Here is a 57,009-nt window from a genome sequence, read left to right as displayed (position 1 = left end):
CGGTTTTCGGGGTGGCCGGCCCGGCGGCTGGGCCCGCAAGCGCCGCGAGTGGCAGCAGCGCATGGCCGGCCGCCTCGAACACCTCAGCCCCGAAGCGCGCGAAAAGTTTCGGCAGCAGATGCGCAGCCGCTGCGGGGCTGGCTGGGGCCGCCAGCCCGAACCGTCGGCCACGCCGGCCACACAGCAACCGGCCTAGCATGTGCCGAAGCACGGAAAAGGCGCGGTCTCAATAGGGGCGGCGCTTTTTTTATGCTCCATAGGCCCTATGCGCTTCGCTACTCCAGGCACCTACCAAATGAGTGAAAAAAACAAGTAGCAGCAGACTGCACAACTGCCAGAACGCTACCACAGAACTTCTCAATCAGCACTACTGAAGTAGCCATGTGAGTAACCATTAGACAATTTCATTTTGCACTAAGTTTATTTTTTTTATTCTCATTACGATATAATTTTATCCCATTGGCAAGCCCCTGCAGTTCAACTGCGGGGGCTTTTTCGTTTGGTCGTCTCAATTTTGTGCCATTTTATTGTTTTAATCCCAGATTAAACGTGAATTTTTTTCGAAAAAAATTTGCAAGGAATGTAAAGCACGCGTATGTTTGCATCGTTCAAAAAATAATTCAATTAGTGCAAATCAATATGCTACCCTCCCGCCCCTCCGCTGTTGCTGCCGCCATTGTGCTGCTTTTTGCCGGGCTGCCTGGCCGGGCTCAGTACGCATTCAACAGTGTGGCCCGGCCCGTACCGGCCGCTGCCGGCCACGACCCCGAGGAAAACCCCAAAACCACCCCCTATAAAACCGTGCACGGCGTGGTGCAGAGCCGGCAAGGCGTACTGCCCGGGGCCACGGTTTGGCTGCACGGCTCTCGCACGGTGGTAGTTACCAATGCCGAAGGTGAATTTGAGCTGCGCGTGCCCGCCAATGCCCAGGTAATTGAACTGACCTGCGGCTACGCCGGCCTGCAAGACGAGGTATTGCGCGTAGCCCCCGCACAGGCCCTAGGCTCGGTGTACCTGCTGCGCCCCCACACTATCAAATAACCACTTGCTGACCAATTGCTCCCACGCTCATTCTCGCCTTTTTTCTGCACTTCCTACACCCACCTTTTTCTGCAAAACCCACGCTCACATCCACCTTTCTTTTCTGCAAACCACACTCTCTTGAAAAAACCCCTGGCTGACTAAGACCAGGGGTTTTTCGCCCATTGCGCCAGCCAGCTTTCGGGTCCGCAACTGGTTTACTAACTGCCCGCATTGAACGCGAAAACCACCGGGTTGGGCTAAATCACCTGCCTCACTGCATGCTGCGAAATGACCTTTGCAGCGCTTCATATGCCACCTTTTTAGCTGTTATTCCTATGCGTACTGCCCTGCTTTTCCTGGCTACGGCCTGCCTGGCCGCTGTTTCGCCGGCCGCCAATGCCCAAGCCCTGCTGGCGAGCAACGCTGCACATTCGGCCGCAACCTACACCGCACCCACCGAGCCAACGGTGGTGATTGTGGGCCACATCGCCAACCCCGACGGGCCGCTGCCCGGCGCTGTTGTGACGCTGGTGAGCACCAAGCAGATGGCGGTAACTAATTCCGAAGGCGAGTTTCAGTTTGTGGTGCCGGCCAGCACCCGCACGCTGCAAGCCGTGGTGTCGTTTGCCGGCTACGCCGATGAGCGCCTCACCCTGAACACCGACGACGCCGAAGCAACCGCCACGCTGGCCGATGAGCAGAATGTGCCGCTGGCACGCCGCCAGCAGCTTAAGTTTTACCTGAAAACGGCCCGCAAAGAAGCCCGGCACGACTTGCGCGAAGTGCGCCGCAACATGCGCTAGCCACTACGCCACCGAAAGCACCGCTGCCGTAGCGGCCCGAACGCAAAAATCCCCAGCCATCCGGGCTGGGGATTTTTTGATTTAAACCGGAGGCTACCTTATAGCTTCACGTCCTGGCTGTTATCCTTCTGCACCCGGTCGATGAACTCGTGGTAGGGGTCGACGGCGACTTTGGCGGGCTCGCGGGCGGTGATGAACTCGAACTTGTTGTCGCCGGCGTGCAGGCGGCGCTTGGTGAGCAGCAGCGGCGGCACGGGCTTTTTATCCTTGCCGGGGGTGGCAAACACGGCTAGCGGCAGGTAGTCGTTCAGGGCCACGGGGCGCTCGGTGCCGAGGCTGTCGGCCAGCAGCTTCTTGCTGTTCACGGTGAAGTTGACCTGGAACCGGCCGTTGGGCAGCTTTTTCACGGCTGCATCGGTAATGCGGTTTTCGTAGAGCGTGATGCGGTCGAAGAGGTCCGTGACCATGTTCTGGAGCGAGTCGGGGGCGACTTTGCGGAATTCGGCCACCAGCGCGGGGGCCGTGGTGTAGGGCGCGGTTTCGAAGCGGTGCTGAGCCAGGAAGCTGTGCAGCGCCTCGTTCACTTTGGCTTCGCCGAGGTAGTCCTGCAAGGCGTACATCACCACCGAGCCCTTGCGGTAGTGGATGTAGCCCTGGTTTTCGACCTTGGCCAGCGGCACTTCCTTCTTGCGCTCGAAGGCGCGGCCGCGCAGGTAGCTGTTCAGCTCGTAGTCGAGGAACTTGCCCATCGTGTAGGCACCGTAGTGGTGCTTCATCACCATCAGGGCCGAGTATTGGGCCATGGTTTCGACGAGCATGGTTTCGCCCTGCACGTTGCCGCCGGCTACCTGGTGGCCCCACCACTGGTGCGCCACCTCGTGGGCCGTCACGTAGAACGGGTAGTCGATGTCCTCGGGGTCGGTGGGGTCGACTTTGGCGATGAAGCCGATGCTTTCGGAGAACGGAATGGTACCCGCGAAACTCTGGGCGAAGCTGGCGTATTTCGGAAATTCTAGAATACGCACCTGCGTGTGCTGGTAGGGACCGAAGTTCTTGGTGTAGTAGGCGAACGACTCCTTCACGGCCTGGACCATGGTTTTCAGGTTATACTCGTGGCCGGGCTGGTAGTAGATTTCGATGGGCACCGTGCGGTGGCCGGCCGAGTCCTGCCACGCATCCTTGTACACCTTATAGCGCGCTGAGAGGAAGGTATAGAAGTTGAGCATGGGCTGCTCCATCTTATACTGGAAGTAGTGGCGGTTGCCCTTGGTCCAGTCCTTAATGAGACGGCCGGGAGCCACGGCCAGCTGGTCGGCGCTGGTGCTGAGGGTGGTTTCGAAGCGAATCCAGTCGGCATCCTGGCTCAGGCCCATGTTCTGGCGGGCGGCCAGGTCGGTGGCCGGGGCCATGCGGTCCTTGGGCTTCAGGCCGTTGCGCTTGCGCACGTCGTCGTCGCTCAGCTCGCCCTGCTCGCTGTAACCAATGGTGGGCAGGTAGGCCGCGCTGTTCATAAAGATGCCGTTCTGCACGATGTTGGTGTTGGAGCCGGAGTTGGGGAAGCCGGTTTCGCCGTAGTCGAGCACGGCGCGCATTTCGAGCGAGTCGCCGGAAGCCAGCGGCCGGGCCAGGCGATACAGGCGGAACTGGCCTTCGCCGAGCGTGGTGTCGTTGAGCACCAGCGTGGCGGCGGGGCTACCCAGCACCAGCTGGCGCACGCGGGCCGCGCCCGGCACCAGCAGAATCACGGTATCGAGGGGCCGGGCGTGGCGGTTTTTCAGCCAGAAGCGGCCGTCGATGTGCACCTGCCGGGTGGCGGGGTACAGGTCGGTTTGCAGGTTCACGGCCACCAGACGGGGCTGCGGCACGTCTTTGAAGCGGCGGTACTGCTGCTCGTAGCGCAACTGGGCTTTCTCCTGGGCTTTGGGCGTGGTGTAGTGGTTTTCGATGTTGGTGTTGTAGAAGATGAAGCTGCCGGTGCTTAGCATCACGAGCGCGCCCAGGCCGAGGGCAACCCAGGCGGGGCGGCCCCAGCGGCGGCCGGCTTCGGCCCGGCGGCGGGCGAAGGCCCCGTCGGTGCCACGCACCCAAAACAGGTTGGCCACCAGCGCCAGCAGAATGGCCGCGCCGGCCCAGTACAGCTTAAACCAGGTGAAGCCGGTGAGGAAATGCCCGTAGCCGTTCATGTCGGAGTAGGGCGTGCCGGGGTCGCCGGTGTAGTTGAGCAGCTGGTGGTTGAGCCCGAGCTGGCTCTGGAACAGCGTGACGAGGTAGTACACCAGCATCACGAAGTGGCCGAGGTACTTGTTGTTTACCATCACCTGAATGAGCATGGCCAGCACGCACAGCAGCAGGTAGTCAATCAGCTTGATGCCGAACAAAGTTTCGACGTACAGCCCCAGCTCGTAGTGGAAATAGCCTTTCAGCGTCTGGAGCAGCACGCCACACACGAGCACCACCGCCAGCAGCACCACCTGCACCAGCCCGAGGGCCGAAAGCTTACTCAGGAAAGGTACCCAGTTGGGCACGGGCAGGGCATCGGTAATCTGGCCGATACCGGCGTCGCGCTCGCGCCACACCAGCTCGCCGGCGTAGTAGGTGATGATGATGAGCACGAACAGTGCGAAGTTGCCGCTGAGCACGCCCACCATTTCGTTGGTGACGGGGTAGGTGCTGGTGTCGTACATCTTGCCCACCTGCCAGCCCACGGTGAGCGTGAAAATGACGCCCGCGCCCACAATGGCCGCGAAATATACGCTGCGCACAATACCCCGAAACTCCAGCTTCGTCAGGCTCCAGTACTGGCGCAGGCTCATGCCGGAGCTGAACAGCTGCGTGACGCGCGGCAGCACCAAACGCCCGCCCATCGGCGCGGCCACGGCATCGGCCAGGGCAGCAGCGGCGCGGCTTTTCTTCGACGGGGCTTTATCCGAAGCGAAGGCCGAGAAGTGGAAGCGGACGTAGCACAGCGCCAGCAGCAGCGCGCCCACACCCAGCCAGAAGGCCCGGTTCAGCACTACGTACTGGCTGAGGGGCGTGAGCAGGGTGTTTTTCTCGGCGGCGGTCCAGTAGCGGGTGGTGTAGTAGATGGCGCCCGAGCCGAAGGTATCGAGCATGGCGGCCAGGGTGGTGTTGTCGAGGTCGCTCAAAAACGACTGCGAAATCAAATACGCCACCAGCACCACCACCGAGCCGATGTAGGTGCTCAGGATGTTGCGCGTGAGCGTGGCCATGGTGAAGAAAATGGCTCCCGTGAAAAACAGGTTCGGCAGCACAAACAGCAGGTAGGGCCACAGGTAGTAGCTCGCGTGGAAAGGGCCGAACTTGGTGGCATCGACGCCCGGCAGGAACTGGCCTAGCAACAGCCCCAGGGCAATGCCGCTGAATACCAGCGCGCAAATCACGAGCGAGCCCAGGAAACGCCCGCCCAGGTAGCCAAATTTGCTGATGGGCTTGGTGTAGAACAGCGAGAACGTGCGGTGCTCGAAATCCCGATACACCGGGTTGCCCATGATGGCCGAGGTGATGATGACGCCGAACAGGCTCAGCACTACAATGGCCCCGCTGATGGAATGCGGCGAGTTGATGTGTACGTGCGCGCCGTCGGCGCTGAGGCTGACTTTGGTGCCGGAGCCGAAGATGCCGCCGGCGGCGGCCGTCACCAGTGCGCCCATGAGGGTGAGAATGATGAAATAAATCCACGTGGCCGGGCGGCGCAGGCGGTATTTCAGCTCGAAAAGAAAAATGGGGAGGAACATGAGTGCAGAAGGTGGAAGGTTGGTCGAGGTAGAGACGCGACACTTCGCGTCTCAGCATTGGACGATGATGGCAGAACGGTTTGCTGGCGGCGCGAACGCCGAGACGCGAAGTGTCGCGTCTCTACCTCGTTCTAAGCCGGCACTGCTTTACCTGACGGCTCCGTAATCTGCGCGAAGTAGACATCCTCCAAATCCGGGTTCACTTCCTCAAAACTGCCATCGGGCCGCGTGTCGCTCAGCACGTGCACGATGGTTTTGCCCGCGAACAGGCGCGAGCTGATAACGTGGTGCTCGGCCTGGGTGGCGTCTACTTCGTCCTTGCTCACCAGCTTGCGCCACACCTGGCCGCGCAGCTGCTCCACCACCGTGAGCGGGTCGCCGGTGAGGCGCACCTGGCCCTGGCTGATGATGGCCATGTTGCGGCACAAATCGGTCACGTCGCTCACGATGTGCGTGCTGAGGATGATGATGATGTGCTCGCCAATCTCACTCAGCAGGTTGTGAAAGCGGTTGCGCTCGGCAGGGTCGAGGCCGGCGGTGGGCTCGTCGACTATTATAAGTTTCGGGTTGCCAAGCAGGGCCTGGGCAATGCCGAAGCGCTGCTTCATGCCGCCGGAGTAGCCGCCCAGGTTCTTCTTGCGGGCGTTCCAGAGGTTGGTTTGCTGGAGCAGGGCCTCCACGATTTCCTTGCGCTCCTTGCTGTTGCCAATGCCCTTAAGCACGGCCAGGTGGTCGAGCAATTCCTCGGCCGATACACGGGGGTACACGCCAAACTCCTGGGGCAGGTAGCCCAGCACGCGGCGCACGGCGTCTTTATCGCGCAGCACGTCGAGGTCATCGAGCATGATGGTACCGGTGTCGGCATCCTGCAGGGTGGCAATGGTGCGCATCAGGCTCGATTTGCCGGCGCCGTTGGGCCCAAGCAGGCCGAACATGCCGGTCGGGATGTCGAGGCTGACGTTTTTGAGGGCTTGCACCCCGTTGGCGTATGTTTTTGATAGGTTGGCAATGGTGAGGGCCATTTTGACAGAAAAAAGGTGAGTGAAATCGAAGGAAATTATCGGCAGGACGGCAGCAACATATCCAGCCGCCCGGGCTTCGGATGCAAGAAACAACGGGAGCGTTGCTTAGGCCCGGGCGGCAGCCGCCGGAAATGGAAAAGGGTGAGCGGGTTAACTGATTCAAAGGTCAGCTAATTGCCTGCACCACGCCGCCCGAAAATGACAGCTTCGCCGTGCTTCGTGACGAACTGCGCCCGGACGCGGACCAACTGCGTTCGTCATTATTAGTTGAGGAAGGGCCGGGGCCGCCGGTAGTTTTGCCCCATGAATTTCTCCCAGTTTTTTCGGCACCGCGCCGCCCGGCACGGCCTCGTGTGGCTGCTGATTATCGGTTTCATTGCCCTCATGGCCTCGCTCGACCCGGCCAATTCCTGGGAGAAGGTGCGCTACAACGCCGTGCTGCTGGCGGTGCTGGCGGCGGCCATTTATGCCCACTACGCGCTGCTGACGCGCTTTTTTGAGCGTGGCCACTACGGGGCGTACGCCGTGAGCGCGCTGGGGCTGGTGCTGGCGGGCGGGGCGCTGCTCGATGCGCTGAACCACGTGGCGCACATCGCCATCATCAACCAAACCGGCCAGCGCATTACCACGCCCTACCTGTATGGGCAGGCGGTGGGCAACGTCACGCTGGCGCTGGTGCTGGCCACAGTGGCGCGCTACGTGCGACGCGGCATCACCAGCCACTTCCAGATGCAGCAGCTGCGCGCCCTGCAGCTCGAAACCGAGCTCAGCCTGCTGAAAGCCCAGGTGAACCAGCACTTCCTGTTCAACACCCTCAACAACCTCTACGGCCTGAGCCTGGCCGCGCCCGACCAAATGCCCGAGGCCCTGCTGCAGTTGGCCGGGCTGATGCGCTACCAGCTCGACAGCTCGCGCCAGGCCACCGTGACGGTGGGCACCGAAGCCGAGTACCTGGCCAACTACATCGGCCTCGAAAAGCTGCGCCTGCGCGAAAACACCACCGTCGAATTCACCGCTGACCTGCCCCACCCCGACCGCCCGCTGGCCCCGCTGCTGCTGCTGCCGCTGGTAGAAAACTGCTTCAAGCACGCCATAGACCCCAGCGGCGACAACGTCATCCGCATCCACCTCACCCAAACCAACACGGGCCTGACACTGCGCACCGGCAACAGCATTCCGGCGCAGTTCCGGCCGGCGCCTTCGGGGCTGGGGCTGCCTACCTTGCGGGCCCGGCTGGCGCAGTTCTACCCCGGCAACCGCCACCGCCTGGCCGTGGAAGCCAGCGATACGTTTTACGCCGCCAATTTGCAGCTGGTGCTGTAGCGCGGACTTTGTAGTCCGCGTTTTCGCGTTATTCAAACTATTTAGGGACGCGGACTACAAAGTCCGCGCTACACCCTCTCCTATGACCACTCCTGCCCCACTGCGCTGCCTCTTGGTTGATGACGAGCCACTGGCCCACACGGTGATGCGTGCCTACCTCGACCGGATTCCGGGTCTGGCTACCTGGGCCGGCAGCTGCTACGGGGCCGTGGAGGCGCTCACGTTTCTGCGCGCTACGCCCGTCGATGTGCTGTTTCTGGACGTGGACATGCCCGTGCTTACTGGCCTGGAGTTGCTGCGGGCGCTGCCCCAGCCGCCGGCCGTGGTGCTGTGCACGGCCCACGCCGCCCACGCCCTCGATGCCTTCGACCTCGGCGTGGTCGACTACTTACTGAAACCCATTCGCTTCGAGCGGTTCATCAAAACCATCAATCGCCTGCAGGCCCTGGCCGAGCCGGCCGTTGCGCTTCCGCAGTCGCCCGCACCTGAGCCGGCTGCCGCAGTGCCCGCTTCCGATTCCATCTTTCTGAAAACCGATGCCGGCACCGAGCGGGTGCGCTTTGCCGAGCTGCTGTTTGTGGAGGGCTACGGCAATTTCGTGAAGTGCCATCTGGCTTCGGGCCGCGTGCTGCTCACGGCCGAAACCATGAAGCAGATGGAAAGCCAGCTGCCGGCCGGTCAGTTCGTCCGTATCCACAAAAGCTATTTGGTGAACCTGGCCAGCGTGGAGCGCCTGAGCGGCAACGTGCTGCTGGTGGGCGCGCGCGAGTTGCCCGTAGGCAGCACCTACCGGCAGGAGGTGCTGCGGCATTTGCGGTGAGCGGTAGACCTGGGCTATTGCGCGCCGGTATTTTCCAGCATTTTTATGGCGGCTTCCTCAGCGGCCGTGGCGGCTACTACGTTGCCCTCGCGCCAGTAGGGCCGGGTATAGTGCGTGCCCCGTTTGAATAAGGGGCCGCTGTGCTGCTCAGCTTTGGCGAATGGGGCGGGGCTGGCCCCCAGGGCGCGCACCAGCATCTCGCTCGTGAATTCGTATTTGAAAGCAGGACTACTGCCCTGGAAGGCATCCAGGCTGAGCTGGAGGCGCACAAAGCCGGGATAGAGCAAGCCGCCCTGCTCCCGGAACTCGACGCGCTGGCGGGCGTTGGTGCCTTTTACTTTCACCACCAGCAGGTTGATTCCCCGCAGGTACTGTTGTAGCTCGGTGGGCACTTCGCTTTCAATCAGCCGGATGGTGAGCGTCTGGCGGTCGATGCGCACAGTGCCCTGATGCACGTAGTCGGGGTCGGTTGAAATGGGCGTGCAGCGCACTTCATAATAGGGCGCCTCGGCTACGCCAGCGGGCGTTTCGAGCAGCGTGTAGCGGAAGTATTTGAACCGAGTGCTGTCCAGGTACGGACTGTTTTGGGTTACGTCGTAGCATTCGCCGGTGTAGCCCAATCTTAGCGGACTGGATATGGCTTTTCGGGCATCGTCCTTGCGCATCGGGGCCTCGCCAGCGCGGGATTCGCGCACCCGCACCAATACTTCGGGGCTGCGCGAGCGTTTGGGGTTGCCTTTGATGTAGTAGTCCACCAGTCCATCGGCAAACTTGGCCACCTCGCCGTTGTAGGTTGTGAACTCGCGGTAATACGTTTGCAATTCGACGGGGCTGGCCATGCGGGCCGTGGTTTGGCGCACGGCTCGCTTCAGCAGCGTGGTGGGCGAAAGTGCCGTCACGGTAACTTCCTGCAAAGCATAGGGCTGGGGCTGCAGCTTCAGGAGGAGTGCGGCAGTAGCCCCTTTGGCGGAAATGGTCATCGACGTATAGCCCAGGGCTTGGACGCGGATACTGTCGGTACCAGCGGCCGGCAAGGTCAGCCGAAACACGCCCTCCTGGTTGGTAACGGTGCCGCCCGGTTGCCCGGGCACGGCCAGCGAGGCAAAGGGAACTGCGGCCTGCGTGCGCGCATCGAGCACGCTGCCGGTTACCACGGTTGCAACCTGGGCCTGGCCGACAAATGCCAGCAGCAGGGCTGGCGTAGCCAATAAAAGGGACGAAAAGCGCATAAAACAAGCAGGAGCAGAAACGAACGGGCAAGGTAACCCATTGCTGTCTGCTCCTGATGCGAAAGGGACGAGTACCGTTGTCCCGCGGCTTCACATTTTATCCGCCCGGCGGCACCGCCGGGCCCCTACTGCCCGCCCTGCTTGCCGCCGCCGCCTTTCACGTCGTCGTTCGAGATGGATTTGCGCTGCTTGGTTTGCTGGGCTTGCCCAAAACGGTAGCTGAGTGCGAAGCGGAACGAGCGTTGGTAGGCGTAGTTCAGGTTGGTTTCGGCGAAGGCGGGCGTGTCGGTGGTGTTGCGGTAGAGCCAGTAGTTGTTGAAGGGCGCAGCGAAGTTCAGCACCGCATCGGCCTTGCCTTTGAGGAAGGTTTTCTTGGCCCCCAGCTGGTAGTAGAGGTTGGCCGAGCCGCGGCCCTGCAAATCGGGCGAGGGCAGCGAGCCGAACATAAAGCCCTGCAAAGTGAAGTCCTTGGGCAATTTGTAGGAGGTGTTAAAGTTCATGCTCGCCGTGAAGCCGCGCCGCTCGATGCCCAGCGCCGGGCTGCGCCGCACGATGTACTGAATATCGGGCCCGCCACTGATGTCCCAGCCCTTGGCCGGCTTGGCCGAGCCGTAGAAATTGAGCTGGTAATAGGCATTGGCCGCCACGTTCTGGTAAGTCTGCCGCGTGATGCCGTTCGCATCCGGCCCCAGCCGAATGGCTTCGATGGCGTTGCCCGTGCGGCGCATCGAGGCCGCGATGTTCAGCGAGCCGGCCTTGCCGTTGGTGTTGAAGCTCAGCTCGTACGAGTCGGTCAGTTCGGGGTCGAGGTCGGGGTTGCCGTACACGAGGTTCTTCGGGTCGGAGCGGTCCACGAAGGGGTTCAGGTAGTCGATATAAGGTCGCGTGATGCGGCGCGAATAGGCCGCGCGCACGCTGTTGTTGTCGCTGAAAGCATACTGCGCATTGCCGTTGGGCAGCAGCGTGAGGTAGCTGCGCGGCGCAAGCTCGGAGCCCGTGGTGCGGAAGCTAGCCGACAGGGCGGTGCGCTCGAGACGGCCGCCGAGGCTCACGGTCAGCTGCTTGCTGAGCTTGTTGGTGTAGGTGGCGTAGCCGGCCTGCACGTCCTGGTTGTAGCTGAAATCGGTGGCGCGGCCGGCCAGCGGCCGGAAGCCCGTGCGCTGCCCGCGAATCAGGCTGTCGCCCTCCACGCTGGCCACCGAGCCGGTGCGCCGCCAGATGCTTTTCAGGCCGGTTTCCAGCGTCTGTTTGTCGCCGAAAGGCTGCACCAAATCGGTCTGGAAGGTCACTTCCGAGCCGGGCGTGCGGCCGCGGCTGTGCTCGCGGTAGTTGGCCTGGCTGGTTTCGAGGTTGGTGTAGGAGCCCTGGTACTGGTCGAAGTCGTAGCCGAACGTGCCGCCGTTGGTGGCGTACTGGCCCAGCACGCTCCATTCCTTGCGCGGCAGGGCGTAGGTTTTGGTGTAGGTGCCGGTCAATTCGCCGTTCATGCCGCTGAAAATGCTGTTGGTGGCGCGGGTGAACAGCGCATTGGTCTGCGGCTGCAGCGGCGCCACGTACTCGTTCAGCATGTTGTTATAGTTGTGGCCGGCGTAGTGGTTCACCGAGGCGGCCAGCGACAGGCTCTGCTTGTCGCTCAGGTCGTAGTCGAAGCCCACGGCGCCGTTCAGCCACCGGCCGCCGTAGTTGCCGGTGCCGCGCTGGCTTAGTAGCGAGCCATCGAGCTTGCCCACGCGGGTCAGCTCCGATTGATTGGGGCCGTACCAGCCGCCCGTACTGGCCGACGAGGTAAAGCCGAGCTTCTTGGTTTTGAAGTTCAGCGAGCCGTTCACGCCCGAATTGCGGCTGCCCAGCGTGGTGCCCACGCGGCCGTTCAAGCCTTGTTCCACCCCTTTTTTCAGCACGATGTTGATGATGCCGGCGGTGCCTTCGCCGTCGTATTTGGCCGGCGGCGTGGTGATGATTTCGACCGACTTAATCTGCTCGGCCGGAATGGCTTTCAGGGCTTCGGCCAGGTTGCTGGCCAGCGTGGGCGAAGGCTTGTTGTTCACCAATACCTTGAAGTTGCCCGAGCCGCGCATTTTCACGTTGCCGTCGCCGTCTACGGCCAGCAGCGGAGCCTTGCGCAGCACGTCGGCCGCGGTGCCGCCGGCGTTGGTCACGTCCTGGTCGGCGTTGTACACCATGCGGTCGGGGCGGACTTCGACCACCGGCTTCGTGCCAATTACCACGGCTTCGGCCAGTGCCGTGCCCGCCACCGGCAGCTGGAATGCGGGTATGGCTGTGGTACCGGCAGTCACGGTCACGGCGCGGGTCTGGGTGTCGTAGCCCACGTAGCTCACCCGCAGCCGGAACGCGCCGGGCTTGAGCTTGGTGAACGAGAACTTGCCTGCGTCGTCGGCAGCTACCCCCGTAATGGGCGAGTCGCCGCTGGCGGGCAGCAGCACCACCGTGGCGTAGGGCACGGGCTCGCGCTTCAGCGAGTCGAGCACGGTGCCGGTGAGCGAGCCGGTGGCGGCCGGCGCAACAGTAGCGGCGGCCGGCGTTTGGGCGGCGGCGGGGCGGGCCAGCAGCAGCAGGGCAGCAGCCAGCAATGCGCCCAGCGGGCGGAGAGTAGCAGATTTCATCAGCAGAAAAAAGGAAGGTGGAGCCGGGTAACAGATGGAAGGCCGGGTGTGCCGGTTGCCTGCGACGGCCGGAATAAATACCAGTTGCGCTCCGGTTATCATCGCCGGGGGGCAAACGTTACACGAACCCTCGTTTTTTTTCTGAGCTGACAGCAGCGTTTCCATGGCCGGGTTGGGATGGGGGTGAAAGACTGCGTCAAAGGTCCTCCCCTGCCCCACGGCCGGCGCTCCAAACCATTATCTGGCCCGTCCCAACTTATGCTTTGGGACGCATCACTTCGCTGGGGGCCTGGCCCAGCAGCTTCTTGAACACGCGGTTAAACGTTGATTTTGAATTGAATCCACTCTCCAGCGCCACGCCCACCAGCGAGTAGTGCGCGAAGCGGCCATCGGCCAGCTTGCGGCGCGCTTCCTGCACCCGGTAGGTGTTCACGAAGTCGTTGAAGTTCTGCCCGCAGCCTGCGTTGATGACTTTGGACAGCAGCGCCGGGTGGGTGCGCAGGCGGTGCGCCAGCTCGGTGAGCGTCAGCTCGGGTTCCAGCCAGGGCTGCTCGTCGGCCATCAGGCGCAGCAGTTTCTCGCGCCATGGATGCAGCTCCGGGGCTAGCTCGGCTGCAGTTGGCGGCGACGCAACGGGTGGCTCAGGTGATGCTTCTGCCGCTACGGCAACTCCAGCGGCAGAAGCTTCGCTGGCAACGGCGGTTTCGGGCACGGCCGCAACGAGTGGAACAGTTTCCGCCGCCGCAACTGCGCCGGGCGCAGCTGCCGGAGTTGGTGTAGTTGCTGCGCTGGCCGCGGCCGTCGCGCCGGCCGTTTCATCAGCCGTTCTATCGCTGCTCCCGAAGCGCAGCGAGCTGGTAGCAGCAGCGTAGTTGGCCTGAATTCCTACCACAATCAGCCCGTAAATCAGCACGCCGCGCAGGGCGAAGAAGTACCACGCCGCGTCGTAGCTGAAATCATACACCTGATTGAGCGCGGTGAACATTAGGCTGAGCACCAGCACCAACGCCTGCAACGCCAGCAGCTGCCGCAGCCCGGCAAAGCGCAACCGCTCGGGGTCGGAGAAGTTGTCGTTCAGGTAGCGGGCGTAGCGGCGGTAGTCGGCCACCAGGCGCAGGCCGTAGCCCAGCAGCAGCGCCGAGCCGAGCAGGGCAGCGGGCAAGGCCGTTTCGTCAAAGGCGGTGGCCCCGGCCCCTTTGGTAGCGAAGAAATCGGGCAGCGGCCGCCCTAGAATTCTCCGATACCATACTAAGTCGTACAGCGCCACGGCCCCGAACGCGCCCCATTCGAGCAGGCCCGGCAGCAGGTGCTTCAGGGCGGGCCGCCAGCGAAAATCCTGGTTGGTGAGGCTGCGGAAGTACAGGTAGTACGCGCCGCCCAGCACCATATTGGCCCGCCAGGGCACGTAGAACATGACGGTGGAATGGCCGTCGTGGCTGTCGAACCAGCCGGCGTAGCCCAGCATCCATTGGCTCACGCTGAGGGTGGGCACCAGAATAAGCAGCGCCAGCAGGGCATCGGCGGGGCTGCTGCGCCGCCAGGCCCGGGCCAGCAGCCACAGCGTAGCCACGGCCCCCGGCACAACGAAGGGCAACAGCAACGAGCTACGCGGGCCAAAAGCAAACAACATGGCGACGAAAATACGGGCCGATACCGCGCGGGACGGCGCAGGCGCCTGGCCGGGCTCCGGATAATCCGGACTCTGGTTCCAATTGTTCGGCGCGCGGCCATTTTATCGGGCCATTGCGCCGCTGTATATTCGGCTGTTCCAATTGCCTTTCCGCTTCTATCATGCAGCATTTGCACCGCACGCCGCTCGACCAGCTTTTCGTTATCGACATCGAAACCGTGCCCTGCGTGGACTGCCACGACAGCCTCGACGACATGCTGCGCCAGCTCTGGGAGCACAAGAGCGAGAGCCTGCGCCGCCAGCAAGGCTACACCGGCCGCCCCCAGGCCGCCGAGCCATTCCCCGAGCACCTGAGCGCCGCCAGCCTGTTCGAGCAGGCCGGCGTGTATGCCGAGTTTGGCAAGGTGGTGTGCGTATCGGTGGGCTACTTTGTGTTCGACAAGGCCGAGGAAATCGTGCGGTTCCGGGTGAAAAGCTTTGCCGACCACGACGAGCGGCAGCTGCTGCGCGACTTTGCCGGGCTGCTGGCCAACAAGCCCAAATTCCTGCTCTGCGCGCACAATGGCAAGGAATTCGACTTTCCCTACCTGGGCCGCCGCCTGCTCATCAACGGCCTGCCGCTGCCCCCGCAGCTCGACCTGGCCGGCAAAAAGCCCTGGGAAGTGCCGCACCACGACACCATGGAGCTGTGGAAGTTCGGCGACCGCAAGTCCTACACTTCCCTCAACCTGCTGGCCGCCCTGTTCGGCATCCCTACGCCGAAAGACGACATTACCGGCGCCGACGTGGCCCGGGTGTACTGGGAAGACAACGACCTGGCCCGCATTGCGCACTACTGCCAGAAGGACATCATCACCACGGCCCGCATCCTGCAGAAGTTTCGGAGCGAAGAGCCGGTGCGTGATGAGCACATCGTGTACGCCGACGCAACCCCGGCCCCCATGCGACGGGTCATCTGAGGAGCAACCGCTTTTCACCTTCCTCATTTTCCTATTTCGCATGTTCCTTTCCGTGCCCCTACGCCGCCTCACAGCGGGGCTGGCCGCCGCCGTCGCGCTGCCCTCCTGCCAGCAGACCTGCCCGCTCAACATGAGCCCACCGCCTGCCTTCATGCTGGCTTTCAGCACTGATACGACCGAAACCAGCGGCCTTGGGTTTCGTCGGGCCGAACTGCTGTCGGCCTACCTCGTTCGCTACGCCGCCGCCGATTTTCAGCAGCCGCTCGATACGCTGCGCCAGCCTTCGGCCTCCACGCCGCTGAACAACCCGAAGCCCGTTCTGGCTATCTACTATTCGGCCGGGCACCCGCCGCAATTTGCTGTGCCCGACTACAGCACTCAATCCAGTGGCCCGGGCTACCGCCTGGTAGTGCCGGCGGCCAACCGCACCTTCGACATCAGCAACATCGTGTTGCAGCAGGCGCCCGGCGAAAACCGCTGCGACGGCTACCGCATCACCCGCCGCGAAGCCACCGTGAACGGCCAGCTCCGCGATGGCCTGAACACGCCGCCGCTGCTCACCAAATAGTCTCTTTCGTGCGGCTGGAGGGCGCCCGCGTCGCGCCGGGCATGCTTAGCTTTGAGCCGGTTGGAATGCCTTTGGGTATTGCAGCCGGCTTTTTTTGCTTTTCCTGACTACTGATGCGTCTTCCCGTTTTTCTGACCGCGCTGGCTGCGGCCGCCACTTTCGCTGCTCCTACCCACGCCCAAACGGCTTCGACCGCCGCCGGCAACGCCTTCGTGCGCGACAGCCTCGCCAGCTACGTGCAACGGGGCCTGCGCCTTTGGAATATTCCCGGCCTGGCCGTGACGGTGGTGAAGGACGGGCAGGTGGTGGTGTCGCAGGGCTTTGGCGTGAAGGCCGTGGGCAAGCCCGAGCCGGTAGATGGCAACACGCTGTTCCTCATTGCTTCTAATTCCAAACTCTTCACCGGCACGGCCATTTCACAGCTGGTGGAGGAGAAAAAGCTGAAGCTCGACGACCCGGTGCGCAAGTATTTGCCCGATTTCCGGCTCTACGACTCCGTGAGTACGCGGCTGGTTACCGTGCGCGACGTGCTGGGGCACCGCATGGGCACCAAAACCTTCCAGGGCGATTTCACCTTCTGGGATTCCAACCTGAGCCGGGCCGAAATCCTGCAAAAAGTGCGCTACCTGAAGCCCACGGGCCTGTTTCGGCAGCAATACGGCTACAGCAACTACGGTTTCCTGGCAGCCGGCGAAATCATTCCGGTGGCCACCGGCGGCACCACCTGGCAGGATTTTGTGCAGCAGCGCCTGCTCACGCCGCTGGGCATGACGAACACCTACCCCAGCACGGCCGGGGCCAGCCAGCGGGCCAACATCGCGCTGCCTTATACCACGGCATTTGGCCCGCTCGCGCGGGTGCCGTTTGATGAGGTCGACAACTTCGGGCCGGCGGCCAGCCTGGTTTCCAACGTGAACGACCTGGGCCACTGGCTGCGCTTCCAGCTCGACAGCGGCAAGTACAACGGGCAGCGCATTATGCCCTGGGCCACGCTGCGCCGCACCCGTGAGGGCAACACGCTGATGAGCGCGGGCAAGTCGCCCATCTACCCCAGCCACTTCCGCACCTACGGCCTGGGCGTGTCCTCGGCCGACTACAACGCCCGCCAGATTTTCTGGCACACGGGCGGGGCCAACGGCTTCGTCACCAATGTGTGCTTCGTGCCCGAAGAAAACCTGGGCCTGGCCGTGCTCACCAACCAAGACAATCAGAGTTTTTTTGAGGCCCTGCGCTACCAGCTGCTCGATGCCTACCTCGGGGTACCCTACATCGACCGCAGCCGCCAGCTCTACAACTTCGCCAAAAACGGCAACGCCGAAACTGCTAAAAATGTGGCCGAACTGGCCGCCCGCGTAGCCAAGAAGAACAAGCCCGCCCGCAGCCTTAAGGACTATGCCGGTACCTACCAGCACCCCGTCTACGGCACCATCACCGTGGAGCCCAAAGGCAGGCAATTGCTCGTGCGCTTTTCGCACCACCCCACCCTCACCACCACGCTGGATTATATGGACGGCGACACCTTCCGCAGTACCTTTTCCAACGCGGCGTACGGCATTTTCGCGGCTCCTTTCACGGTAGAGAACGGGCAGGTGAAAACCCTGGAAATCCGGGTGAATGATGGGCTGGAGCAGGACCCGTATGTATTCAGCAAGCAGTAGAGTGTTACCATATGACCCGGGCAAGAAACATCCCTAACAAATACGGTAATTACCCTTGTCCGTGCTGTGAATATTACACCATGTCGGAGGGATTCAGCAACACCTATGAAATATGTTCCGTGTGCTTCTGGGAGGATGATGGCATTCAAGCTAATAACCCCGATTACGAGGGTGGAGCAAATGGTCCCAGCTTACAACAGGCACGCTTGACTTACAATGAAATGGGGGCGATGGAAAAAGGATTTATCAAACATGTTCGCCCGCCATTGCCAGAGGAGTTACCGGATTAACAAATGCCATAAAAAAAGGCCACCACAATAATAGGGTGGCCTTTTCTATGCATGATGATGCCTTAATTGTTCAGCGTCGCCAGGTCAATCACGAAGCGGTACTTCACGTCGCCTTTCAGCATGCGCTCGTACGACTCGTTAATGTCCTTGATATCAATCAACTCGATGTCGGACATGATGTTGTGCTCGGCGCAGAAGTCGAGCATTTCCTGCGTTTCGGCGATGCCGCCGATGAGCGAGCCGGCAATGCGGCGGCGCTTGGCAATGAGGTTGAAGGCGTGCACCTGCGGGGCTTCGGGCGGCACGCCCAGCAGAATCATGGTGCCGTCGCGGCGCAGCAGGTTCAGGTAGGCGGCCAGGTCGAGCGGGGCCGATACCGTGTTGATGATGAAGTCGAAGGTATTGCGCACTGCTTTCAGCTGCGCTTCGTCTTTGGTTACCACAAACTTGTGGGCGCCCAGCTCCCGGGCATCGGCTTCCTTGTTGGGCGAGGTGCTGAGCACGGTTACTTCGGCACCCATGGCGGCGGCCAGCTTCACGGCCATGTGGCCGAGGCCGCCGAGGCCCATTACGGCTACTTTGTGGCCGGGGCCCACGTTCCACTGCCGCAGGGGCGAGTAGGTGGTGATGCCGGCGCAGAGCAGCGGGGCCACGCGGGCCAAATCCAGCTTCTCCGATACTTTGAGGGTGTACTTCTCATCCACCACAATCTGGCTGGAGTAACCGCCGTAGGTGGGGCGGCCGGTTTCCTTTTCGGTACCGCCGTAGGTGCCCACCATGCCGGTGGTTTCGCAGTACTGCTCCAGGCCGTCGAGGCAGCTGGGGCAGGTGCGGCACGAGTCGACCATGCAGCCCACGCCGGCCAGGTCGCCCACTTTAAAGTTCTTCACGTGGTCGCCCACTTTGGTGATGCGGCCCACAATTTCGTGGCCCGGCACCATCGGAAAAATGCCGGCGCCCCACTCGTCGCGCACTTGGTGCAGGTCGGAATGGCACACGCCGCAAAAGGCAATATCAATCAGCACGTCGTGCGGGCCAACCTCGCGGCGCTCAAAATCAAAGGGAGCAAGCGGGACACTCGGGGCCGGGGCGGCGTAGGCTTTCGTTGGAAGCATTTGGGGAGGGTTGAGTTTTGAATGTTGGGGGTTGAATGAAAAGCCAGAACGTCATGCTGAGCTTGTCGAAGCATCTCTCCCGCAGCAGCAATTCCACAAATCGGGTTGCATTGCGCGGGAGAGATGCTTCGACAAGCTCAGCATGACGTTCTGCTTCTATATGGGTTCCTAACCGGCCGGCGCGGGCAAAGTTTGCGGCAGCGGCTGGCCGGCCAGCTGCGCGGCCACCAGCTCCCGCATCCGGCGCTGCGACTCGCGGGCAAACTTGCGCTGCAAAATCCGCCCAAACAGCTTGAAGCCCAACCAATAAAACGGGTTACGAATCTGGCCGGGCTGCGACACGGCGTGGATGCGAAACTGCACCGCGCCGGTCGTCAGGTTTTTGTGAATGGTAAAGTCAATCTGGCCTTTTTCGAAATGGCCTTCTAGGGTGCGGTAGCCGTAGCCCCACACCCGTTCAGGCCCGTCGGGGGTATCACGGGCGGCCTCATCGGTCACCTCGCTCACGCGCACGCCGAAGTAGAAATTGAAGACTAAAAAATGCGCCCGCAGCACCATGATGCGCTTTTCGAGCGGCACGTTGGGGTCGAAATAGCCGGTGATGAGGTCGGGCGGCGGGAAGGCGTAGCGACGCAGCACATCCTGAGCAGCGGCGAAGGAGCCGGCCGTTTCGGGCGGGCCGGGAGCTTCGGCGGGTAGGTCGGTGGCGTAGTCGTCGATGCGCCAGCCGGTGGCGCTGGTGTACTCGCTCTGGCGCGCGAAGTCATAATTGACCTCGGCGTGAGCATAAGCATCGATTTGGGCGCGGTACCGCTCCCAGGCGGGCGGTTGGGTTGAGGCCGGTACGGCGGCAACTTGGTTACTCATGGCGGGTGTGCTGCACGTGGCCGGCCTCGTCGTGCCGGAAAGTTTCGACGGTTACATCGCCCAACGCCTGGCCGCCGCTGGCTGCTGCCACGCGCCGGCAGAACTCGACCCAGGTGGCTTCCTGCATCAGCTTACCGCCGCCGAGGGTATCGTAGGCAAAGGCCACCAGCCCGTCGCGCGAGCGAGCCGACGAGCGGATTTCAAACCGCAGCACATCGGGTCGGTCGTTCAAATAGTGCGTTTCGAAGCGGATGCGGCCAGCCTCGGGGTGGCCTTCGAGGGTGATGAACTCGAAGGAAGTAATGCCTACGTCGGTGACGCGCACGCTGCCATTCCAGGGGCCGAGGATGGTGATATGGAATTCGTCGCCCACTTTAACGGGGCCGTCGTTGCCATCTTTCTTTTTGAAATCGGCCAGCGCATCGGGCGAGAAAGCGGGCACGTCGGCCTGCACCGCAGCCATGAGCTGGGCCGGCGACAGGCGGGGGCGCGCCACGTCGATGAAGTAGCGGCGCTCCAGCAAGGGGCCGGAGCCGCTGGAAGCAGGTTGTTCGGGGTGCGCGGAGGCAGAATCAGACATGGCCGACGAAGAAACGTATGGCCCTCATACGCCCCCCGTGGGCGTTAGATGCTACGGTCGAGCTTTTCTGTCCACTTGCTGCCAGCTCACAACTCATAACTTTTAACTCATAACTCAACTAAATGGCCTACTACCGCCCGCCCGGCCCGCCGCCTGACCCCGCCCTCGTACGCAGCCTCACCCAGCAGCAACACGACATGCGCCAGCGCGTGCGCCACGAGCCGCTGCCCCACGAGCCGCGCCTGATTGCGGGCTGCGATTCGTCGTTTCCCACCCCCGACACGATTCTGTCGGTGTTTGTGGTGCTGAAATTTCCGTCGCTGGAGCTGGTGGAAAAAGTGTACAACTATGGCCCCGTCGACATGCCCTACGTGCCCGGCTTCCTCTCCTTCCGCGAAGCCCCGAACGTGATTCACGCCTTCGCCAAGCTCGAGCACAAGCCCGATGTCATCATGGTCGACGGCCACGGCATTGCGCACCCGCGCCGCATGGGCATTGCCGCGCACCTGGGTGTGCTGCTCGACATGCCCACCTTCGGTGTAGCCAAGCAGAAGCTAACGGGCATTTTTCAGGAGCCCGGAATTGAACGCGGCAATATTTCGGAACTGCTCGACGCCAAAACCGGCGAGTTGATTGGCGAAGTCATTCGCAGCAAGGACAAGGTGCTGCCGCTGTTCGTGAGCCCCGGCCACCGCTGCGACCAGGCCACCGCCACGCGCCTCACCCTGGCTTGCCTGCGCGGCTACAAGCTACCAGAACCCACCCGGCTGGCCGACCATTGGGCCGAACAATTCAAAAAAATATTGCCTTAATTAATAATTCTCATCGCGGGGCGCTACATTTGAAATAGCGGTTCATTGTACCCTCATTTTCCACAATCCTCATTTTTTCGTCAAATTCCATGAAACAACTCTTACTCTCTCTCGGCGTTGTGTTGCTCAGCCTGCCAGGCCATGCTCAGTTTACCCGCACCTATAACGGTGCCCTCACCCTCACCAACCCCACAATTCCGGGCGACCGCCTGTTCCGAGATGGGACGACCGTCGTTTGTGGCGCAGCTAAAGCGTATCCGGGCACTTCGGCTGCTGCGGGCGTGCACTACAACACCTACACGGTTGCTAATACCAGTGCCACGGCCACGAACTGCGTGACGATTACGCTGGCCCCGAACTGCACCGACGCCTCTGGATCCCCCCTGTTCGTGTCGGTTTACACCAACGCGTTCAACCCGGCCAACCTGACCACGAATTACAAATCGGATATGGGCTCCAGCACCGCAATTGGCACGCCGCTAGCCATGGGCGTAACCCTGGCGGCCAACGAGCGGGTTGTCATTGTGGTGAGCGGCGTAACGGCGACGAGCATTTGCAACGCCTACTCCCTGACGGTTGCCGCCCCGATTGCGCTGCCCGTTACCGCAGGCCGCGACCTCACTGCCAAGCTCAGCATCTACCCCAACCCGGTGGCCGACCTGCTGCACATCACCGCGTCGAAAGCCGGCAGTTATACGCTATACAATGCTTTGGGGGCCGTTGTGCGGCGAATCAACAGTCCTGAAGTATCGCTGGCCGACTTGCCGACCGGCATTTATCAGCTCCAGCACAACGATACCAAGGAAACGGTTCGGGTAGTAAAGGATTAAGCTTGAATACCAGGCTGACACCCAGCCCACGAACCTGACGCGGGGGAGTCGCTGCTAGCCTGTTGCAGGGCCGTCAGCGACTCCCCCGCTTCGGTTGGCAGCACTAGCAGCCGGGCCACTGCGGCAAATACCGTCCTGCGGCCGGCCGCTGCTGCCAACACGCCCGCATCGGCCGGTAGCTGCTGCGACTTGGAGAGTTTCTGGCCGGCCTCGTTGGTAAGCAGCGGATGGTGATGGAACTGAATGCGCGCCGCATTGAACGCGGCCGTTTCCGATTGCTGCCCGGCCAGCCAGAGCTGCGCCGCGGTGCTGGGCAGCAGGTCCAGCCCGCGCACAACCAGATTGGTCCCGAGCCGCAAATCATCCACTATCGAAGCTGCCTGATACGCCGCTACGCCGTCCTTTTTGCGAATCACGAAGTCCGGCATCAGTGCGCCAAGCGGCACATCGACGTTGCCCTGCCACCCATCGGCAAAACCGATTTCGGTGCCCGCTGGCACTTGCGCCCGCCACGCCGCGCCCGGCATTTCGAGCGGCACCGGCGCATCCTGGCTGCTGGTGCGGGTGCGCTGGCTGGCCTGCACCAGGCCCGGCACCAGCGCCAGACGGCGCAGCGCGCGGTTGTAGGCGGGCAGGTGCAGCAGCTGTGAGTAGTGCCGCAGGAAGTCGTCGGGGCCGCTGGGGCCGTGGTCGTAGTCAATCCCCAGCCAGTCGATGACGCGAAAGATGTTATCCAGATAGGCCGGGCGCAGGCGGGCGCGGTCCAGGTCGTCGATGCGCAGGTGCAGGGTGCCGCCGGCCTGCCGCGTGAGCAGCCAGGTGAGCACAAAATTCACGGCATTGCCGATATGCAGAAAACCGCTGGGCGTGGGTGCCAGGCGCGAAACGACGGGTGATTGAACGAGCATTTAGTTCAGCTTCAGCTCCATTTGCACATCGGCCCGGGCGTAGGGCGACGGGTTGGGCGCGGCCAAATCCTGAAAGCCCAGCTTGCGGTACAGCGCCAGCGCCGGGGCCAGCTTCGAGTTGCTTTCCAGATACACGCGGTTGCCGCCCAGCTCACGTACGCGCTGCACCGCCGCCTGGCCCAGCAGGTAGCCAATCTGCCGGCCCTGCGCGGCTGGAGACACGGCCATTTTAGCCAGTTCGTAGCTGTGGCCGTCGGCCATGTTGATAAGCGCGCAGGTGCCGACTATTACCCCGTCTAATTCGGCGAATAAAATGCAGCCACCCGGTTCAAGAATGTATTCTTCGGGATGGTCGAGCGCCTTCAAATCGGTGGGTTCCAGCGTGAAGTAGTGCGAAATCCACTCCTCATTCAACTGCCGGAAAACAGGCTGGTCGCCGGGCCGGAAGTCCCGCAATGCCACCGGCGATACTTCGTTTGGCTTCCACGCCGCTCGCTGCAACACCACGCGGTAGCCGTCGGGGTCTTCAAACGTGCGGCCGTGCGCGTCCCAATACGGGTTGTAGGAAGGCACCGGTGCAAAACCAGCCGCCTCCATGCGCTGCACCGCGGCCTGCCACTCGGCCGCATCGGGGAGGTAGAAGACGAGCAGGTTGTCGGGGGTAGGCGCGCGGCCCACCACGTGGCCGGGCTGGTGCGTGAATTCCAGATGGTACGGCGCGTGCGGATGGCCCAGCATGAGGCCGTCGAAGCCATTGTGGGCCGTGAAAGAGCTGAGTTGCTGCAGGCCCAGGCCGTCGCAGTAGAAACGCCGCAGCGCCGGCAGGTTGTCGGTGGGCCGGGCCACGCGCAGGATGGGAGTCGTCATGGTCGTGCAGTAGCGTGAAGAGTAGCGCGAACTTTGTAGTTCGCGTCCCCGCGCCGGTTAAACGATTGCCGTTCGGGGACGCGAACTACAAAGTTCGCGCTACAATCGCACTGAGGTCTTAAACCCAGACTGCCCCGGCCAGTCAAGCTACATATTCAACTGTTGAAATTCTTTGTGCCGATGAAAAACGCTTTACTCCTGGCGGGCCTGCTGATTCTCTTGCTGCTTCTGCCAGCTAACCCAGCCGCTGCCCAAACATCCAACCTCTACTTCCCGCCCCTCACCGGCAACACCTGGGCCAGCACCACGCCCGCCAGCCTGGGCTGGTGCCAGACGCCGCTCGATTCGCTGCTGGCCTTTGCCGGGCGCAAGGGCAGCAAGTCGCTGCTTATTCTGAAGGATGGGCGCATGGTGGTGGAACAGTACTACGGCACCTACACCGCCGACTCGGCCTGGTACTGGGCCTCGGCCGGCAAGTCGCTCACGGCCACGCTCGTGGGCCTGGCCCGGCAGGATGGCCAGCTGAACCTAACCGACAGCACCTCCCAATACCTCGGCCGCTGGACCAGCGCCCCGCGCCCGCAGCAGCGCCAGATTCAGCTGCTCCACCAGCTCACGATGACGACCGGGCTCGACGATTCGCCGCCCGCCCCCTGCGACAACGAGAGCACTACACCCGCCTGCCTGCTCTACCTCGCCCCGCCCGCCACCCGCTGGGCCTACCACACCGGCGCCTACCGCACCCTGCAAAACGTTCTCACCCAAGCCAGCGGTGTGGCCAACATGACCACCTACACCAGCCAGCGCCTGGGCAACCGCATTGGCATGACGGGCCTGTGGTATAACGACGTGTTTGTGAGCAAAGCCCGCAGCATGGCCCGCTTCGGCCTGTTCATCTTGGCCCGCGGCAACTGGAATGGCACCCAGATTCTGACCGATGCCGCCTATTTCCAGGCCATGACCACGCCCAGCCAGACGCTGAACCGCAGCTACGGCTACCTCTGGTGGCTGAATGGCCAAGCCAGCTACAAGCTGCCCGGCTCCCAAATCACGCTGCCCGGCCCGCTCATCCCCTCCGCCCCCGCCGACCTCATCGCCGCCCTCGGCAAAAACGACCAGAAGATTTACGTCGTGCCCAGCCTGGGCCTCGTGGTGGTGCGGCAAGGCAACTCGGCCGGCGCCAGCCGCCTGGCCGCGTCGTCGTTCGACACCGAACTCTGGACGCGCATCATGGCCGTGTTCTGCCGCCCCACTGCCACGGCCGCCGCGGCCGAAGCCGCCGGTTTCCTCGCTTTTCCTAACCCGGCCAACGAAACCCTCACCCTGCGCCAGCCGGCTCAAACCACCGCCAGCGTGCGCCTGCTCGATGCCCTGGGTCGCGAAGTGCGGCGGCAGTCGTCGGCCGGAATGGAGACTTCTGTTTCGGTGGCCGCGCTAGCCCCTGGGCTCTACACCGCGCAGTGGCTCGATGCCAACGGGCGCGTGCTCATGAGCCGGAAAGTAGCCCGCGAGTAGAAGTTGCGCAAAAACCGTGGTGCCTTCCTAGTCCGTGCGTAAGTTTGCGGTCAATTTGCGCACGGGTTCCCCCGTGCCGCAACGCGCCCAATCCGCCTGCTGATGCTGACTGCTGTACTGCTTTTTCTCCCTCTAGCCGCCGCCCTGCTGCTGCTATTCGTTAAGGGAGCCGCCGCCCGCGCCCTCGCTTTCGGGGCCTCGCTCGTTGAATTCGCCCTCGCGGCCTACGCCGCCTTCGATTTCAAAACCCACGGCTCCGAAGCCTACAACCTCAACTACAGCTGGATTCCGTCGGCCGGCATCAACTTTCACATCGGGCTCGATGGCCTGAGTTTGCTGCTGGTGCTGCTCACCACTTTCCTGGTGCCGCTCATTCTGCTGTCGGCCTTCAAGCGCGACTACGACAGCCCGTCCACGTTCTATGCCCTCGTGCTGTTCATGCAAACGGGCCTGCTTGGCGTGTTCACCTCGCTCGATGCCTTCCTGTTCTACTTCTTCTGGGAAGTGGCCCTGATTCCGATTTACTTCCTGGCCGGCGCCTGGGGCGGCGAGCGTCGCGTGGCCATCACCCTCAAGTTTTTCCTCTACACCGTGGTGGGCTCGCTGCTGATGCTGGCCGGCTTCGTGTACCTCTACCTGCAAACCGGCCCGGCCGCCGGCTCGCTGGCCCAACACTCATCCGAGCTGTCGGCCTTCTACAACCTGCACCTAAGCGCTTCGGAGCAGTCGTGGCTGTTCTGGCTGATTTTCGCGGCCTTCGCCGTGAAGATGCCCATCTTCCCCTTCCATACCTGGCAGCCCGATACATACACCGATGCCCCCGCCCCCGCCACCATGCTGCTCTCGGGCATCATGCTGAAAATGGGCATCTACGGCACCATGCGCTGGCTGCTGCCGGTGGTGCCGCTCGGCGTGAGCCAGTGGCAGAAGCCGGTTATCATCCTCTCCGTCATCGGCATCATCTACGGCGCCATCATCGCCATTCGCCAGCGCGACGTGAAGCGCCTCATCGCCTATTCCTCGCTCTCGCACGTGGGCCTGATGGCCGCCGGCGTATTCTCGCTCACTCAAATCGGCCTGCAAGGCGCGGTGGTCCAGATGCTGGCCCACGGCGTGAACGTGGTCGGCATGTTCCTGGTGGCCGATGCCATCGAGCGCCGCACCGGCACCCGCTTCATCCCCGACCTTGGCGGCCTCACCCGCCGCACGCCGCTGCTGTCGGTCTGCTTCCTGATAATGCTGCTGAGTACAGTAGCGCTACCTCTCACCGGCGGCTTCGTGGGCGAATTCTTGCTGCTCGAAGGCGTGTTCCAGTACAACGCCTGGGTGGGTGCGGTGGCTGGCCTCACCATCATTTTCTCGGCCGTGTACCTGCTGCGCATGTTCCAGCGCGTCATGCTTGGCCCCGACTCTTCGTTTTCCGAAACCATCACCGACCTCACCGGCGGCGAGCTGCTGATTTTCGTGCCGCTCATCGCTCTGGTGTTCTGGATTGGCTTGTTCCCCAACACCTTCCTGCACCTCTCGGAGCCGGCCGTAACGAACATTCTGGCGCTGGTGGGCAGGTAGTTTTTAGCTATTAGCTGATGGCTGTTAGCCGTTAGCTTTCCCAGCGTGTCGCCTTCAGCCGGTGCATCGGTTTTTACAATGTTGTCAGCAAAAGAGCTAATAGCTAACAGCTAGTGGCTAACAGCTAAAAATATGACCTCCATCATTCTCCTCTCCGTCTTTGGCATCCTCAACCTGTTCCTGGGCTTCCTGCGCTCGAACAAGGTGCTGCTGCCCGGCGCCATGCTGCTGCTGCTGGCCGTGTTCGGGGCCAACTACGCCGACTGGAACGTCGTGCACGAGCCCTACTTCAACCACATGCTGGTGGTCGATAATTACACGGTCGCCTTCACCGGCATTGTACTGCTCACCACCATTTTGCTGCTGCCCTTCTCGCGCAGCTACGTAACCTCGGGCGAGCCCAACCTGGCCGAATACTACGCGCTGCTGCTCTTCTCGCTGGTCGGAGCCATCATGATGATTGGCTATGACCACCTGCTAATGCTCTTCGTGGGCATTGAAATCCTGAGCATCAGCATGTACGTGCTGGCCGGCAGCAGCAAGCGCGATTCCCGCTCCAACGAGGCCGCCCTTAAGTACTTCCTGATGGGCGCGTTTGCCACCGGCATTCTGCTTTTCGGCATCGCGCTGCTCTACGGCGCTACCGGCACCTTCGCCCTCTCGCAGCTGGCCACCGCCGTAGCCGCGCCCGCCAACGCTAGCCTGCAACCGATGCTCTACATCGGCATTCTGATGATGATTATCGGCATCGGCTTCAAAGTATCGGCCGCGCCATTCCACTTCTGGACGCCCGACGTGTACGAGGGCACGCCTACGTTCTTCACTGCCTTCATGAGCACGGTGGTGAAAACCGCCGGTTTCGCCGCCTTCCTCAAGCTGCTGGCCGTGGCCCTGCCCGCCGCCCAGGGCTTCTGGATGCCCACCATTCAGGCCATGTGCGCCCTCACGCTGCTACTCGGCAACGTGGGCGCGGCGGCCCAGACCAACACCAAGCGCATGCTGGCCTACTCCAGCGTGAGCCACGCCGGCTACCTGCTCATCGGCCTCGTGGCCAGCAAAGGCGTGTTGCAGGGTGAGGCCGCCAGCGCCATCTTCTTCTACTCGCTGGCCTACTCCATTGCTACCGTAGCCGCCTTCGGCGTGCTGAAACTGGTGACCGACCACCGCAAGGATGACTCCTACGCCGGCCTCAACGGCCTGGGCAAAACCAACCCGCTGCTGGCCTTTGTGATGACGGTGGCCATGCTCTCGCTGGCCGGCATTCCGCTCACGGGAGGCTTCTTCGGCAAGTTTTTCCTGCTGGCCGCGGCCGTCGGCCAGGGCTATATCGGCCTCGTGGTGTTTGCCGTGATTATGAGCATGGTGGGCCTGTACTACTACCTGCGCCCCCTCATCGCCATGTACCTGAAGCCGGCTCCCGAGGGCGCTACGCCCGTACCGGTCGATGGTATCCAAACCGTGACGCTCGTGGTACTGGCGCTGCTCACGATTCTGCTGGGCATTGTGCCGGGCTTTATGAGCGGGATTTTGTAGCAGCAGCTTGCATGATAATTGAAAAGGCGGCCTGTTTGGGTCGCCTTTTTTATTGAGCCAATGCCGCTCAAAACTTCGAAAAGCATTTACCTTCAAGCGCCTATTTCCAACGATAAACCAGCGCCTGCCAATGCCTTTTCCACCTTTCTGCTCATTATTCGGGGCGTTGCTTGTTTGCGCACTATTAACTGGCTGCGAAAGCAAAAAAGCCCCGGCAACTGCTGAAACTTCAGCTTCGACAGTTGAGCCGCCGCAGTTGCCGGATACTGCGACTATGCACGCACCTGTTGCTGATACCGCCGTTGCTGCGGCTGAGCCATTGCCTTCGGGCGATGTGGCTTCATTTCATGAGGCATTTGAGACCAGAAAGGAGGTTGCGCCCGGCCTGGTCATCGTAGAAAAATCTGTCCAGCAGCCCGCTACAGCCATCATTCACGACCCGTGGGATATAAAGGAGACTTTTTCGATTGTGCTGAATGGCCGGATAATTTACCGGGACACCGCGACTGGAATGACCTATGATTTTTCGGCACAGCCGGAGATTCGTAAGCTATATCCCATGTGGATTCCAACCGGTCAAATGGGTGGCGAGTTGTTAGTTGCCTTCAACAAACCGCCTTCTAAAGAACTAGCTCGCAGGTATTTTATTCAGAACCACCAGATTGTGCGAATAGACACCATACTGACGTTCGACGGCCCGGCCAAAGACTGGGACCACGACGGAAAGCAGGAATTTAAAGGCGCGTTGGCTTATAGTGAACTGTGGGATGATGAACAAGGCAAGAGGTGGACGACTTACGACCCCACCTTATACTTTGAAATTCGACCAACCGGATTGGTGATGGATTCCGCCTTGACCAAACAGAAAATCAAAGAAGAATATGGCGTGTTCATGGGCTTCAATCCGTCGGAAAAGTCCGGCGTGTTGCTTAGCAAAATACCCAGGGGTAGCCGCAGGCATGAATAGCTTGTGGTCAATCGAATATCCATGAAACACTTGCCCTCACTACGTGCGCCATTTTATCTGATGAAAACCCGCCACAATATTTTGCGCCAGCCGTGGCTAGGGATGCTGCTTAGCATATTCAGCAGCTGCGCGGCGCGGCCACCGCACGAGGCCGGCCCCTTCCGCCCCGGCGAGCTGGTGGAGCTGACGCGCGTGGTGCCCGGCCTGCGGCTCGATATCCGCTATGCTACCACGCACAATTTTATGGGCCGGGTGCTGTACCCGCAGGCGCGGGCGTTTCTGCAGCGCCCCGCTGCCGAGGCGCTGGCCCAGGTGCAGGCCGAGCTGCAACCGCTGGGCTACGGCCTGATGGTGTTCGACGGCTACCGGCCCTGGCGCATCACCAAGCAGATGTGGGAGCACACGCCAACCGACAAAAAGGAATTTGTGGCCGACCCGCGCAAGGGCTCGCGCCACAACCGCGGCTGTGCTGTCGACCTCACGCTCTGCGACCTCACCACCGGCCACGAAATCGAAATGCCCGGCGCTTATGATGAGATGAGCCCCCGCTCCTACGCCGCCTACGCTGGCGGTACCGCGGCCCAGCGCACCGCCCGCGACCTGCTCCGCGCCCGCATGGAAGCCCACGGCTTCACGGTGCTGCCGGCCGAGTGGTGGCACTTCGATTTCCAGGACTGGAAGTTGTACCCAATTCAGGACGTGCCGTTTGAGCAGCTATAACTTACCTGGATTGTAACCAAGTAAGTTATTTTTTGGAAGCCAATTGATATTTAGGAAAATGCCATTTACCACGCGTTAAAAACTGACAGGTTTTTACAAATTTTCGAGCGAGCTCATTCTGGAATAGCTCCGGGCTAGCGTAGTAAACATATTTGTAAAATCTACCTCTGCGCACCTCAATTACATAGCTTATTCCGTCCCCGACGCGCTGGGTTTCAACTTCAGGCTGTGACTGCATTTCCGCAAATCCCATTTTGAAAAGTGAATCAATAGTCGCTTCTGCGTCCTTCTGCCATGTCAGATATGGGCCGCCCGAAGTGGCATTCGAGAATGGTATTTCCTCTCCTGTTATTGCATTTACTATTTGCTCCTGACAGCTATTTACGGCAGTTACTTTTTTCGTTTGTGAACTATTTTTATTTAGCAAGTAAAATACGGTAGATGAAACTGAATTATTGGTCAAAAACAAGGCATTCGTATTAGTCAATCGGCTAGGCGACTCCCAAATTCTTATTTCACTAATTGTTGTATCGCAATCGAATAATGAATAGGAAGTTTGCTTGCTAATTTGATAAACCTCCTGCAAACGTTCTGGTATAGCACGAGAATTTGACAAAAACGCAGTTGCTTTTTCTTGAGGTGTACACGCCGCGAAAGAGCTTAACAATACCAGAATGACAATTGCTTTTTGCATAAATAACGGCATTGAAAGAAGTTTCGCAGGCATCAGACAAGCTAAGGCAGAAAGTACACAGCGACAGTATATCCAACTCAAAGCGCCCTCGCAACTCACGTTGCGGGGGCACTTTAATATCGGTGGCATTTAGTAATCCGCTACGGATTCGTCGACCACATGCCGGCCTCTTTAATAAAAATGCGGCGATTTAGCTTTAGCTGCGATACCATGAACTCGGCCAAATCCTCGGGCTGCATCACTTTGTCGGGGTTGCCATCAGTAAGCTTGTTTTCCAGCGCCAGCGGCGTGGCTACCGTGCTGGGCGTGAGGGCCGACACGCGGATATTGTGCTTGCGCACCTCCTGCATCAGCGCTTCGGTGAGGCCGAGCACGGCGAACTTGGAGGCGCTGTAGGCGCTGCTGCCGGCGGCGGCGCGCTGGCCCGAAGTCGAGGAAATGTTGATGATGTCGCCGGTTTGGCGCGCAATCATCACGGGCAGCACGGCGCGCGTCACGTAGTAGGTGCCCATCAGGTTCACCTGGATGATGTGTTCCCATTGCTCGGGCTCCATCTCCAGAAACTTGGCGAAGGTGCCGATGCCGGCGTTGTTGATGAGGATGTCAATCGGGCCAAGCTCGTCGTGGAGCTTTTCCACGGCGGTGTTCACGGCGGTGCGGTCGGCCACGTCGGCTACGGCGGTGGCCACAGTGCCACCGGCGGCTTTAATTTCGGTGGCGAGGGTTTGCAGGTCGCTATCGGTGCGGGCCAGCAGGCCCACGTGTACGCCTTCGGCAGCCAGCGCCAAGGCTACGGCCCGGCCGATGCCTTTGCCCGCGCCCGTTACGAGGGCGACTTTTCCTTGCAGGGATTCCATGTATTTGTAGAATTGGTTGGAGAGGTGTTACAACCCGGTAAGGCGGCGAAAGGTTGGGGCCAGGTGGTGTAGAGACGCGACACTTCGCGTCTCTTCGTTGAACGGCTACGTCCCCTTATTAACTCAAACGGCGTGGACGACGAGACGCGAAGTGTCGCGTCTCTACCTCGTTCAATGACTCCCTCTACATCCCGTGCAGCTTCTTCGTGAAGTCGCCGTACATAATCCAGTCCTCCATGCGGTGGCGGTAGGGGGCCACCTTGCCGCGCAGGTATTTCTCAATCATCAGGCCCGCCGCCGGGGCCGCGCTGGTGCCGCCGAAACCGGAGTTTTCGATGAACACGGCGATGGCAATTTTGGGGTCGTTGGCCGGGGCGAAGGCGGCGAAGGTGGCGTGGTCGAAGCCGTGGGGGTTCTGCACGGTGCCGGTTTTGCCGGCCACCGAAATGCCGTACTGCGCCAGCGAAGCCAGTTCGCCGGTACCGCCGTTCCCATCCACCACCTGCTGCATGCCGGGAATGATGTATTTGAACAACGCGGTATCGACGGCCGTGTAGTGCTTCTGGCGGAACTGCGGCAACGGGCCGCCCTGGCCGATGCCGCGCACGAAATGCGGCGTGATGTACCAACCGCGGTTGGCGATGGTGGCCAGCACGTTGGCCATTTGCAGGCCCGTGATGCCGATTTCGCCCTGCCCGATGGCCAGCGAGTACACGTTGCGGAAGCTCCAGCGGTGCTGGCGGTTTTCCTTCTTGTTGAAGAACTTGTGGTCGTAGAACTCCGGCGACGGGATGAGGCCGCGCTTTTCCTGGCTCATGTCCACGCCCAGCTTTTCGCCCAGTCCGAACGATTTCACCATTTTTTGCCACTGCGCCAGGCCAATATGCGCGTCCTCATACTTGTTGGAAGCCTGGCCACGCACCACCGCCGCCCGCAGCACCTGGTAGAAGTAGGGATTGCAGCTTTGTTTAATGGCAATGCTCACGTTGCGCGGCGGCTCGTGGCGGTGGGTGCAGCGCACCAGCTTCTGGTTACAGTCGAACGGGGTATTGGGCGTGACGACGCCCAGCTGCAGGGCCACCAGCTCATTCACCAGCTTAAACACCGAGCCGGGCGGGTACGTCGCCATCAGCGGGCGGTCGAACAGCGGACGGTCGGGGTTGTTGAGCAGGGCCATGTAGCGGTTGCCCGAACCCTTGCCCGTGAGCTGCTGCGGGTCGTAGTTCGGCACCGACACGAAAGCCAGAATTTCGCCCGATTTCGGGTCGATGGCCACGATGGAGCCGCGCCGGCCCGCCAGCAGCTTCTCGCCGTAAGCCTGCAATTCGGCGTCGATGCTCAGGTGCAAGTCCTGCCCGGCTACGGAGAGCGTATCAAACTCACCGCCCCGGAACTTGCCTTTTTCGATGCCGCGCACGTTCACCATTTTGTACTGCACGCCGCGCCGGCCCATCAGCGTGTCTTCGTAGTACGCCTCCAGCCCTGAAATGCCCACGTTCTCGCCGGCCTGGTACTTTGCGTAGCGCGGCTTCTCCAGAAACGCCGGCGTGATGGCGCCCACGTAGCCCAGGGCGTGGGCCAGGTTGGGCGTGCGGTAGGCCCGCGCCATGCGCGCCTGAATGCGGAAGCCCGGGAAGTCGGCCAACCGGTCGGAAATGGCCGCCAGGTCGGGCGTGGTCAGGTTCTGCACCACCGGCGAGGGCTTGATGCGCGAGTATTTCTTAGCTGCTTTCAAGCTGGCGCGCAGCCCTTCCTGCGGAATCTGGAGCAGCTCGCAGAAACGAGCGGAGTCGAGCTGCTTCACCTCGCGGGGCACCACCATCAGGTCGTACACAGGCGTGTTCTGCACCAGCAGCTGGTTTTTGCGGTCGTAAATCAGCCCACGATACGGAATCTGCACGATGCGCTGCAACGTGTTTTTATCAGCGGCCAGCTTATAAGTGCCATCGAGCACCTGCATGAAAAACAGGCGCGTGAGGAAGATGAGGGCCACCACCAGGAAAATGCCCTGCACGACGTATTTGCGGCCTTCTAAATATTGCATAATCTATTGAATTGTCATCCTGAGCACAGCGAAGGACCTTATCACGCCCGACCAGTAAATGTTCAACGCTGACAAGGTCCTTCGCTGCGCTCAGGATGACAGTAATAATAAAATTAATTCCGCCCTCTTCGCACCGGGAAAAACAGCAGCTGAATAATTAACAACGCAACGCTGGTAAAGAGTGCGCTCACCAGAATTTTCCCCAGCGTGGTGCCGAAATGGCGAAAGCTGCCCAGCTCCAGCACGAAAAACGCGGTGTGGTGCAGCACCACCAGCAGCAGCAGATACACCGTAAACCATTGCCAGCCCATCTGGTGCACGTTCACGGTGTCGCCACTGTCGTAGCCGTCGCGCGGCGTGAGCAGCCGCAGCACCCACGGCCGCAGAAAGCCCAGCAGCACGGCGGCCGCCGCGTGCAGCCCGCCCGTGTCGTAGAAAATATCCATCGTCAGGCCCATCGCAAAGCTGAGCAACAGCTGCACCACGATGGGCGTGCGCAGCGGCAGAAACAGCAGGAAGCCCAGGTACAAAAAGCACCAGCCCAGGTCGAACAGCACCAGCCGGCTAATGAGCAGCACGTGCACCGCCGCGTAAATTACGAAGCGGAACAACTGCACGATAATGTCACGAAGGCCACTCATGGGCGCGTCCCTCCTTTCGGGGCCGACGCCGGGGCAGCGGCTGGCGTAGCAGCCGGCACCGGCCGCAGCGTGCGGGCTTCCAGTGTGTCGCGCTCGGCCTTCTGACGGTTGGTCACCACGTACACGTAGGTCAGGTTCGAGAAATTAATGCCCAGCTTCACCCGAATGGTCCAGAAATTCTTGTCCGGTTCCTTCACGAACGAATCGATGGTGCCAATGAAAATGCCCTCCGGAAACACCGAGTTATAGCTCGACGTCACCACGGTATCGCCCTTCACCAGCTTGGTTTCGCGCAGCACGTTGTCGAGCAGCGCGTGGGTGGGGTCGTCGCCCAGCCAGCGAATGGTGCCGATGGTGCCATCGCGCTTGATTTTCGAAGCTACGCGGGTTTCCGAGTGCAGCAGGCTGGTTACGGTGGCGTAGTGTTCGCTCACCACTTTCACGCGGCCCACCACGCCGTTGGCCGCTACCACGCCGCGGCCCGACACCACACCATCGGCGCTGCCCACATTTAGCGTGAGGTAGTTGTCCACATTGCGCACGATATTGTTGATAACCCGAGCCGGAATAAGTGGATAACTCGGGTCGCGGGCTGCAATGGCCTGCTGGCCGAGCAGCAAGGTATCGGGTTTGGCCGCCGGGCGCTGGTAGCGCACGCGCTTCAGCGAGTCGAGCCGGGCGGGCGGCAGCGCTACCGAATCGGCCGCACGCCGCGATGAATCGGCCGGGTACAGTTGCTGGCGCAGGCTGGCATTTTCGGCCGCCAGCTGCTGGTTTACCTCGGCCAGGTGGAAATAATCGGCTACCTGGGCGCGACGGGCCAGCACCGTGCCGGCGTAATTGTTGGCCGAGTTGAAAAAAGCCGCCCGGTGGTACGAGCTATTGGTCACAAACAAGTACAGGCAGGCAATTTCCAGCAAGCCAAATACCAACGCCCCGCGAAAGCGAAAAAAGAAAAGAAACAGGTTCCGCACGGGGGCAATTGATTAATAACAAAACAGCCGGCAAAAGAACGTCATGCTGAGCGTAGTCGAAGCATCTCGCGTGCCGAAGTAAGTAATTACTCTCGCGGTAGAGATGCTTCGACTGCGCTCAGCATGACGTGCTAATTTTTATTCGGCAATTACGTCAGCAGCACGCCTTTAAAGGCCTGAATATCCTTAATGGCCTTGCCGGTGCCGCGCACCACGGCGCGCAGCGGGTCCTCGGCAATGTGAATGGGCAGCTTGGTTTTGGCGGCCAGGCGCTTGTCGAGGCCGCGCAGCAATGCGCCGCCGCCGGTGAGGTGAATGCCGTTTTCGTAAATATCGGCCGACAATTCAGGCGGCGAGATTTCGAGGGCTTTCAATACGGCTTCTTCGATTTTGGCCACCGATTTATCGAGGGCAATAGCAATTTCTGAGAAGGTAACTTTGATAACCTTCGGAATGCCCGTCATCAGGTCGCGGCCGCGCACTTCGTGGTCGGGCGGCGGCACGTCGAGTTCGGTGAGGGCCGCGCCCACTTCGATTTTGATACGCTCGGCCGAGCGCTCGCCGATGAGCAGGTTGTGCTGGCGGCGCATGTAGTCGAGGATGTCCTGGTTGAACACGTCGCCGGCCGTTTTAATCGACTGGTCGCACACGATACCCGACAGCGCAATAACCGCGATTTCGGTGGTGCCGCCTCCGATGTCGATAATCATCGAGCCCACGGGCTGCTCCACGTCGATGCCGATGCCAATGGCGGCGGCCATCGGCTCCTGAATCATCCACACTTCCTTGGCCCCGGCGTGCTCGGCCGAGTCACGCACGGCGCGCTTTTCTACTTCGGTAATGCCCGAGGGGATGCAGATAACCATGCGGTGCGAGGGCTGAAACAGGCGATTGCGCGTGTCAATCATCTTAATCATGCCCTTAATCATTTCCTCGGCGGCGTGGAAATCGGCAATTACCCCATCCTTCAGCGGGCGGATGGTGCGAATGTTGTCGTGGGTTTTCTCGTGCATCTGCTGGGCCTGGCGGCCCACGGCGATGACTTTATTCGTAGTTCGGTCTTTGGCGATGATGCTCGGCTCGTCCACCACGATTTTATCGTTGTGAATGATGAGCGTATTGGCCGTTCCCAGGTCGATGGCGATATCGCTGGTCAGGAAATTAAAGAAACCCATTGAGTTAGCGGCAATAAGGCGGAGACTGGATTTAGGCCCAGCCGGAATAATGCGCAAAGGTACGGAAGGTTTGGGCCGGGTTGGTGAACGGGATTATGGGATTCCGTTTGTTCGCCGTTTGTAAAACAGAACGTCATGCTGAGCTTGTCGAAGCATCTCTACCGCAGTAGTAAATAATTACTTGCGCGGTAGAGATGCTTCGACAAGCTCAGCATGACGTTCTACAGTATCCCGAAGTAGCCCGGCTTAGTGCTTGAAGTGGCGGGTGCCCGTCAGCACCATCGCCATGCCCAGCTCGTCGGCGGCTTTGATGCTGTCGGCATCCTTGATGGAGCCGCCGGGCTGCACCACAGCGCGGATGCCGGCGGCACCGGCAATTTCCACGCAGTCGGGGAAGGGGAAAAAGGCATCGGAGGCCATTACGGCGCCGTGCAGGTCGAAGCCGAAGGCACGGGCCTTCTCGATGGCCTGGCGCAGGGCATCGACGCGGCTGGTTTGGCCGACGCCGGAGGCCAGCAGCTGGCCGGCGCGGGCCAGCACAATGGTGTTGCTCTTGGTGTGCTTGCAGATTTTGCCGGCGAATACGAGGGCTTCGGTTTCCTCGGCCGTGGGGGCCGACTGCGTGACGACACGGAAGTCGGCGGCCGATTCCGTCTGGTGGTCGGCATCCTGCTCGATGATGCCATTTAGCAAGGTTTTCACCTGCTTCGCGGGAAATTTCACCGGCTTTTGCAGCAGCAGAATGCGATTTTTCTTGCTTTGCAGTACCGGCAGGGCTTCGGCGGCGAAGCCGGGCGCAATCAGCACTTCAAAAAACAGCTGGTTTAGCTCGGCGGCGGTGGCCGCGTCCACTTCCTTGTTCACGATGATGACGCCGCCGAACGCCGAAGTCGGGTCGCAGCTCAGGGCATTCAGGTAGGCTTCGCGCAGAGTGGCGGCTTGGGCCACGCCGCAGGCATTGGTGTGTTTGAGGATGGCGCAGGCGGGTGCGCCGTCGGTAAATTCGGTCATCAGGGCCACGGCGGCATCTACATCAACGAGGTTGTTGTAGCTCAGCTGCTTGCCGTGGAGCTGGTCGAACAGGGCCGAAAGGTCGCCGTAGAAGGTGCCGGCCTGGTGGGGGTTCTCGCCGTAGCGCAACGGGGTAGCGGGCTGCTGGCTCAGGCGCAGGGCGGTGCCGGCTACGGCGGTGCCCCGGCTCATGTAGCCGAAAATTTCGGTGTCGTAGTGTGAGGTGGTGGCGAAGGCGGCCGCGGCGTAGTGGCGGCGGTCTTCCAGGTCGGTGCTGCCGTTTTTGGCGGTCAATAATTCCGTCACGGCGGCGTACTGGTCGCGGCTGCTGACCACGAGCACATCGCGGTAGTTTTTGGCGGCGGCGCGCAGCAGCGAGATGCCGCCGATGTCAATCTTCTCGATAACGTCTTGCTCTTCAGCGCCGCTGGCCACGGTTTCCTCGAAGGGGTACAGGTCTACCACCACCAAATCGATGGGCGGAATGGCGTGGTGCTCAGCTTCGGCGAGGTCGCCCACGTCGTGGCGGCGGTGCAGAATGCCACCGAACACCTTGGGGTGCAGGGTTTTTACACGCCCGCCGAATACTTCGGGAAAACCGGTCAGGTTTTCCACAGCCGTTACTTCGGCGCCTTCGTCTTCCAGAAATTTCTGCGTGCCGCCGGTGGAATACAGCGTGACGCCGTGCTGGCGGAGAACCTGCACCAGCGGTGCCAAACGGTCTTTGTGATACACGGAAAGCAACGCGGCGCGAATGGGACGAGACGACATAAAACGAGCGGTTTGGGGAGGCAGAATTGCCGGGGCAAAGGTAGGGCCGGGCTCCGGCGGGGAGGGCTAGCCTGAAGATTACCGAATTATTACCTCCGAATATTCCGCCATTCAATGTCGCTACCGTGGGCAAATCCGAACACCGGGCGGCTTTCGCAAGTATAGCCAGCAGCGGGGCCGGCTGTCCAACCGAAGGCGCTTCCGTTGCGCTAGCATCAGCCAGCAGCAACGCAGCCTACCCCGCCACAACTCCGCTTTTCACTGCTGTTCCGACGCTCATTTTGTCTGTAAATACTTCTCCCATAGCTACACCCGCCGCGGCCGAAGCTGCCGCCGCTCAACTGGCGCCGCATCTTTTTGCGCAGGCCGCCGAAGCCGATGTAGAAGGCGGTTTCCCCACGCAGTCGTTTGCCGATTTGGCGGCGGCCGGGCTGCTCACGGCCGCGCTGCCGGCTGCGTTCGGTGGGGCGGGGCTCGATGCGCCGGCCGCCGCGCTGCCGCTGCTGCGCACGTTGCAGCACGTGGGGCGCGGCAACCTGGCCGTGGGCCGGATCTACGAAGGGCATCTGAACGCGCTGCTGCTCATTCAGCAGCTGGGCAGCGCTTCGCAGGTAGCCCGCTACGCTGCCGATGCCCGCGCCGGGCACCTGTTCGGGGTCTGGAACACGGAGGCTCCGCCTGAGGGCGTGCACCTGGAGGCGCTGCCCAACGGCCGCTACCGCCTGCGCGGGGCCAAAACGTTTGCCTCGGGTGCCGGGCACGTCAGTCGGCCGCTCATCACCGGGGCGCTGCCCAACGGGCAGGGTTGGCAGCTGTTCGTGCTGCCGGCCGAGGTGCAGGCGCCGACACTAGACCGCTCGTTCTGGCAGCCGCTGGGCATGCGGGCCACGGCCAGCTTTCGGGCCGATTTGACGGGGCTGGAGCTGGAGGCCGACGACCTCATCGGCCCGCCCAACGCGTACTACCAGCAGCCGGCGTTCAGCGGCGGGGCCATTCGGTTTGCAGCAGTGCAGCTGGGCGGGGCCGAAGCCGTGTTTGAAGAAACCCGCAACTTTCTGCGCGGCCTGGGCCGGACGGACGACCCCTACCAGCGCCAGCGCCTGGGCGAAATGGCCATCATGCTCGAAAGCGGCCGCCAGTGGGTGCGCGGCGCGGCCGAAAACGCCGCCCGCCCCGGGGCCGCCACGCCCGAAGGGGCCGAAGCCACCGTGGCCTATGCCAACATGATGCGCACAGCCATCGAAGCCATTTGCCTCGATATGCTGCGCTTGGCCGAGCGGTGCGTGGGCGCGCGCGGCCTGCTGCGCCCCGAGCCCTTCGAGCGCCTGCACCGCGACCTCACCCACTACCTGCGCCAGCCTGCCCCCGACGGCGCGCTGGCCGACGTGGGCCGGTTTGTGTTGGAAGGCAAGTCGTTTCATCAACTTTAACTTCTTTTGCCTTGCTCCCTTTCGCTGAATACCCGCTACGACCTGCCAGCTTCGCCGCAACCCTTGGCGCCACGGTCGTTATTGCACCGCACCCCGATGACGAAGCGCTGGGCTGTGGTGGACTGCTAGCGCTGCTGCACCAGGCCGGCCACCGCACGGCGGCGGTGCTGGTGAGCGACGGGAGCATGTCGCATCCCAATTCCGAAGCATTCTCCTCGGAAGCGCGCAGCGCCGTGCGCGAGGCCGAGTTCCGGCATGCCCTCACAATTTTAGGCGCCGATGCCGCCGAGCCGCTGCTGCTGCGCCTGCCCGACAGCTGCGTGCCCGATACTGCCGACGCGCCCGGCTTCGCGGCTGCCGTGGAGCAGCTGCGCGAATACCTAATGCATCAACATGCGGCTACTGTGCTCGTGCCTTGGCGGCGCGACCCGCACCCCGACCACCGCGCCACTGCTTTGCTGGTGCAAGCGGCACTGGAAGGGATGCCGCAGCCCCCGCGCAGGCTCGAGTACGTGGTGTGGGCCTGGGAGCGCGCCGCGCCGGAGGACCTGCCCACGGTGGCTGATGCCGTGGGCGGATTCCGGATTGATATAGAAGACGTTGTGGTGCAGAAGCAGCAAGCCATTGCGACGCACCAGTCACAGGTGGCCCCCGGCGTTTTCGCCGACGACCCGGACGGGTTTCTGCTTTCGGCCGAGATGCTGGCGCACTTCGCGGCGCCTTATGAAGTATATTTTGAAGCCGTTACGTCCGGAAACCAGCTATGAACGAAAATCAGCCCAACACCCTGCCGCCCGAGTATTTCGACCACGTGTACCAGGCCAACCGCGACCCGTGGAACTTCGAAAGCAGCCCCTACGAGCGCGCCAAATACGCTGCTACAATTGCCGCCCTGCCGCGCCCGCACTACGCCGAGGCGTTTGAAATCGGCTGTTCGCTGGGGGTGCTCACCGAGCAGCTGGCGGCACGCTGCGGCCACTTGCTGGCCGTGGATGTGAGCGAGGCGGCGCTGGCCCAGGCGCGGGCGCGCTGCGCGGCGCTACCGCAGGTTGAAATAAAGCTGATGCGCGTACCTGAGGAGTTTCCAACTCAGCAGTTCGACTTGATTGTGCTATCGGAAGTAGGCTACTATTGGTCGCCTGCCGACCTGGCCCGCGCGGCCGACCAGCTTATTGCCGGCCTGAAGCCCGGCGGCCAGCTGCTGCTGGTGCATTGGACGCCCCCCGTGCACGACTACCCGCTGACGGGCGACGACGTGCACCAGTTTTTCCTTGAGAAGGCCGTCCAGAATGGCCCACTGTGCCACCTCGGCGGTCAGCGGCACGAAAACTACCGGCTCGATTTGCTCGAAAAGAACTAAGCAGCTTTATTAGCCCGCCACTGCCCGGCGGCATTGGCGCGGATGAGGCGCGGCAGTACCAACAGCGCCTCTGAAAGCGGCACGGCCGCCACCGCCAGGCTGGGGCTGTGCACCAGCGCCCACTCCCACAGCTCGCCAAACGTAGCGCAGTTGCTCATTTGGGCCAGCACCGCAGCCGCTGGCACGCCCAGGCGCGTGAGCAGCGCGTCGGTTTCGGCACCGGGAGCACTGGCCCAGCAAGCCCGTAGCTGGCGGCGCAGCTGCCACTGCCGCGCCAGCTGCACGGGGTTGTCGACCTGAGGCTCGCGCTGTTGCTGGCTCAGCTGCAGCCATTCGCGCAGCTGCCACGAGAGGCCTACTTCCACGCGGCCATCGCGCCGGGCCGAGGTGAGCACTTGCACGTGCGGGCTGTGGCGCAACGTTAAATCGTGCCGCCGCAGCTGCCGGCACAGCGCTTCATCTTCCAGAAAACGTACTGCGGGCAGGCCGCCCACCCGGCGGTAGGCCCGCGCCGTGAGGGCCAGGCTGGCTCCGAAATGCTGGTGGTGGCGCGGCCACGGGTCGGCGGCGGTGGGGTCGAGCAAATCCTCCAGCCGGGCACACAGCAAGCGGTAGGCAGCATCGCGCGACTGCAGGCGTTGGAGCTGAATCAGGTCCGGCTGGTCCAACGCTTCGTCTTCGGTCATAATGCGGCCGCCCACGGCATCGGCCCCGGCCGCTATTTCGGCCTGAATGGCGACCAGCCACGTGGGCGCCACGCGGGTATCGGCATCGGTGCTGGCAATGATGCCGGCAGGCTGGCCCACACGTTCGAGGCGGGCGCAGGCTTCGTCCATCAGCAGGCGACGGGCGCGGCCTACGTGGGCATGCTCGCCGGGCAGGCACAGCTCGGCCACGTGCAGCACTAGGCCCGGGAACTGCCGGGCTTGCCGACGTACCAGGTTTGCCGTATCGTCAAGGCAGTTGTTGGCCAGCACGATGACTTCGTAACTATCGGCGGGCAGCTGGTGGCCAGCGAAGGTGGTTTGGGCAGCCAGTGCGGCCAGGGTAGCCGGCAGGTTGGCCACTTCGTCTTTGGCCGGAATGATGACGCTGATGCGCAGGCCCGCGCGGGGCAGCGGCAGCTGGCGGTGCAGGCGGGCGGCGCACGCATCGTGGGGCGCAGCCAGCAGCGGCGGCAGCGGGGCCGGAGCGGTGGTTTCGTGGGCTGCCAGAAAGCGCGCGGGGGTAGCGTGGTCCATTGCCCGGGTGTACGCCGGGCCGGGCGAAAGGATAAGGCCCAGCTTATTTCCGCGCACGCATTCCAAGTCCCGCACACGGGAAGGAATGAGCTACCACCCACTGCATCAGGAAGCTGCCGCCCCCAAATCCGGAATCATCATCACGGGTTTAAAAAGAAAAAGCCTCCTCCATTTGCTGGAAGAGGCTTTTTCTTTTCAACAGTCAACCTTAGAAGGCTTCGCCGATGGCAAAAAGGATGCCCGGCGAGCTACCCGAACCGGCGGCGTAGTCGAGACGCAGGTTCACGCGGTCGCGGCGGATGAAGTTGAAGCGAATGCCCGCGCCGCCGGCGTACTTCGTGTCTTTCAGGGCAAACTTATCGATGTACTGGTTCACGTTGCCCACGCCGCCAAATATGGCTCCATCGATGCGCCAGAACAGTTTCTGACGAATTTCGGCCTGGAACATAATCATCTGGCGGTCGCGGTAACGCTGCTCGTAGATGCCGCGCAGCAGGTTGCCGTTGTTGTAGAGCGTGCCGCCGAGGTTGGCCCCAATGCCCGCCAATTCGCGGAAGGGTACGTCGCCGGTGTGGAACTGCCCCAGAAACTGGGCTGCCAGAATGGTGCGCGTCGAGCCCAGCGGCTGGAAGTGGCGGGCATCAAGCTGATAGCGCACGAAACGGTAGTCCGAACCCAGGCCGGTGCCGTTGAAAGTGGCGCCAAAATCCAGCAAATCGCCGTGGAAGGCCGCCAAAGGCACGTCGCGGGAGTCGTACGTAATGGCCGGGCCGAGGCCCGAGACGCGGGTGTTCTGGCGCTCGCGCTCGGTCATGCGCGAGTCGGTGTAAAACACGTTCGTGTTCTGGTCGTCGGTGGTTTTGGGGGGGGCGCTTACATTGGTGATGCTTGTGTAGCGATACTGTGCTCCGAAAAACAGTTTGGGCGCAATCAGCTTCTGCACGCGCTGGTTGATGATGAACAGCTTGTAGTCGGTTTCCGACTCGTTGGCGCTGGCCGTGTTCGGCCCCTTGCCATAGTAGTACAGAAGAATGTCGTAAGCGCTGATTTCACCATTGAGGTAAAATTTCTCGCCCGGCGTATAAATCGAGTGCACCAGCTGCACCAGCGACTGTCCCTTGGTCGTCGTCCAGTACTGCACCCGGGCGTTGGAGGGACGGGTGAGGGTGTCCTGCGAAAAACGGCCGCTTAGCAGCGCTCCCAGTCCGTAGCCTAAGCCCGTTTCGGCCTGGTAAAAAATAACCGGCACCGGCAGCAGCGTCAGCGTCTTGTTCTTGCCCAGCTGGCCGAACGACTTGGTAGCGCGCGGCTGCATTTGAGTGGCCAGCGGGGCCAGCCCGGGGGCCGAAGCGGGCGTGGTGACAATAGAATCGGGAGGCGCGGCGGGCTGAGCGGCCGCAGTGTAAGCCAACCCCGTCAGAAGCAGGGCTGCGAGAGAAAAGCGCATAGGAGCGGTGGGGTGAAAATCAAATGAATTGCTCTATCAACGGATTAAGCCGGCCCACGGTTGGCAAGGGCGGGCTTCTTACCAAACCCGGTCGCCAGCACGGCTGTGGCCCGGGCCGTTATTCCTCAATCTGCAAGCGCTTTACCACCTGGCCCCGGCCCAGATATTCGCCTACCAGCGCGGCCGCATCGGCGGGGCGCACGTTGCCGTAGGCAATGCCATCGGGATAAACCACCAGCGCGGCGCCCGGCCCCTTTTTGCATTGCTTGCACAGGTCGAGGCAGTTGCAGGTTTGCACGCGTACCTGCTGCCGCTCGCCGCCCACCAGCAGCTTCTTCAGCCCCTGCATTTTCAGCTCCTTTTTCAGGGCCTTGGCTACGGCTTCTCCAACTCCGGATTTCTGGTTGGTACACACAAACAAGCGGCGAATCTGCGTCATGCTTGCTTGAACGCAGGCCGGGCGCGCACGTTGCCGGGCGCGGTCTTCTCCACGAAAAAGGACCGTCATACAGAGTGCAGCGAAGCATCTTGCCAGCCACCACTATTTTTTGATTGCGTTGCACGGTAAAGATGCTTCGCTGCGCTCTGCATGACGGTCCTTTTTAACTTTCCCCTTCTTACCGGCCGTGCCAGTGGCGGTTTTGAAGTTTATACGCCGCCAGTTCGCGGTTCGACCACAGGGTTTGGTATATCTGCTGGTCGTGGGTGAGCTGCGGGTCTTTTTCCATCAGGGACAGCAACTGCTGCAGCAATTCGGCCGTCTCTTCCTTCAGCGAGTAGTACATCCAGTTGTCGAGCCGGCGCACGTTCACCAAACCTGCATTCTTCAAGTACGATAATTGCCGGCTGGTTTTGGTCTGCGTAAAGTCGAGCACCTGTTCGAGGTCGGCCACCACCATTTCGCGGTTGCGCCACAGCAAATGCAGGATGCGGACGCGGCTTTCGTCGCCCAACGATTTAAAAAGTTGCTGCCCGAAAGCAACCGTGAAATGTTTCAAGCGCATCTGCTGTCTGGGAAGGGAGTTCCGCCCTTCGTGCATTCTCATCCAAAGGTATCAACGCCCCCGCTCCGGCACGCGTATATTTGTTCTTCCGCTATCTGAATATGCCTGATTTCTTGCGCCTTCGCGGCCTTCCCGTTTTTATTGCTGTGCTCCTGCTGAGCCTGCTGCTGGCCGCGCCCGGCGCGCACGCCCAGGGCAAGCGCCAGGTGATTCAGTTCACCGGCATTGTGGCCAACGGCGACAGCCTGCTCGGTGTGCCCGGGGCCAGCATCTACGTGCCCAAGGCTGGGCGCGGCACCACCTCCAACATCTACGGTTACTTTTCGATGGCCGTGCTGGCCGGCGACAGCATCGTGATTCGCTCGCTGGGCTATGCCAACCAGACCATCGTCATCCCGCCCGACTTCCGCCGCCAGAGCTACTCCGTTGTCATTCAACTGATTGAGGATGCCACCGTGCTGCCCGAGGTGCGCGTGTTTCCCTACACTACCGAGCGCGACTTCAAAAAGGCGTTTCTGGCCCTGCGCCTGCCCACCGAGCGCGGCAGCGCCGCCGCCGACAACCTGAACGAAGAGCTGATGAACCGGATTTTCCGCACCCAGCCCATGGGCGCCACGGCCAACTTCCGCCAGACGATGAGCAACCAAAGCCTCGACTACGACCGCAAAATGGGCATGGCACCCAACCAGTATTCCAACAACCCGCTGCTGAACCCCTTCAGCTGGCTGAAGCTGGTTCAGCAGGTGAAAAACGGCGAGTTTAAGAAAAAGGCCAGCAACGACGATTACTAAGCGGAATATTCGCTTATTCCGGTAACCGCAGGCGGCTATTTCCGGTTTACCTAGAGTTTGCACCTTGCTCAACTCTATGGATACCAATCTTCCCGTTTCGGACAAGCCCCGCGTCGTTATTGTGGGTTGCGGCTTTGGCGGCCTTCGCTTGGCGCAGGCATTGCGCAAAGCGCCGGTGCAGGTGGTCGTCGTCGACCGCAACAACTACCACAACTTCCAGCCGCTGCTGTACCAGGTTGCTACCGGAGCCCTGGAGGCCGACAGCATTGCCTACCCCATTCGCAAAATTTTCGCGGGGCAGCAAAATTTCTTCTACCGCATGGCCGACGTGCAGCGCGTCGACCCAGCCGCTAATACGCTCATTACCAGCGTTGGCGATATTCGATACGATTATCTGGTGCTGGCCACGGGCTCGCTCACCAATTTTTTCGGGATGGAGAGCATTGAGCGCAACGCCATGCAAATCAAGAGTATCCCAAATGCGCTGAACCTACGCAGCTTCATTTTCCAGAACTTTGAGAAAGCCCTGCTCACCAGCGACCCGGCCGAGCGGCAGGCGCTGCTGAACATTGTGGTGGTGGGCGGCGGCCCCACGGGCGTCGAAATAAGCGGTTCGCTGGCCGAGATGCGCAAGCACGTGCTGCCCAAAGACTATCCCGAGCTGGACCTGCGCCGGATGCAGATTTTTCTGGTGGAAGCCGGGCCGGCGCTCCTCGGGCCGATGTCGCCCGCCTCGCAGGCCGATGCCAAGCGCTACATGGACGAGTTGGGCGTGCTCGTGCACCTCAACACGTCCATTAAGCGCTACGAGGATGGTAAGGCGTACTATTCCGACACTGAATTCATCCCAACCGAAAACCTAGTGTGGGCAGCCGGCGTGAACGGAGCCGAAGTGCCCGGCCTGCCCGCCGAGGCCGTCACCCGCAACAAGCGCATCACCGTGAACGGCTGGAACCTGGTGCAGGGCCAGCACAACATCTTCGCCATCGGCGACGTGGCCAACATGACGACGGCCGACATGCCCAAAGGCCTGCCCATGCTCGCGCCCGTGGCCCAGCAGCACGCCGACCACCTGGCGGCCAACCTGCAGCGCATGTTGCGCCTCGAAAAGCCCCTCGATTTTGTGTACAACAACAAAGGCTCAATGGCCATCGTGAGCCGCAACAAGGCCGTGGTCGACCTGCCGCGCGACATTCACTTCCGCGGCTTCTTCGGCTGGCTCACCTGGCTGTTTGTGCACCTGATGACATTGGTAGGTTTCCGCAACAAAGTGGTGGCCCTGGTCGACTGGGCTTTCAGCTACTTCAGTTCCGACCAGGCGCTGCGGCTTATTATTCGCCCTTTCAGCCGCAAGGATGTGAGGGACGACCAAGGGAAGAAAACCGCCGAGCACCGCACCGCTACGGCTGAGTACAACGCCACGCCGCCAGCGATTCAGGAAACGGCTGGCCGATAACTGGCCGGTAAATAGTAACTGTCATCCTGAGCGCAGCGAAGGACCTTACCACGCCCGGGCAATGACTGTTCAGGCGTGGTAAGGTCCTTCGCTGCGCTCAGGATGACAGGCTAAACGCCAGCTGCCGGCCCGGCTACCACTACCTGTAGTTCCGCAGGGCTCAGGTACTGTTGCGCCAGCGCCTGTAGCGTCTCGGCATCGGTGGCTTCGGTTTGCTGCACAAACTGGGTGTAGTAATCAGCAGGCAGGCCCAAGAATACCAGGTTCTTGTATTTGTCACACTGTTCGAAGACGGTGGACAGTTCGTTGGCAAACTTGCCGAGCAGGTAGTTTTTCACCGTTTCCAGCTCCTCGGCCGGAATGGGCTCTTCCTGCAACCGGCGCAGCTCCAGCTCAATCTCACTCACCGCAAAGTCAGCGCTTTCGCCTTTCACATCGGTGCCGATGACGAGCGAAGTGCCGTGTTCGCGCGGGGCCACGCTGGCGTAGATTCCATAAGTCAATCCCTTGTCTTCGCGAATGTTGCGCATCAGACGCGAGCCAAAGTAGCCGCCCAGCACATTCACCAGCAGTTTCAGGCGGTGGGTGTCGGGGTGCGTGGGCGCGGGCCATAGCCGGCCCATCCGAATGGAAGCCTGCAGGCTGCCAGGCACGGCCACGCGGTCGGGCGCGGCGGCCACGGTTTCCGGCAGCACCACGGAGGGCGCGGGCAGGGCCGCGCCGGCCAGCGCATCGGTCCTGAAGGCCTGCGCCACCAGGTCGCGCTCGGCAGCCACATCGCCGCACAGGAAGATTTCCGCATTGGCCAGCGAGTAGGCGGCGCGATGAAATTCGCGGGCCTGTTCGGCGGTCAGGCTTTGGTAGGCAGCTTCGTCAAAGGGCCGGCCGTAGGCGGTATCGGCCCCAAACTGCAGCTCATTGAAGCGCTCAGTAGCGAGGTAGCTGGTTTTCTGGCGCTCCACGCGCACGTTCTGGATGGTGCGGGTTTTCAGCTGCTGCAGCTCGGCTTCCGGGAAGGCGGGGTTGGTCAGCACATCGAGCACTAGCGGCAGTAGCGTGGGCAGGTGGCGCGTGAGGCAGTAAAGCGTGAGCGTAGAACGGTCGAAGCCAGAGTCGCACTCCAGCGAGGCGCCGTAGAAAGCCACTTCGTCGGCAATCTGGCGGGCGGTGCGGGTGGTGGTGCCTTCCAGCAGCATGCGGGCCGTGATGGAAGCCAGCCCGGGAGTGGGCTCGGCCAGCTTGCCGGCTCTGAATACGGCCTGCAGGCGCACCACGGGCTGGGCATCGTTGGCCAGCACGTGCAGGCGGGCGCCGCTGGGCAGGTGCAGCACCTCGGCGGCGGGCAGGGCCACGCGGGCCAGCGGCTGCACGGGCGGGGCAAGGGTACGGTCGAGCATTTGGAATTCAGACATGAAATAGCAGCGTAATGAAAAGAACGTCATGCTGAGCTTGCCGAAGCAGCTCTACCGCTGTAGTAACTTAATTACTAGCGCGGTAGAGCTGCTTCGGCAAGCTCAGCATGACGTTCCGAGTGTAAGTCGTGAACCTAGTTCGACGGCGTTTCGCCGCCGGTGCCGCCCGCGCCGTTCTCGTCGAAGGCATCGGCGAGCTTGTTCAGGTTGAAGTGCAGGCCGATGCGAATGGTTTGGGCCAGCGGGTTGTTTTTGGTGCCGCTGCCGGTGGGCACCAGGTAGGTACCGTCGATGCCGAACACCTGGTAGCGCACGCCCAGGCCCAGGCTCACGTACTGGCGGTCGCCCTTGTCGGGGGCTTCGTAGAAGTAGCCGCCGCGGGCGTACAGCAGGTCGTTGTAGTTGTATTCGAGTCCGGTCGAGAGCACAATCTCGCGCAGCTCCTCCTTGAAGCCGCCCGGCGCGTCGCCGAACGAGCTGAACAGCGCGCCCACGATTCCCTGTCGGTTCAGTTCCTGATTTTTGGCTTTGATGCGCTCTAGTTGCGCGTCGCGCTCGGCCTGGGTGCCACCCACAATCAGCTCCTCGTAGTAAGGCGAAGGCACCAGCAGCTTGCTGGCATCGAAGGCCAGCGTGATTTTGTTGTACTGGTCAATCTCGCGGGTGATGGCCGTACCCAGCTTCAGCGTAGTAGGCAGGAAGCTCGGGTTGGTGGGGTCGGTATAGGTAATCTTGTTACCCAGGTTGCTCACGGCCGCGCCCAGCGCCAGGTTGTAGATGCCGGTGCCCACGGTCAGGTCCTTGTGGTAGTACATGCCCAGGTCGACGGCCGCCGCGTTACCGGGTTTGGCATCGTTGCCGTTGATGGCCCCCACCAGATTGGAGCGGATGTAGCGGGCCGACACGCCCACGCCCAGATTATCCGTGAGCTGCAGGCCGTACGACACCGCAAAAGCATACTCCTTGGGGCTGAACGAGCCGTAGGGCGTGTTGTTGGCCGTGCGGTAGTCGATGGTGCCCAGGTCGAAATACATGAGCGAAGCCCCAAATGCCGAGCGCGCCCCCACTTTGCCGTAGCCCGACAGGTAGGAAATGCTCATGTCGTCGGTGATGTTGCGCAGCCAGGGCGAATACGACACGCCCACCGAGTATTTGTAGGGCACGAAGCCCAGCTTGCCGGGGTTGAAGTACGAGGCGTTGGCATCGGGCGAGGTAGCTACCCCGGCATCGCCGAGGGCCGACGAGCGGGCATCGGGGGCCAGTGTGAGGATGGGCACTGCCGTGGTGATGGTGTGGGGGTTGGCTTGATTCTGGGCCTGGGCCGTGGCTGCCGAAGCCAGCAGGCCCGCCGCCAGGGCCAGGCGCGAACGCGAAACGAGTACTTGCATAAGGGGAAACAATGGGGCCAGGGCGCGGCCGGGGCGCAAAGAAAGGCGGAAATTAGATTAATTGAGAATGACGAGCTTGTCGTACTTCGAAGCTACGGTTTGGGTGCGCTGCGAGCGCACCGTGAGGCGGTACACGTACACGCCCCGGGCCAGCGGGTCGTCGAAATCGTCGCGGCCGTCCCAGCTCAGGCTGCGCGAGTAGCCATCGGTGGTGGCAACACTGGTGTTCAGGGTGCGCACCAAGTGGCCGGCTACCGTAAAAATCTGCACTTGCACGTCGAGGTTGTCGGGCTCGGCCCCGGCCTGGTTGTGCTCGAAAAAGAACGTGGTATGGTGGGCAAACGGATTGGGGTAGTTCAGCACATGGTCGAGGGCCAGCTTTTCGTCGTGGGCCACCACAAATTCAATGGTGCGCTCGGCCGAGTTATTGTAGGTATCCCAGGCCTTGAGCGTGAGCGAGTGCGGCCCGGCCGACAGCGACTTGTACGGGTTGTTTACGCGGCCAGTGGTGAAGTCGCCCACGTTGGCCACATACGTATCGTTTAGCACCAGCAGTTTGGTGGGGTCGTGGTCGAGAATGGCCGTGATGTCGTGCCCGATGCCCGCGCCGGTGGTGTTGATGCCGCTTTCGTCCTGCAGCTTTGCGAGCAAGGTGGTATTCTGAGCCGTGAGCCCCCCGAAAGCAAATTGCTCACTGTCCATGAACAGGTTAATTTCCGGCGGCTTGGTGTCGCTGGGTGCGCCCTTGTAGGCTCCGCCTACTTTGGGTAGCTGGTAGCCATTGGCATCGGTGCCGTGGCTGGCATCGGCGGCATAGAGGCTGATTTTACCCACGCCCACATTGTAGTTGATGTCCTTAGGCACCACGAAGCTCAGGCTGAATTGTCCGTTCACCACGTCGGCCTGCCCGCCGTAGATGATGCTTTCCTGCACTTCCACGGGCCGGGGGCCGTCCGGGTCATCGGGGTCGTTTCTGTCCGTCGCCTCATCGCCCAGCGTCATCACCGTCGTCGGCTTGTCGTAGATGGTTACCTGCGCCCGGCCCGTGAAGTTGCTGCTCAGCACACCGCCTTTGAGCACTTTGCCGTGCAGGCGCACCCGCGACAGGGCCAGCAGCGTGTCGGCCGTTACCCACGCGCCCTTGGGGTCGCGGCGACGCACGCTGTCCAGCACCACCGTTTGCCGGGGGTAAGCCAGCGTCATGCTGGGGTCGGCCAGCAGGGTGTAGTTGCGGTTGTTGATGACGCCCGGCACCCCAGCGCCCGGGTAGTCATTCTTGCTCATCATAATAGCCGTCCCAATGGCCGGGTACTGCCCGTTGGCCAGTGGCATCAACACCCGGTTGAAGTACGCTTTGTTGAGGTTGGCATTGCGGTAAGCATCGACTACCCGGGTGGTGGTGAACAAGCCCACCGCGCCACCGGTCGTGTTGTCGGTAAGCACCTGCTCGCCGGCCGAAGTGAAGTCGGGATTGTCGTAGGTGCTGAAGTCGCAGGTGCCGGTGGTCAGAAACGTAAGGTTGTTGGTGTTGCGCAGCCCCATAACCGAAGCGTTCGACAAAACCTGCTCATCAGTCCAGCCTTTGGGGCCGCCGTGACCCAGGAAATTCACAATTAACGACCCTTGCTCGATAGACTGGTCGATGGCCTGGCTGGCAGCCGGCGAGCGCTGCCCGGCCGCCACCGCCAGCTGCGGGTACAGGTCGAGATATACTTTATGAACATTATATTCCGGATGGTTGGTCTGAACAATTCTGGTCATCAGTTCCGAACCAATATCGAACCCCTGCTTGCCGGGCGCAGGCCCCACAAACAGGCCCCCATTGCCGTCATCCGACACCATCGTAATCCGGTTGCGCCACTTGCCATAGGCGGGCGCCGCATCGTAGCTCTTCACTTTGTCAACCATCGCTCGGGCCTGGTCGGTATTGGTGAGCTCACCTTTGGGCTGGCGCACCGGCAGGCGGCCCACGCCCACGTCGAGCATTTCAGTGCCGGGCGAGTCTTCGTCCCACTCGCCCTCATTGTCGTCAAGCAAAGCGTAATAGTCGTCCGATGAATAGCTGGCCCTGCTCCCACCGCTGTACGGAAGCAGCGACTCGCGCGATTCGTAGGTAGGCACGTAGTTCTGGTTAGCCTTATCGAAATCGGCATCGCTCTTGAACGGCACCCGGTCACGCCACCAGGTTGGTTCAAAGTCCTTGTTGTTGTAAGGGTCCGACTTGTAATCGAACGACGCATCACCAAAAAGCAACAGCTGCAAGTAGGGCTTGTTGGTGCGCTGATACACCTGCTTCATGAAGTCGCGAATGGCCGTCACATCCTGCCCTCCCGAGCCATATTCGTTGTATACCTCGGTCGTCGTCACCACGGCAGCGCGCAGGTTGTCGTGCTGGGCGCGGTGGTCGGCCAGGCGCTGGGCCTGGGCCCGAAACACGGGCGCGGTCACAATCACTAGGTCGAGGCGCTGGTCGAGGTTGAGGGCGTGCAGGTTCTGGTTGGGCACTTTGCCGAAGGCGCGGGGGGTGGCAAAGGCGCCGCCGCGCTCCACGGCCACAAACTCACGCAGCGTATCGGCCGGGGCCACGAAAGCCCCGGCATCGAGGGTTTGGGCTTTGGCCTGGCGCGGATTGGTCACGTCCCATACTTGGGTGGTGGCCGTGGTGCCCGTCAGCACGTAGCGGTTGCGGGCCCCGGGCGCAATGTTGGCCAGGGTACGAAATTCCAGCTGCGCGCTGCTTAGGCGCAACTGCCGTTCAGCGTTCAGGTCGAGATAGTCGAGATAGCCGCTGGCGCTGGCATCCGGGCTGTTATACGTCAGGCTTACTTTCAGCTCGCTGCCAGGATTGGCTGGGGAAGCCTGCAGGGTCGACGTTGCAGTCATTGCGATTTCGCAATATTCGCAATTAGGGCGCGCGGCGAGCGTAATACTGCCCAGAGCTGTGCCATTCAGGGCGAATTGGAAGAAACTGTTTGTAGCCGAGCTGGCCACCATCGAGGCAAACACGCGCACCGGTGCCCCTGCTACGAGGTCAGGAATTCCAGAAAACGTGACATCCTGCTGCCCGCCGGCCCGGAAGCCCTCGCCCACCCAGTTGCGCCCCGAATGCATCAGGTTCAACAGGTCGTACTCGTGAAAAGCGCGGTAGGTGAACGTGCTGACCGTAGCAGCTCCCGTCGCCGGTAGAGCAGCTACCGTTGGCACCCGCAGCCCGGCCCGGCTGTTGGCTCCGATAAAGTAGTAGGTAGTATCGGTGTAGATGTTGTTGCGGTGCCGGAATACACTGCCCTGTGCCTCCCAGGTATGAGCTCCTGGCGAATAAAACAGAAAGTATTCGTTGTCGTCAAGTGCGTTGTCGCCGTTGTCGTTGACGAGCAGGATGTTGTTTTCGGCCAAGTCGTCGGGCCGCTTGGTGGCGTTGGGCTGGGGCAGAATCCCCATCGAGTTGCCGTAGAGGTGAAAATTTTTGGGATTGAGGCTGGCCACGTTCAGCCCCATTTTGCTCAGGGCAGCTTTATCGAGCTTGTACACCCCACTTTCAGCCACCCCGATTTTAAACCAGTCGCCGCTGGCCAGCACCGAATTGGGGCCGTACACGTGGGCCGTATTGGCGGTGGTGCGGGCCGCCACGGGCTGGTAGCGGTAGTCGAAAGCCACGAGGCGCTCGGGCTGGCCGGACTGGGGATTACGGCGAGCCGGACGCACGCTCAGAAAGGTCACGGGCTGCTTCATCTCGATGCCGGTGTTCAGGCGCGGCTCGGGGCCGGCGGGCAGGCGGGCGGCATCGAACAGCCGGGCATCGGCCGGGGCAAAAGGCTCGTACACTAGGTTCAGCAGTTCGCCCTGTGTGGCGGCCCCGCGCAGGCGCATGCTGTACCAGCCCACCTGGTCGTCGAGCACCGTGCGGGCTTCCTCAAAGGTTGGCACTTTCTGGCGGCGGGTGCCCTTGGAAGTCACCTCGGTGTAGCCATTCCACTTAATAACACCGTGCACGGTGGTTTGAGCCTGCGCTGGCGCAACTGCCCCGAGCCCCGCTATCATCCCCACCAACGCAACCAAGAGAGAAAAAGGACGCATATACACCTGATAATTTGCTACGTATCGCCGGCCTGGCCGCCCCCGCAACAGCGGAGCGACCTTGGGGGTTCGCCTGCCAGCGGCTTCTTTAACCGTTGAAACCGGAATTTATTGCCACGCTGCCTCCGAATATTGCCATGTATCAGCGCGCTGCCGTTTTGGGCACCGACAGCAGCACATAAAGCAACACTATCAGCGGCACGGCGGCAGCCTGCAGCCCTAGCAATAATCCGGCCGCCAGCAGCAGAAAAATAAAGCGGCGGCGGTTATCGCCCCAGCGCAGGCTCTTGAATTTGAGGGCGAACAGCGGCAGTTCGGCCACCAGCAGGCCCGAAAGCAATACCGTGAGGCCCACCAGCACAATCGGGTTCAGCACCACGCTGTGCAACCCAAACCGGTCGTGCGACAGAATGAGGGGCAAAGACGCCACCACCAGCGTGCAGGCCGGGGTGGGCAGGCCGATAAAGGAAGTCGTCTGGCGGGTGTCGTTGTTGAACTTGGCCAGCCGCAAGGCCGAAAAAATGCTTACCAGAAATCCCACGTAAGGCAGGTACTGTATGGGTGGGGGTGGCGTGGCTGCCTCACCAGTCGCCAGGAGCTTAAACAGAATGGCACCCGGCACTACGCCAAACGACACCATATCGGCCAGCGAATCAAGGTCTTTGCCGATGGCCGACGACACGCGCAGGGCCCGGGCTAGCAGGCCGTCGGCAAAGTCGGCCACGGCGGCGGCGGCTACAAACCAGGCCCCGTTATCGAGCCGGCCGGCAAAAATCTCGGTGAGCGCCAGGCAGCCGAACAGCAGGTTGAGGCAGGTAACGGCGTTGGGCAGGTGTCGTTTCAAAGGTCAGGTATCAGTTAGCAATGAACAATGAAGCAAAGATGCAGCGCAACGAACAGCCTTCTTCGCTGCTTGCTGCTCAGTGCTTATTGCAAAAACGGGTTGCCGCGCCGCTCCTCGCCGATGGTGGTGGCGGGGCCGTGGCCGGGGTATACGGTGGTGGCATCGGGCAAAGTCATCAGCTCGGTGGCAATGCTGCGCAGCAGCGTGGCGTGGTCGCCGCCGGGCAAATCGGTGCGCCCGATGCTGCGCTGAAACAGCACATCGCCGCCGATGACGGTGGCCGTGGGCTCGTGGTAAAAAATAACGTGGCCCGGCGCGTGGCCCGGCGCAAAGCGCACGGCCAGCTCGGTATCGCCGAAGCGCACGGGCTGGCCGGCGGCCAGCTCGCCGGTGGGCTCGGCCGGCTGGTACTGCGGGAAGCCGTAGTTGCCGGCGTAGCTGGATACGGCCCGCAGCGTGGGCACATCGAGCGGGTGCAACAGGAAGGGCGTGCCCGGCCAAGTGCTGAGCACGAACTGGTTGCCAAGCACATGGTCGATGTGGGCGTGGGTATTCAGCAGCAGCGCTACCTGTAACTCGTTGGCTTCGATGTAGCCGCGCAGCGCCTGTTGCTCGGCGGCCGAGTAGCAGCCGGGGTCTACGATGGCGCACTGGCGGGTGGCTTCGTCGATGAGCAGGTAAGTGTTTTCGGAAAAGGCGTTGAACGTGAAACCGGCGACCGTCATGGGCAATACTGGGGGCATAAGCAATGCGGAAAGGTACAACGCTGCGCTTAATGCAGAATGTAAGAACGAGAAACGAAGAATTGAGGACGCACCCCAATTCCTCGTTTTTAATTCTTAATTCTGCATTAAGCGCCGCGTCCTTACCTTGCCGGCCATGACGGACTGTGACTTCTTGCTGGTGGGCCACGGCATTGCGGGCGCCACGCTCGCCGACGTGCTGCGCGCACGCGGCCACCGCGTGCTCGTGTACGACCCCGGCCAAGCCAATTCGGCCTCCAACGTGGCCGCCGGGCTCATGAACCCCGTGGCCGGCAAGCGTTTCGCCCTCAGCTGGCGCGCCGAGGAGCTGCTGCCCGCCGCCGCCGCTTACTACCGCGCCCTGGAGCAGCGCTACAGCCAGTCTTTCTTCACCGAAACCCCGATTTTTAAAATCTTCGGCTCGCCCGAAGAGCAGAACGCCGTGCTGGCCCGCAGCGCCGACCGCCCCTGGGGCGACTTTGTGGCCAGCCTCACCACCACCGACCCCAACCTGCCCGGCGTGCACGCGCCCTTTGGCGGGGCCTGGCTGCAGCACGGCGGCCACGTAGCCGTGCGCGAGCTGCTGGCCGCCCTGGCCGCCGAGGGCCACCGCGCCGGCTGGCTGCGGCGCGAATCATTCGACTGGACGCAGGTGCAGTTTGACAGCGAAGGTGCGACCTATGCCGGGCAGGTGCGGTCCCGGCATGTCATCTGCTGCGAGGGCGCGGCGGCCGTGCGCAATCCTTACTTCGGCTGGCTGCCCCTCACGCCCAACCAAGGCGAGGTGCTCGATGTGGAATGTGCCGACCTAAGCCCGGCCCAGGTGCTGAACCGCGGGGCCTACGTGGTGCCGGTGGGCGGCGGGCGCTTCCGGGTGGGGGCTACCTACCGCTGGCCACCGTTTGCGCCGGGCATCACGGCGGTGGGGCGCGAGGAATTGGCGGCGCGGCTCACCGTCATCACCGACCTGCCGTTTGCTGTGGTAGGGCAGCGCGCCGGGGTGCGGCCCGCCGTGCGCGACCGCCGGCCGCTCATCGGCCCGCACCCTACGGTGCCCAACCTCAGCTTTTGTGGCGGGTATGGCTCGAAGGGTGTGATGCTGGCCCCGCGCCTGGCCACCCTGCTGGCCGACTGGCTGGTGGGCGAGGCCGAAATATGGCCCGAAGCCAGCGTGCAGCGCTACAACGCCCTGCAGCCCGCCGGCGTAGGCTGAGTGCGGCCCCGATGCGGGAACCACTTAGCTGGAATTCTGCCCTTTCGCTTCTACCTTGCTCGGCCCGACGGCCGCCCCAAACGGCTGATGCCGGGCTTAAACCCGGCATGGAATTTTTTTTCTATGCCGACGGATTAATTTTTTGCTTTTGCTCGTTGCCCTCCTACTATGACTAACTCAGTATTCGTAAAGGCTACCCTGACCGGGCTAGTGGGGCTGGCGGCGGCCCTGCTGGCTCCTACCGCACAGGCCCAGACGGCGCAGGAGCCGTTTGGCCGGGTGCGGGTGCAGTACAAGCAGCCCGCCTGGCAGCAGTTCACAACCCAGAACTTTAATATCCTTTATTACCAGGGCGGCGAGGGCAGCGCCCGCCGCGCCGCCGAGTACGCCGAAAAGGAGCTCGGGCGCATCACGGCGCTCATCGGCTACTACCCGTACTCGAAAACCAC

49 protein-coding genes and 1 pseudogene (2 of these 50 only partly in view) are annotated in these 57,009 nt (G+C 61.8%); 23 read left to right on the top strand and 27 right to left on the bottom strand.

The genetic code is table 11. The annotated features are described in order from the left end of the window. The 3 genes from MON38_RS18345 to MON38_RS18335 form a co-directional block, all read left to right on the top strand. Positions 1-196 carry the 3' portion of a hypothetical protein gene (locus MON38_RS18345; protein ID WP_241937617.1) on the top strand. The gene continues 185 nt to the left of window position 1, outside the view, so 196 of the gene's 381 nt are visible here — the last part of the coding sequence; the start codon falls outside the window, past its left edge; its stop codon occupies positions 194-196. Positions 197-639: 443 nt separating this feature from the next. Next, complete coding sequence (locus tag MON38_RS18340; protein ID WP_241937616.1) at positions 640-1,041, top strand: peptidase associated/transthyretin-like domain-containing protein; 402 nt, start codon at positions 640-642, stop codon at positions 1,039-1,041. A 317-nt stretch (positions 1,042-1,358) separates the two neighbouring features. Then, a complete protein-coding gene (locus MON38_RS18335) occupies positions 1,359-1,826 on the top strand; it encodes a carboxypeptidase-like regulatory domain-containing protein (protein ID WP_241937615.1) in 468 nt (155 codons plus the stop codon). 98 nt (positions 1,827-1,924) lie between these two features. Here the strand turns inward: MON38_RS18335 and MON38_RS18330 are convergent, their stop codons facing one another. Continuing rightward, positions 1,925-5,581 carry a M1 family aminopeptidase gene (locus MON38_RS18330; protein WP_241937614.1) on the bottom strand — a complete coding sequence of 1,219 codons (3,657 nt, stop codon included), beginning with the start codon at positions 5,579-5,581 and terminating at the stop codon, positions 1,925-1,927. A 131-nt stretch (positions 5,582-5,712) separates the two neighbouring features. Beyond that, the gene (locus tag MON38_RS18325) at positions 5,713-6,603 is read right to left on the bottom strand and encodes an ABC transporter ATP-binding protein (RefSeq protein WP_241937613.1); all 891 of its coding nucleotides are present in this window, start codon (positions 6,601-6,603) and stop codon (positions 5,713-5,715) included. 303 nt (positions 6,604-6,906) lie between these two features. On the opposite strand from MON38_RS18325, the gene MON38_RS18320 reads away from it, so the two are divergent. Both MON38_RS18320 and MON38_RS18315 read left to right on the top strand, forming a co-directional pair. Beyond that, positions 6,907-7,926, top strand: coding sequence for a sensor histidine kinase (locus MON38_RS18320; RefSeq protein WP_241937612.1), 1,020 nt, complete (start codon positions 6,907-6,909; stop codon positions 7,924-7,926). Positions 7,927-8,008: 82 nt separating this feature from the next. Then, on the top strand, positions 8,009-8,746 hold the full coding sequence (locus MON38_RS18315; protein WP_241937611.1) for a LytR/AlgR family response regulator transcription factor: 738 nt from the start codon (positions 8,009-8,011) through the stop codon (positions 8,744-8,746). A 14-nt stretch (positions 8,747-8,760) separates the two neighbouring features. On the opposite strand, the gene MON38_RS18310 is transcribed toward MON38_RS18315, so the two are convergent. The 4 genes and pseudogenes from MON38_RS18310 to MON38_RS18300 all read right to left on the bottom strand — a co-directional run bounded on the left by MON38_RS18310 (position 8,761) and on the right by MON38_RS18300 (position 14,229). Further along, the gene (locus MON38_RS18310) at positions 8,761-9,975 is read right to left on the bottom strand and encodes a carboxypeptidase-like regulatory domain-containing protein (protein ID WP_241937610.1); all 1,215 of its coding nucleotides are present in this window, start codon (positions 9,973-9,975) and stop codon (positions 8,761-8,763) included. A 125-nt stretch (positions 9,976-10,100) separates the two neighbouring features. Then, positions 10,101-11,804 (bottom strand): outer membrane beta-barrel family protein, encoded by a 1,704-nt coding sequence (locus tag MON38_RS18305; protein WP_422388755.1) that lies wholly within the window; start codon positions 11,802-11,804, stop codon positions 10,101-10,103. 96 nt (positions 11,805-11,900) lie between these two features. Beyond that, a pseudogene (locus tag MON38_RS23010) lies at positions 11,901-12,599 on the bottom strand (carboxypeptidase-like regulatory domain-containing protein); the annotation flags it as partial. Between the two features lie 256 nt (positions 12,600-12,855). Continuing rightward, positions 12,856-14,229: a helix-turn-helix domain-containing protein gene (locus tag MON38_RS18300; protein WP_241937608.1), complete on the bottom strand. Its 1,374-nt coding sequence runs from the start codon at positions 14,227-14,229 to the stop codon at positions 12,856-12,858. Between the two features lie 161 nt (positions 14,230-14,390). On the opposite strand from MON38_RS18300, the gene MON38_RS18295 reads away from it, so the two are divergent. The 4 genes from MON38_RS18295 to MON38_RS18280 all read left to right on the top strand — a co-directional run bounded on the left by MON38_RS18295 (position 14,391) and on the right by MON38_RS18280 (position 17,704). Beyond that, positions 14,391-15,188, top strand: coding sequence for a 3'-5' exonuclease (locus tag MON38_RS18295; RefSeq protein ID WP_241937607.1), 798 nt, complete (start codon positions 14,391-14,393; stop codon positions 15,186-15,188). Positions 15,189-15,228: 40 nt separating this feature from the next. Then, the gene (locus MON38_RS18290; protein WP_241937606.1) at positions 15,229-15,756 is read left to right on the top strand and encodes a hypothetical protein; all 528 of its coding nucleotides are present in this window, start codon (positions 15,229-15,231) and stop codon (positions 15,754-15,756) included. A gap of 113 nt (positions 15,757-15,869) precedes the next feature. Next, positions 15,870-17,414, top strand: coding sequence for a serine hydrolase (locus MON38_RS18285; RefSeq protein WP_241937605.1), 1,545 nt, complete (start codon positions 15,870-15,872; stop codon positions 17,412-17,414). An 11-nt stretch (positions 17,415-17,425) separates the two neighbouring features. Next, complete coding sequence (locus MON38_RS18280; RefSeq protein WP_277881563.1) at positions 17,426-17,704, top strand: CPCC family cysteine-rich protein; 279 nt, start codon at positions 17,426-17,428, stop codon at positions 17,702-17,704. A gap of 62 nt (positions 17,705-17,766) precedes the next feature. On the opposite strand, the gene MON38_RS18275 is transcribed toward MON38_RS18280, so the two are convergent. The 3 genes from MON38_RS18275 to MON38_RS18265 all read right to left on the bottom strand — a co-directional run bounded on the left by MON38_RS18275 (position 17,767) and on the right by MON38_RS18265 (position 20,266). Continuing rightward, on the bottom strand, positions 17,767-18,819 hold the full coding sequence (locus tag MON38_RS18275; RefSeq protein ID WP_241937603.1) for an NAD(P)-dependent alcohol dehydrogenase: 1,053 nt from the start codon (positions 18,817-18,819) through the stop codon (positions 17,767-17,769). 168 nt (positions 18,820-18,987) lie between these two features. Further along, positions 18,988-19,686 (bottom strand): DUF1990 domain-containing protein, encoded by a 699-nt coding sequence (locus tag MON38_RS18270; RefSeq protein ID WP_241937602.1) that lies wholly within the window; start codon positions 19,684-19,686, stop codon positions 18,988-18,990. Continuing rightward, entirely contained in the window at positions 19,679-20,266 is a 588-nt protein-coding gene (locus MON38_RS18265; RefSeq protein WP_241937601.1) for a DUF1990 family protein, read from the bottom strand. The genes MON38_RS18270 and MON38_RS18265 overlap by 8 nt, the downstream gene beginning before the upstream one ends. Before the next feature lie 122 nt (positions 20,267-20,388). On the opposite strand from MON38_RS18265, the gene nfi reads away from it, so the two are divergent. Together nfi and MON38_RS18255 are read left to right on the top strand one after the other, a co-directional pair. Beyond that, positions 20,389-21,078: a deoxyribonuclease V gene (gene nfi / locus MON38_RS18260; RefSeq protein ID WP_241937600.1), complete on the top strand. Its 690-nt coding sequence runs from the start codon at positions 20,389-20,391 to the stop codon at positions 21,076-21,078. Between the two features lie 89 nt (positions 21,079-21,167). Beyond that, positions 21,168-21,908, top strand: coding sequence for a T9SS type A sorting domain-containing protein (locus tag MON38_RS18255; RefSeq protein WP_241937599.1), 741 nt, complete (start codon positions 21,168-21,170; stop codon positions 21,906-21,908). Here the strand turns inward: MON38_RS18255 and MON38_RS18250 are convergent. Continuing rightward, entirely contained in the window at positions 21,905-22,816 is a 912-nt protein-coding gene (locus MON38_RS18250; RefSeq protein ID WP_241937598.1) for a glutamate--tRNA ligase family protein, read from the bottom strand. The two genes, MON38_RS18255 and MON38_RS18250, sit on opposite strands and share 4 nt — an antisense overlap. Next, positions 22,817-23,683: a GNAT family N-acetyltransferase gene (locus MON38_RS18245; RefSeq protein WP_241937597.1), complete on the bottom strand. Its 867-nt coding sequence runs from the start codon at positions 23,681-23,683 to the stop codon at positions 22,817-22,819. A 180-nt stretch (positions 23,684-23,863) separates the two neighbouring features. On the opposite strand from MON38_RS18245, the gene MON38_RS18240 reads away from it, so the two are divergent. The 5 genes from MON38_RS18240 to MON38_RS18220 all read left to right on the top strand — a co-directional run bounded on the left by MON38_RS18240 (position 23,864) and on the right by MON38_RS18220 (position 29,987). After that, complete coding sequence (locus MON38_RS18240) at positions 23,864-25,198, top strand: serine hydrolase (protein WP_241937596.1); 1,335 nt, start codon at positions 23,864-23,866, stop codon at positions 25,196-25,198. Positions 25,199-25,300: 102 nt separating this feature from the next. Beyond that, a complete protein-coding gene (locus tag MON38_RS18235; protein WP_241937595.1) occupies positions 25,301-26,767 on the top strand; it encodes a complex I subunit 4 family protein in 1,467 nt (488 codons plus the stop codon). 132 nt (positions 26,768-26,899) lie between these two features. Continuing rightward, entirely contained in the window at positions 26,900-28,300 is a 1,401-nt protein-coding gene (locus MON38_RS18230; RefSeq protein ID WP_241937594.1) for an NADH-quinone oxidoreductase subunit N, read from the top strand. Between the two features lie 130 nt (positions 28,301-28,430). Beyond that, the gene (locus MON38_RS18225) at positions 28,431-29,267 is read left to right on the top strand and encodes a hypothetical protein (protein ID WP_241937593.1); all 837 of its coding nucleotides are present in this window, start codon (positions 28,431-28,433) and stop codon (positions 29,265-29,267) included. 21 nt (positions 29,268-29,288) lie between these two features. Then, positions 29,289-29,987, top strand: coding sequence for a M15 family metallopeptidase (locus MON38_RS18220; protein ID WP_241937592.1), 699 nt, complete (start codon positions 29,289-29,291; stop codon positions 29,985-29,987). Between the two features lie 25 nt (positions 29,988-30,012). On the opposite strand, the gene MON38_RS18215 is transcribed toward MON38_RS18220, so the two are convergent. The 7 genes from MON38_RS18215 to purH form a co-directional block, all read right to left on the bottom strand. Then, on the bottom strand, positions 30,013-30,714 hold the full coding sequence (locus tag MON38_RS18215; RefSeq protein WP_241937591.1) for a hypothetical protein: 702 nt from the start codon (positions 30,712-30,714) through the stop codon (positions 30,013-30,015). Between the two features lie 107 nt (positions 30,715-30,821). Then, entirely contained in the window at positions 30,822-31,538 is a 717-nt protein-coding gene (locus tag MON38_RS18210; protein ID WP_241937590.1) for a 3-ketoacyl-ACP reductase, read from the bottom strand. Between the two features lie 184 nt (positions 31,539-31,722). Continuing rightward, positions 31,723-33,582, bottom strand: a complete 1,860-nt coding sequence (gene mrdA, locus MON38_RS18205) for a penicillin-binding protein 2 (RefSeq protein WP_241937589.1) — start codon at positions 33,580-33,582, stop codon at positions 31,723-31,725. Positions 33,583-33,695: 113 nt separating this feature from the next. Then, positions 33,696-34,223 carry a hypothetical protein gene (locus MON38_RS18200; protein WP_241937588.1) on the bottom strand — a complete coding sequence of 176 codons (528 nt, stop codon included), beginning with the start codon at positions 34,221-34,223 and terminating at the stop codon, positions 33,696-33,698. Beyond that, the gene (mreC, locus tag MON38_RS18195) at positions 34,220-35,197 is read right to left on the bottom strand and encodes a rod shape-determining protein MreC (protein WP_241937587.1); all 978 of its coding nucleotides are present in this window, start codon (positions 35,195-35,197) and stop codon (positions 34,220-34,222) included. Before mreC ends, MON38_RS18200 begins: the two co-directional genes overlap by 4 nt. Before the next feature lie 149 nt (positions 35,198-35,346). Beyond that, positions 35,347-36,372, bottom strand: a complete 1,026-nt coding sequence (locus tag MON38_RS18190; RefSeq protein ID WP_208177625.1) for a rod shape-determining protein — start codon at positions 36,370-36,372, stop codon at positions 35,347-35,349. Between the two features lie 246 nt (positions 36,373-36,618). Continuing rightward, complete coding sequence (gene purH, locus MON38_RS18185) at positions 36,619-38,154, bottom strand: bifunctional phosphoribosylaminoimidazolecarboxamide formyltransferase/IMP cyclohydrolase (protein ID WP_241937586.1); 1,536 nt, start codon at positions 38,152-38,154, stop codon at positions 36,619-36,621. A 281-nt stretch (positions 38,155-38,435) separates the two neighbouring features. On the opposite strand from purH, the gene MON38_RS18180 reads away from it, so the two are divergent. The 3 genes from MON38_RS18180 to MON38_RS18170 are packed head-to-tail and all read left to right on the top strand — an operon-like array spanning position 38,436 to position 40,944. Next, positions 38,436-39,584, top strand: coding sequence for an acyl-CoA dehydrogenase family protein (locus MON38_RS18180; RefSeq protein ID WP_241937585.1), 1,149 nt, complete (start codon positions 38,436-38,438; stop codon positions 39,582-39,584). 11 nt (positions 39,585-39,595) lie between these two features. Beyond that, entirely contained in the window at positions 39,596-40,351 is a 756-nt protein-coding gene (locus MON38_RS18175; protein ID WP_241937584.1) for a PIG-L deacetylase family protein, read from the top strand. Continuing rightward, positions 40,348-40,944 carry a class I SAM-dependent DNA methyltransferase gene (locus MON38_RS18170; RefSeq protein WP_241937583.1) on the top strand — a complete coding sequence of 199 codons (597 nt, stop codon included), beginning with the start codon at positions 40,348-40,350 and terminating at the stop codon, positions 40,942-40,944. The genes MON38_RS18175 and MON38_RS18170 overlap by 4 nt, the downstream gene beginning before the upstream one ends. Here MON38_RS18170 and MON38_RS18165 read toward each other — a convergent pair. The 4 genes from MON38_RS18165 to MON38_RS18150 form a co-directional block, all read right to left on the bottom strand. Continuing rightward, positions 40,941-42,185, bottom strand: a complete 1,245-nt coding sequence (locus tag MON38_RS18165) for a glycosyltransferase family 2 protein (protein WP_241937582.1) — start codon at positions 42,183-42,185, stop codon at positions 40,941-40,943. The genes MON38_RS18170 and MON38_RS18165 overlap by 4 nt on opposite strands. A 208-nt stretch (positions 42,186-42,393) precedes the next feature. Next, positions 42,394-43,632: a BamA/TamA family outer membrane protein gene (locus MON38_RS18160; RefSeq protein ID WP_241937581.1), complete on the bottom strand. Its 1,239-nt coding sequence runs from the start codon at positions 43,630-43,632 to the stop codon at positions 42,394-42,396. Positions 43,633-43,750: 118 nt separating this feature from the next. Further along, positions 43,751-44,071: a (2Fe-2S) ferredoxin domain-containing protein gene (locus MON38_RS18155; protein WP_241937580.1), complete on the bottom strand. Its 321-nt coding sequence runs from the start codon at positions 44,069-44,071 to the stop codon at positions 43,751-43,753. 178 nt (positions 44,072-44,249) lie between these two features. Further along, positions 44,250-44,636 carry an ArsR/SmtB family transcription factor gene (locus MON38_RS18150; protein WP_241937579.1) on the bottom strand — a complete coding sequence of 129 codons (387 nt, stop codon included), beginning with the start codon at positions 44,634-44,636 and terminating at the stop codon, positions 44,250-44,252. 146 nt (positions 44,637-44,782) lie between these two features. Between MON38_RS18150 and MON38_RS18145 the strand changes: the two genes are divergently transcribed. Together MON38_RS18145 and MON38_RS18140 are read left to right on the top strand one after the other, a co-directional pair. Then, positions 44,783-45,427 carry a carboxypeptidase-like regulatory domain-containing protein gene (locus MON38_RS18145; protein WP_241937578.1) on the top strand — a complete coding sequence of 215 codons (645 nt, stop codon included), beginning with the start codon at positions 44,783-44,785 and terminating at the stop codon, positions 45,425-45,427. Positions 45,428-45,503: 76 nt separating this feature from the next. Then, positions 45,504-46,883: an NAD(P)/FAD-dependent oxidoreductase gene (locus MON38_RS18140; RefSeq protein ID WP_241937577.1), complete on the top strand. Its 1,380-nt coding sequence runs from the start codon at positions 45,504-45,506 to the stop codon at positions 46,881-46,883. Positions 46,884-46,993: 110 nt separating this feature from the next. On the opposite strand, the gene MON38_RS18135 is transcribed toward MON38_RS18140, so the two are convergent. The 5 genes from MON38_RS18135 to MON38_RS18115 form a co-directional block, all read right to left on the bottom strand. Then, positions 46,994-48,295: a M16 family metallopeptidase gene (locus tag MON38_RS18135; RefSeq protein ID WP_241937576.1), complete on the bottom strand. Its 1,302-nt coding sequence runs from the start codon at positions 48,293-48,295 to the stop codon at positions 46,994-46,996. Positions 48,296-48,429: 134 nt separating this feature from the next. Beyond that, complete coding sequence (gene porV, locus MON38_RS18130; protein ID WP_241937575.1) at positions 48,430-49,683, bottom strand: type IX secretion system outer membrane channel protein PorV; 1,254 nt, start codon at positions 49,681-49,683, stop codon at positions 48,430-48,432. Positions 49,684-49,740: 57 nt separating this feature from the next. Then, positions 49,741-53,760: a type IX secretion system sortase PorU gene (gene porU / locus MON38_RS18125; protein WP_241937574.1), complete on the bottom strand. Its 4,020-nt coding sequence runs from the start codon at positions 53,758-53,760 to the stop codon at positions 49,741-49,743. A 142-nt stretch (positions 53,761-53,902) separates the two neighbouring features. Further along, entirely contained in the window at positions 53,903-54,604 is a 702-nt protein-coding gene (locus MON38_RS18120) for a CDP-alcohol phosphatidyltransferase family protein (protein WP_241937573.1), read from the bottom strand. Between the two features lie 83 nt (positions 54,605-54,687). After that, positions 54,688-55,347 (bottom strand): MBL fold metallo-hydrolase, encoded by a 660-nt coding sequence (locus tag MON38_RS18115; RefSeq protein ID WP_241937572.1) that lies wholly within the window; start codon positions 55,345-55,347, stop codon positions 54,688-54,690. 136 nt (positions 55,348-55,483) lie between these two features. Between MON38_RS18115 and MON38_RS18110 the strand changes: the two genes are divergently transcribed. Beyond that, positions 55,484-56,560, top strand: a complete 1,077-nt coding sequence (locus tag MON38_RS18110) for an NAD(P)/FAD-dependent oxidoreductase (RefSeq protein WP_241937571.1) — start codon at positions 55,484-55,486, stop codon at positions 56,558-56,560. A 168-nt stretch (positions 56,561-56,728) separates the two neighbouring features. Further along, on the top strand, positions 56,729-57,009 hold the beginning of the coding sequence (locus MON38_RS18105; protein WP_241937570.1) for a hypothetical protein. 3,010 nt of this gene lie beyond the right edge of the window; only the first 281 of its 3,291 coding nucleotides appear in the window; the start codon lies at positions 56,729-56,731; the stop codon falls past the right edge of the window.

The sequence above is a fragment of the Hymenobacter cyanobacteriorum genome (genome assembly GCF_022631375.1).
Lineage (GTDB): Bacteria > Bacteroidota > Bacteroidia > Cytophagales > Hymenobacteraceae > Hymenobacter > Hymenobacter cyanobacteriorum.
Note: the sequence above shows the minus strand (reverse complement) of the source record. Positions and strands in the feature narration are given on the sequence as shown.

Excerpts from the sequence above, each read along its gene's own strand:
- MON38_RS18340 (WP_241937616.1), top strand. The coding sequence starts at position 640 with ATGCTACCCTCCCGCCCCTCCGCTGTTGCTGCCGCCATTGTGCTGCTT.
- MON38_RS18335 (WP_241937615.1), top strand. The coding sequence starts at position 1,359 with ATGCGTACTGCCCTGCTTTTCCTGGCTACGGCCTGCCTGGCCGCTGTT.
- MON38_RS18330 (WP_241937614.1), bottom strand. The coding sequence starts at position 5,581 with ATGTTCCTCCCCATTTTTCTTTTCGAGCTGAAATACCGCCTGCGCCGC.
- MON38_RS18325 (WP_241937613.1), bottom strand. The coding sequence starts at position 6,603 with ATGGCCCTCACCATTGCCAACCTATCAAAAACATACGCCAACGGGGTG.
- MON38_RS18320 (WP_241937612.1), top strand. The coding sequence starts at position 6,907 with ATGAATTTCTCCCAGTTTTTTCGGCACCGCGCCGCCCGGCACGGCCTC.
- MON38_RS18315 (WP_241937611.1), top strand. The coding sequence starts at position 8,009 with ATGACCACTCCTGCCCCACTGCGCTGCCTCTTGGTTGATGACGAGCCA.
- MON38_RS18310 (WP_241937610.1), bottom strand. The coding sequence starts at position 9,975 with ATGCGCTTTTCGTCCCTTTTATTGGCTACGCCAGCCCTGCTGCTGGCA.
- MON38_RS18300 (WP_241937608.1), bottom strand. The coding sequence starts at position 14,229 with ATGTTGTTTGCTTTTGGCCCGCGTAGCTCGTTGCTGTTGCCCTTCGTT.
- MON38_RS18295 (WP_241937607.1), top strand. The coding sequence starts at position 14,391 with ATGCAGCATTTGCACCGCACGCCGCTCGACCAGCTTTTCGTTATCGAC.
- MON38_RS18290 (WP_241937606.1), top strand. The coding sequence starts at position 15,229 with ATGTTCCTTTCCGTGCCCCTACGCCGCCTCACAGCGGGGCTGGCCGCC.
- MON38_RS18285 (WP_241937605.1), top strand. The coding sequence starts at position 15,870 with ATGCGTCTTCCCGTTTTTCTGACCGCGCTGGCTGCGGCCGCCACTTTC.
- MON38_RS18280 (WP_277881563.1), top strand. The coding sequence starts at position 17,426 with ATGACCCGGGCAAGAAACATCCCTAACAAATACGGTAATTACCCTTGT.
- MON38_RS18275 (WP_241937603.1), bottom strand. The coding sequence starts at position 18,819 with ATGCTTCCAACGAAAGCCTACGCCGCCCCGGCCCCGAGTGTCCCGCTT.
- MON38_RS18270 (WP_241937602.1), bottom strand. The coding sequence starts at position 19,686 with ATGAGTAACCAAGTTGCCGCCGTACCGGCCTCAACCCAACCGCCCGCC.
- MON38_RS18265 (WP_241937601.1), bottom strand. The coding sequence starts at position 20,266 with ATGTCTGATTCTGCCTCCGCGCACCCCGAACAACCTGCTTCCAGCGGC.
- nfi (WP_241937600.1), top strand. The coding sequence starts at position 20,389 with ATGGCCTACTACCGCCCGCCCGGCCCGCCGCCTGACCCCGCCCTCGTA.
- MON38_RS18255 (WP_241937599.1), top strand. The coding sequence starts at position 21,168 with ATGAAACAACTCTTACTCTCTCTCGGCGTTGTGTTGCTCAGCCTGCCA.
- MON38_RS18250 (WP_241937598.1), bottom strand. The coding sequence starts at position 22,816 with ATGCTCGTTCAATCACCCGTCGTTTCGCGCCTGGCACCCACGCCCAGC.
- MON38_RS18245 (WP_241937597.1), bottom strand. The coding sequence starts at position 23,683 with ATGACGACTCCCATCCTGCGCGTGGCCCGGCCCACCGACAACCTGCCG.
- MON38_RS18240 (WP_241937596.1), top strand. The coding sequence starts at position 23,864 with ATGAAAAACGCTTTACTCCTGGCGGGCCTGCTGATTCTCTTGCTGCTT.
- MON38_RS18235 (WP_241937595.1), top strand. The coding sequence starts at position 25,301 with ATGCTGACTGCTGTACTGCTTTTTCTCCCTCTAGCCGCCGCCCTGCTG.
- MON38_RS18230 (WP_241937594.1), top strand. The coding sequence starts at position 26,900 with ATGACCTCCATCATTCTCCTCTCCGTCTTTGGCATCCTCAACCTGTTC.
- MON38_RS18225 (WP_241937593.1), top strand. The coding sequence starts at position 28,431 with ATGCCTTTTCCACCTTTCTGCTCATTATTCGGGGCGTTGCTTGTTTGC.
- MON38_RS18220 (WP_241937592.1), top strand. The coding sequence starts at position 29,289 with ATGAAACACTTGCCCTCACTACGTGCGCCATTTTATCTGATGAAAACC.
- MON38_RS18215 (WP_241937591.1), bottom strand. The coding sequence starts at position 30,714 with ATGCCTGCGAAACTTCTTTCAATGCCGTTATTTATGCAAAAAGCAATT.
- MON38_RS18210 (WP_241937590.1), bottom strand. The coding sequence starts at position 31,538 with ATGGAATCCCTGCAAGGAAAAGTCGCCCTCGTAACGGGCGCGGGCAAA.
- mrdA (WP_241937589.1), bottom strand. The coding sequence starts at position 33,582 with ATGCAATATTTAGAAGGCCGCAAATACGTCGTGCAGGGCATTTTCCTG.
- MON38_RS18200 (WP_241937588.1), bottom strand. The coding sequence starts at position 34,223 with ATGAGTGGCCTTCGTGACATTATCGTGCAGTTGTTCCGCTTCGTAATT.
- MON38_RS18190 (WP_208177625.1), bottom strand. The coding sequence starts at position 36,372 with ATGGGTTTCTTTAATTTCCTGACCAGCGATATCGCCATCGACCTGGGA.
- purH (WP_241937586.1), bottom strand. The coding sequence starts at position 38,154 with ATGTCGTCTCGTCCCATTCGCGCCGCGTTGCTTTCCGTGTATCACAAA.
- MON38_RS18170 (WP_241937583.1), top strand. The coding sequence starts at position 40,348 with ATGAACGAAAATCAGCCCAACACCCTGCCGCCCGAGTATTTCGACCAC.
- MON38_RS18165 (WP_241937582.1), bottom strand. The coding sequence starts at position 42,185 with ATGGACCACGCTACCCCCGCGCGCTTTCTGGCAGCCCACGAAACCACC.
- MON38_RS18160 (WP_241937581.1), bottom strand. The coding sequence starts at position 43,632 with ATGCGCTTTTCTCTCGCAGCCCTGCTTCTGACGGGGTTGGCTTACACT.
- MON38_RS18155 (WP_241937580.1), bottom strand. The coding sequence starts at position 44,071 with ATGACGCAGATTCGCCGCTTGTTTGTGTGTACCAACCAGAAATCCGGA.
- MON38_RS18150 (WP_241937579.1), bottom strand. The coding sequence starts at position 44,636 with ATGCGCTTGAAACATTTCACGGTTGCTTTCGGGCAGCAACTTTTTAAA.
- MON38_RS18140 (WP_241937577.1), top strand. The coding sequence starts at position 45,504 with ATGGATACCAATCTTCCCGTTTCGGACAAGCCCCGCGTCGTTATTGTG.
- MON38_RS18135 (WP_241937576.1), bottom strand. The coding sequence starts at position 48,295 with ATGTCTGAATTCCAAATGCTCGACCGTACCCTTGCCCCGCCCGTGCAG.
- porV (WP_241937575.1), bottom strand. The coding sequence starts at position 49,683 with ATGCAAGTACTCGTTTCGCGTTCGCGCCTGGCCCTGGCGGCGGGCCTG.
- porU (WP_241937574.1), bottom strand. The coding sequence starts at position 53,760 with ATGCGTCCTTTTTCTCTCTTGGTTGCGTTGGTGGGGATGATAGCGGGG.
- MON38_RS18115 (WP_241937572.1), bottom strand. The coding sequence starts at position 55,347 with ATGCCCCCAGTATTGCCCATGACGGTCGCCGGTTTCACGTTCAACGCC.
- MON38_RS18110 (WP_241937571.1), top strand. The coding sequence starts at position 55,484 with ATGACGGACTGTGACTTCTTGCTGGTGGGCCACGGCATTGCGGGCGCC.